We start from the raw sequence: 57,671 nt of genomic DNA, 5'->3' as shown, positions 1-57,671 counted from the left end.
GTTTACCAAAGTGTTTTAACGTAGATGCGATACACCAAAAAACACACGACGATGGCGATGCAGAGCACCAATAGTCCATGAATTATCACCCGGGCCATCGGCCGCTGCTGCGACTTCTCAAGGTCAATGTCCGTGGGTGTGCCATGCAATTGGGGGGCACCTGCACCTTCTAGTATGGACGATACAATCTTTTCTCCTGCTTTGGCGGTTTCAGTGTGTTCGACTGGCTTGCCGAGAGCTACAGTAGCTGCCGCAAAGCCGTGAAGCATTAGAGCTTGGCATTCTCGCCAATTTGGGGCATCCAAATCAGTTCGAAACGAAGCAAGTGGCGTCTGTGTAGTAAACGCCAACTCCGGTGGAGTAGGCTGTCGTTTCGAAAAGCTGATGATACGCAAGTCCGCTCCCAGTCGCTGTTTGGCGAGGTCCACTGCTGCCCGACTAAGCGCAGCTCCTTGAGCGCCCACGTCTGTTGCCGGCCCTGTTCCCGGCTTTTTGCCTTGTGGGCGTTCTGCATCGACGACCAAGACTTCGTCGGCAAGGCTCCATCCCGCATCGCGAAGGCTTAGCAACACCTCAATACCAAGATTTCCGATAACGCCCCCATCGTTGAGTGAAAGTTCATCCTTGAACTCATCATAGCGAAGTCCAAAGTCGCGATGAGTGAGCTTCATCCTAGGGAAAACAGGCGGAAAACAAGCAGAAGTTGCGACTGCAAGCGATAGAGGTACTCCTGTGCTGTCGGCTACTATGTGTGTAGTGTGTCCACTTTCTATGGCGTCCGGGGAAACTGGAAATCTCGCGACTTTACCTGCTGTGAATGCAATGCGCTCAAGCCTTACGGCATCCGTTGCCACGAAAGCGACTTGTGGGAATCCAGGCTGGTTCAAATCGCCCAATCGAGTTTTCGAAAAATGCACGTTAAATGCAGAACGCAACCTGCCGCTAAGTGACGCTGATTCTCGAAACCATGCCAGGGGATTTAGGCGCGACCAAATCCAAGGGACAACTATATTGTGACGTATGTCGGAACGCGCGAAGCGCACAAGATCAGCCGCCACCGTGACGAACGACTGCAGGCTTTCTATTGCGTCCCTCCATCGAGAGGCTAAGTGCGCGGCAAGTATGCTACCTCCTGAAACCGACACCAAGCCACCGACCCTTCCAAGGTCATTCATGTGAACCAAATATGCCACTACCCCAAGTTGGAATAGTGTTGCCCGAAGCCCTCCGCCCGACAGGACAAGGGTAATCGGACGCTCGTAGCGTGAGACGGCCCATTCAATTGCGGCTACTCGTAGCCCGGCTTCGAAGGCATCTGCAACTCTAGTCGATTCCTCTAACGCCCGATCCAATACTTCTGTGGCGGACTTTTCGAAAGGTAGACTCCATCCTCGACGGATCAACGCTGCGGTAAGCCACTCGGGGTGATTTGAATTGTTGCCGACTACGTCCAAGATAGTTAGTCGAAATCCAAGCGTCTCAAGCAAGCCTCGCCTCCATCCCCCATCCGAGAACAATACGTTGGAATCCGTCCAAACTGAGCGAGACCAGTTTGCTATCTGGTGACGCTCCACTTCGTTAAGAATACCGTCCACACCGACAATAATCCCGGTAAAACTGAGAGGGTCCGCGACAACTCCGGACGGTTCGCCCACAGTTGAAATGTTTGGTCTACCAGTAGACCACTCAAGTTGTGCTTTAAAGCTGGGCGCAAAGCGGCTTTTCAATGAGTCCACTCCACATGCAAATCCTAGTACTGCAACGTTGCGAGAATTACGGTCTGCACCCTTAGCTGCGGCAGCTCGCGTTGCTGCCTCCTCTAGCATATGAAGAGTGTTGGCACTCCGGAGAAGCCAACCGAGGAATGCTGCTGCCAATGGATTTTGCCCTGCTTCAGCAAGAGCAGTCTTCAGTAGGACATCGCGAGCGTCAAAGACTGCTTTTAGATCGTTCTTATTCATAGAAACCATCTCAGCCGGTTAAGTCTCCCATGTATTGAATCCACACTGAAGTGCGGCAATCCTCCGAGCCTACCAAGGAGTCGCGCTATAAGATGTGAATAGCCAATTGTTACCGGCATTCCGGACATGTCGAAGCTTTTCCACGAATGAGATGCAAACGTGTAGACCTGCTCTGCGAGATATTTCATGTCTGTGAATGTGGAGCTTCGATGGAGGTGGAGCAGTGCCGGATAGGGTAATCCGTCGGTAGGCTTCTTTACCTCCTTTGCCCCCGTGAGCGATAGGATAGCGCTGGATCTGTTGAGGGTGAGATATGCTCCCCTCGTTGGCGCGAACTCACCTTTCATCATTTCCTTTACATTCGAGAATCCCGCGCCGAAGGCTTTAACTCCTTGATTGTCGGTGTCGTACAATACGATATCGTGATCCTGGGAAACATGAAGGAAGGCAAATTCAACATTGTAACCGCTCAAACTTTCTGTGACTGCCTTTACTGCCTCAGCTTCAGTGTCCTTAAGAGGCTTGAACGCATGGAATATGAGCCGCACTTCGTCGCCCCTCTGCCAGTTCATATCAGTTTGTGCACGTTCAATGGCGCTCGTAAGCATCTGCACAACTGCCTTTCCGTACTCTTCAAACGGGACGGCATTGGACATGTTGCCGAGTAAGTAACGTCCTTCACTTGTGAACAACGTTGTGATGCCAACCATGCGTTGTCGAGAGCCAAGCCTTGAGTCGCTGATTGAGGCGCTGCCAAGCCCAACAACCAACTCGTGTGCCATGGGATTATTTACTTTTAGATGCCATGGTGTTCCGCCGAGTTTGGCATAGCTTGCAAGTGCTATGTTGCTCAGTATGAAGTCAAGCCCCGTCCCTTTTCGACGCGTGGTTTCAATCATGAACTCCTGAGTGGGTATCTGCTGTGAAAGAAAAGCCGCTTTTGTGACCAAGTAAGGGTTGTTGTCCCCCCGAAGGTTGTGACTTGCTTCATTTACCTGTACGAACGCCAAATGCCAACGTTCCGCCTCTGTTGTGACCGCGGTTAATGCATCCTGAGCAGCACTTCGATAAGCCGTGGCAGATGCGTTTTCAGCAAGAAAGAAGCGGATTACCTTCCCTTGCAGTCCGTATGTTTTGATGAATCCGTTCGGAAAGAAACATCTTCTTCCCGGCTCGTTGTTGCCTTCAAAAAACTTCCGTAGAAACTGTTCTACTTCGCCTTTGCGACTGCGTTCACATATCACGCAGAATCTCGGGGTCGAGGGTGTGAATCCTTGCCGGCTATATGGCCCGAGTTCGGAAATTCCACGCTTGGCGTCGTTTAGTGCGGGCTTGTTGAAAGTTCGGTCGAATACGTAGAGCGGTTGTGACGATCTATGAACGCCTGGGAAGCGCTTCCCGTTTGTGTCAAGGTGTGGAATCACATGTGCATCAATCCCCGGAAGCAGTCGGAGTGGTTTGGAAATGAGACGGTTTTCGATGCGTCTAAGTTCGCTTAGCTTTTTGGGGCCAACTTGAGCCTCTGATTGCAATTTGAACAATGCCTTGTCTATACTTGTTCCCCTGCCATTGAAAGTGGCGTTTAGACATCGCAAAAAGCCCTCATAGTCAGCTTCAACCTCAACGTCTCTCGCTTCTACTGTGTCGCGACCCTCGCGACAGTCTGTCAGGTGCAGTGTGCTACCGCTGATCGAAGATACACGCCCTACCAGACGAGCACGCGGTTCAATCCTAGTGTCGTGGAAGGGAACCTTTTCAGATACATAAAGCCCAGCTAGGTCAAGTCCATCAGCCAGCCATTCCGAACATCGTCTCGCCATTCGACGGTGCGTGTGATGATCAAGCACCAGTCCGAGGAATGGAGGCCTTCCGTCAAAATGAAAAACACGGGCATCTATTGTGTGTGCCAGCCTTACGACCAACCATTCGGGAACTTTAGCGCCTTTGACTGCCTGAGAAATAAAGTTGTGCTCTTCTTCTGAGGAAACCACTTTTAATGGCTCTATGTCCACAATTTGCCTCTCTTTCCTTCGTGCGAAACCAGCGAGGAAGCTCTCATTCACTAGTTGGCGTGCTATGCCCAAGTTTTCGTGTAATCGAATTGTCTTTGTTTCGTCTAGAACAGTACAGTCCTTACCGTCTAGCTGCACAGCGTAGATCAAATCTAGCTTTTTGCCATACTCGTCAACGGTCACTCTTTTGAAGATGTGTGTTCCGACGTGTGCCTTCCGCAATTCACGCATCCCATCCCCAGAGTCAAAGGGTCGGACCCCTACGCAGATTTCGACATCAGGAAGATCGACAGGTAAGATGTTCAGATGTAAATTTCTCATTTATTTGATGGCGGCGCTGGAGGTGAGGACACTTGGAGCATTTGTGCGTTGGCGCGTGAAGGCGATTTTGACACGTGGGTGGAAGTGTGCTGTCGGATCTTGCTGAGTTTAGAAATACTAGGCTCCTATCGAATGGTTGCATAGGGGAAAATTGTGTGCTTCAGAATGATGTCTGAGAGCGCGAACGACCAAGTTTGCCTATTGTGAACTGGGTGGGATTTGGGGGGCTCGTTTTCAGTTAGGGGGGGACTGGATGGCTTGGGAGTTATTCTGATTGCCTCTTCATCCCGAGTCTAGCCGGGTCATACTATCACTGATCCCGCACAAGCTACCGGTGGCAGATGTCGGTCGAGCCATCGCATTCAGCCGGATGTGCTTGCTTCAAGGCGGCTTGGAATCCTTCGCCAGTCACGACACCGCGAGGTTTTTGGATGCCGCCGCATTGTCTTTTTTCGCCTTTTCGGTCGCGGAGGTGATCGCGGCTGGAGGTAGTGAAGGCGACGATATGGGGCTGGACGGCGTTGCCTTGGGCGGGAACGCCGGACTGGCGGATGTCTCTCGCGGTCCTTCATGCAGTCACTCGCGGGGTCGTCCGTACCCAGGTTCTCCGTTCACTTCGCGGCCATTGGCCCATTGGCTGGACTCTCTGTGTCCTTCAGGCCAGAGCCATCTTTTCGACTGGCCGTGATTGGCAGCGGTCAGTGGGTCATAGTATACAGCCGCCAGGATGCGCTCCGCTCACCTGCGGGGCTGAGAACCCCTGCCTCCTTTGAGCTTCCCGGCAGGCGCGGCGTTGGGATGGTAGAAGAGCCGTCCCGGCTCTTGGGGTGCTGGGTGATTGGGGGGAACAAGAACCGAGACGGTTGTTCTACGTTGGCGGCAGGCGCTGCGTTGAGAATGTAGAAGAGTCGTCTCGGCTCTTGGGGGCGCTGGGTGATGCGGGGGACAAGAACCGAGACGGTTCTTCTACCTTGGCGGCGGGCGCTGCGTTGGGAGAGTAGAAGAGCCGTCCCGGCTCTTGGGGGCGCTGGGTGATTAGGGGAACAAGAACCGAGACGGTTCTTCTACATTGGCGGCGGGCGCTGTGTTGGGAGAGTAGAAGAGCTGTCTCGGCTGTTGGGGGTGCTGGGTGATTTGGGGAACAAGAACCGAGACGGTTCTTCTACTGTGGCGGCTGAACGGACCCCGGCGCTCTTTTCGCGCACGATCGTGTGATGGCACCTGCGGTGCGGTGCTCCTTCCGCACGCATAGAATCGGCAACGAAATTTCCCTCTCTATGCCCATGCGCTCTCGATTTGCTCTGCTGTTCCTCTCTGTTCCAGGTTGGCTGGGATGCGCGGTGTTGGCCCTGCTCTCCACCAGCATCGCCCATTCCGCAGATCCAAAAGCAGAAGCAAAAGCAGAGTCAGAAGCACAATCGCCCGTGGCCCAGTGGAGATTCGAGGGCGGGGATGCGCTGGGCGTGTGGCAGGGGAAGGGCTCTCGCCAGGTGCCGGGCCCGCAGGGGCCGGGGTATCCGACGTTTGCGGCAGGAAACCATGCGATGGAGCTGGCCGGGCAGGACGCGGCGCTGGTGGTGCCGGATATGCCGGAGCTGCGTTTTCAAAAGGGCAACTCCATCACGATCGAGATGTGGGTGAAGGTGCGCAAGATCCGCGACGGACAGATCGTGCATCTCATGGGCAAAGGGCGCAATGGAACCAAAGAGTTTGGCGACAACAACCAAAACTACGGACTGCGGCTGAGAGGCGGGCAGGGGAGTGCGGCGATTGGGTTTATTTTCACCAGTGCCGCGGCGGATGGGCAGGCGGCCAAGTGGCACCGCTGGTGGAGCAACGTGACCTTTCAGACCGACACCGGATGGCATCACCTCGCGGTGACTTACACGTTTGGCAAAAAAGACAGCCTGCGGGGCTACATCGATGGCGTGGAGATCAAGGGCGCCTGGGATCTGGGGGGTGCGACCGATGCGGGGCCGGTGCACGATGGCGATACGCTGGTCATTGGCACCGGATACACGCGCGGCACGGCGGAGACGCTGGATGGCTGGCTGGACGAGGTGGCCATCCATCGCACCGCGCTGTCTGCGGCCACCTTGAAAACGCGCTTCGTGGTGGCTCCAGCACCGGCTCCAGAGATCGATCGCAGCAAGCTGCCGGGCGGGCGAGTGCTGGTGGAGCTGTGCGAGAAAGGCGTTCCCCAGAAGCCCATGTGGCCTGCGGAATCGCCCGTCGCGACGGAGTCGTATATCGAGGAGGTATTCGGCTTCTCCGAGCTGCCGCAACACTATGTGGCGACCGGCGTGCGCGGGGATCGCGCGGCGACCTTTATGCTGCGTGCTTCAGCGATGGTGCGGCTGCCGAAGGGCAAAAACCGGCTGCTGCTCCGCGGGCTGGGTGCCGCGCGGTTGTTCATCGACGGCCAGGAGGTGTTGAAGACGCCTTTCCCGCAGCGCGATCGGGCAGGCTACGCCCCCCTGACAGATCAGGACCGCTATCTGGAGCTTGGCCCCGATTTCCGCTTTGCGCCGCCGGGGAACAGCGAGGTGACGGGCACCTTCACTGGCGATGGGGAAGAGCACCTTGTGGTGTTGGAGACCGTGGTGGGCGGTGGCTCCGCCAGCAATCCCTTCCGGCCGGAGTTGGGGGAGACGGTGGCGGCGGTTTGTCCAGAGGGAGAGACGACGTGGTCGCTGCTGTCCCCAGGTTCGCGGCAGGTACCCTACACCGATGCGGGCTGGGCGGCGTACGAGGCGGAGCGGAGTGCCCACTTCGTGAAGGTGAATGCGGAGGCGCGCGCGGCGCGACGCCACGAGCATGCACCCTACTGGAAGGCACGACGAGATGCTGCGACAAAGTGGCTGGCCGCCACGCCGGAGGTGCCGGTGCCGGATCTGCCACCGGGGTTTCCCGTGCACAATACGATTGATCGGTTCCTAGCGGCACGCATCGCTGGGATCGCGGAGGATCGCTCCGCCACACCGGCTGACGGGGTGGATTACTACCGCGATGTGCAGCCGATCTTGGAGGCCAAGTGCTACAGCTGCCATCAGGGTGGCAGTGCCAAAGGCAAGCTGGGACTGGACACACTGACGGCCGCGCTGAAGGGCGGCAAATCCGACGGCCCAGCCATCGTGCCAGGCAAGCCTGCGGAGAGTGCCTTGTTCATCCGTGCGACAGCGGATCCGGACGAAATCATGCCGCCGGAAGGCAAAGGTGAGCCGCTCAATCGTGCGGAGCTGGCAACCCTGGAGCGCTGGATTGCCGAAGGAGCGCACTGGCCGGACTTGCGCTTTTCCACACTGAAGATGACGCCGCTTGTCGACGATTTGACGTTTCTCCGTCGCGTGACGCTCGATACGGTGGGCCTGGTGCCGAGTGAGGAGGAGATTCGTGATTTCTCCGCGGATGCGTCGCCGGACCGGCGTGCGAAGGTGATCGACCGTCTGCTGGCGGACCCTCGCTGGGCGGACCGCTGGATGGGCTACTGGCAGGATGTGCTGGCGGAGAATCCTAATCTCCTGAACCCTACGCTGAACAACACGGGGCCGTTCCGCTGGTGGATCTACGAGTCGCTGCTGGATGACAAGCCGATGGACCTGTTCGTGACGGAACTGATCCGCATGGAAGGCAGCCGACTCTTTGGCGGACCAGCGGGGTTCGGCATGGCATCGCAAAATGATGTGCCGATGGCGCAGAAGGCGATGATCGTGAGCAGCGCCTTTCTGGGGGTGGAGATGAAGTGTGCCCGGTGCCACGATTCCCCGGCCAACCTGACCAAACAGCAGGATCTTTTCGAGCTGGCGGCGATGATGGGGAGGAAGCCGATCAAACTGCCAGAGACGAGCAGTGTGCCGCTGGACAGGATTCATCAGAGTGGGCGTGAACCGCTCATCAAAGTCACGCTCAAACCGGGCAGCACGGTGGAGCCCAAGTGGCCGCTGGGCCAGATGAGTTCCGAGAGCGCGGCGGCCTCGCTGGCGATGAAGCCGGATGATTCGCGCGACCGGCTCGCAGCACTGCTCACCGCGCCGCAGAACACCCGCTTCGCCCAGGTGGTGGTGAACCGCTTCTGGCAGCAGCTCATGGGGCGCGGCATCGTGGAACCGGTCGAGGACTGGGAGAAGGGGAGACCGTCGCATCCCGAGCTGCTGGAGTGGTTGTCGCGTGAGTTTGTGCGCTCTGGCTATAGCGCCAAGGCGATCCAGCGTCTCATCCTGAACTCGCATGCCTACCAGCGGCAGGTGGATCCCATGCTGGCCGGCCAGGAGCCTCTCTTTGTCTCGCCCGCGCCACGCCGACTGGCGGCAGAGCAGATCGTTGATTCCCTGTTCACCGCCACGGGCAAGCCCTTTGCGCTGGAGGAGATGAGCCTGGACGTTGATGGCGACCGTCGAGCTGATTTCGCACTGGCGCTGGGCAAGCCGCGCCGCGCCTGGATGCTGGCCTCTACTTCCAATGAGCGTGACCGCCCAAGCCTGATGCTGCCGCGCATTCAAGCGGTGGCAGATGTCTTGGAGATCTTTGGCTGGCGTGGAGCTCGCGTGGACCCGGTCAGCAAGCGGGAGACCGCCCCCAATGTGTTGCAACCTGCGATCATCTCGAACGGCACCGTGGGGGGCTGGCTGACGCGGCTCAGTGATGATCATGCACTCACGCAACTGGCGATGGAAGATCAACCGGTGGATGCGCTGGTGGAGCGGCTCTTTCTGCGATTGCTCACCCGGAAGCCTTCGGCGGAAGAGCGCACCCTCTATGTCTCTCTGCTCACGGCAGGTTATGCGGAACGCATTGTGCCCGTGGAAAAACTTCCCAGATCAACCCCGTTACCTCGCGTGCGTGAGAAATATGTTAGTTGGTCGAACCACGTGGATGCCGCAGCGAATGTGCTGCGAGAGAAGCACGCCGAGCTGGCCCGCCGTGGCGATGCGCCTACCTCACGCTTGGAGGCTGACTGGCGGGGCCGCCTGGAAGATGTGGTGTGGGCATTGATCAATGCGCCGGGCTGGATCACCGCCCCTTGATGCAGACACACACTCTCTCTCTTTTACTCCTTCCCCCCTCGATCATGAATATCACCTCAACCCGCCACCTCAGCCGTCGCCTTTTTCTACAGCAAAGCGCCGCGTTCGCGGCCGCTCCCTTGTTGCCGGGCCTGATGAAGGCGGCCGCGCCGATGCCTGTGGGCAAAGCGGAACACTGCATCTTTATCTGGCTGGGCGGCGGCATGGCGCAGGTTGATACCTTTGATCCCAAACGTCGTGGCAACCCCAAGGCGTCGCCAAAAGTAGCGGGCTCGGATTACGCAGTGATCGATACCTCCGTGCCCGGCGTGCAGTTCACCGAGCATCTCCCCCAGCTCGCGCGTATGGCGGAGCGGATGACGGTGGTGCGTACGGTCAATCATCATGTCGTGGATGAGCACGCCTTCGCCACCAACCTGGTCCATACCGGCCGGATGATCAGCGGCACGGTGATCTATCCTTCCATCGGTTCCATCGTGGCCCAGCAACGTGGCGCGGCCGATCCGGACGTGCCTGCCTACATGCTCATGGGATTTCCCAGTGTGAGCCGGGGCCCGGGCTTTCTCGGGGCGCGCCATGGCTATGTCTATCTCACGGACACGGAGTCTGGACCGGCGGGATTCACGCGCCCTGAATGGGTGAACATGGATCGCACCGCGCGGCGGCAGGCCTTGCTGAAACCGTTGCTGGAAAAAGCGCCGGAGGGCACGATGGCCGGGGAATACGAAGAGGCGCAACGTGAAGCCTTGCGGCTGGCGGGACCAGGCTTCATGCGGCACTTCAAGCTCGATGAAGAGCCCGGCACCCTGCGGCAGCAGTACGGCGGCGAGTTTGGCCAGCGCTGCCTGCTGGCGCGGCGGCTGGTACAGGCAGGGGTGCGCTTCATCGAGGTGTCGCAAAATCTGAATTTCATCAACGGCACTGGCTGGGACACGCACAACGAAGGACAGATCAATCAGCACACGCTCATCCGTGATCTGGACACTGCCGTCTCTGCCTTGCTCCTGGATCTGGAGGAGAAGAAGCTGCTCGACAAGACCCTGGTCGTGATGGCCACAGAGTTTGGCCGCCCTCCGGAGTTCGACGGACGAGGTGGGCGTGGACATCAGGGCACGACCTTCAGCATGGTGCTGGCGGGGGGCGGATTGAAACACTGCGGCGCCTATGGCGTGACGGATGAGCTTTCGAAAAACATCGCGGAGAATCCAGTGTCGATCCCGGATTTTCACGCGACGATTCACGCGGCCATGGGCATCAATCCCCATCGGGCGCTGATGGACGGTTCGCGCCCCATCCCCATCACGGATGAAGGCAAACCTATTGCCTCGCTGTTCGGTTGATGTGTAGAGTGCCTGAATGCCTCCGCGCCCCAGCATGATCGCAATCCGCCTGCCAGCCTTGAGCTGGCTGGCCGTGCTGGGAAGCAGTCTGGTGTGCGCAATGGCGTTCGGCGTGGAGACGCCTTTGAGAACCGCTCTGGAGGTGCGGTCACTGTCGCCGGAGGAAGCGGAGAAGGAACTGCCGGTTGCGCTGCAGGGGACGGTGATCTTTGTGGACCCGCGAGGATCGGTGCTCGTCCAGGACAAGACGGCGGGAACGTTCTTTCGCGGCTCAGACGTGATGTCGCTGCGGGTGGGGGATGAAGTGGGGGTTCGAGGTGTCACTTCGCCGGGCATGTATCTGCCGGGCATTCAAAAAGCCACCTTTGAAAAGCTGGGGCATGGAGAGATGCCACCTGCTGCCCCGGTGTCCTACGCCGATCTGCTCTCCGGCCGCTATCACTACCAGCGGGTGGCGGCGGAAGGCATCGTGCAGTCCGTGACGGCCAGCGGAGACGGGGATCACACGATCCTTCACCTGGCGATGGATCAGGACCTGCTGGAGGTGGATGTCTATGCGCCACCGAAGGAAAGGCATCTGCTGGTGGACAGCCGGGTGCGCATCGAAGGGCTGGCGGCAGGGACGATCAATCACCGGCGGCAACTCCTCCAGCCCATCTTGTGGTTGCAGGACTGGAGCTGGCTCAAGGTACTGAACGCTGCTCCGCCCGTGCAGGACGTGCCGACCATCTCCGCCAGCAAGCTGCTGGCCTTTAGAGTGGTGGGGCAAAACGGGCATCGCGTGCGCGTCGCTGGCACGGTCGTCGCTGCCTTTTCAGACGGCACGGTCTTTATTCGCGATGAGGCGACGGCGCTCGGTCTGCAACTGCATCCGCCCATGCCCTTGAGCGCGGGCACAAGGATCGAAGCCGTGGGCTTTCCCAAGATCCAGCGCTTTGGCGCATCCCTGGTCAACACGCGCCTCATTGAGCAGGAGCCTGGGCCGGAGCCAACAGCGATTGAGGCGAGCCTGACCGATCTCTTGAACGGTGCGCATGACAACGATCTGGTCGCTGTGACCGCGACTCTCTCCGGCAGCTTCAGAGCGGAGGAGGGGCAGGTGCTGGTGCTGCAGGAGGGCGGCATCACCTTTCGCGTCATGGCACCGCTGCTGGAACACGAGCCGCCAGTCGGCACACGCGTACGTGTCACCGGGATCTGCCAGGTGGATTCCATCAAGATGACTCCTTCAGGCATCCAGTCAGTGCCACGTACAGTAAGTCTGCGCTGCCGCAGTGCGGATGACGTGGCGGTGCTCAACTCACCCTCATGGTGGACGGTGCGGCGGCTGGCCCTGGTGGTGGGCGTGCTGCTGTTCGCGATGGGGCTGGCGGGGCTGTGGATCACGGTGCTACGGCGTCAGGTGCGGCGTCAGACGACAGCCTTGCGCTGGCGGATCGAGCGCGAAGCCGCGCATGATGAGCGGCAGCGGATCGCGCGTGAGTTTCATGATACCCTGGAGCAGGGGCTCACCGGACTATTGCTCCGGCTTGAGGCCGTGCAGGCACATGGTGTCAATGAAAGGGGCGATCATCTTCTGCGCGCCTCCCGCGGCCTGGTCTCGCAGATGCAGGTGGAGACACGCAGCCTCGTTTCGGAGTTGCGCGTGCCTTCCCAGGAAAACGCGGACCTCGTGGCGGCGTTGCAGGCCATCGTGGATGAGCACCCTCTGGGCTGTGGTCCCGTTCTGAAACTGGAAGCCCGCGCCCCCATGCCCCCGCTTCCTTCCCGCACCGTCCATCATCTGCGCATGATCGCTCGCGAGGGGGTGACCAATGCGCTGAAACACGCCCGTGCGGCTAACATCCGCCTCGCTCTTGGCCTGGAAGGGAGCCGCTTGCGGATGACCATTGCGGACGATGGACAAGGCTTTGACTCCGAGGCGCTGCACGGCGGACAAAGGGGACACTTCGGCTGCATTGGCATTGAGGAGCGTTGCGCAAAATTCGGCGGTATCGCCCTCTGGCGTTCCGCACCAGGGCAGGGCACCACCCTGGAGATCGAACTGACGCTGGAAACCTCCGCCGCGGCTGCCCATGGGCACACCGCCAAACATTTGCTGCTCCATTCATGACCACTCCGCTGACGGTTCTCATTGTCGATGATCATTTCGTCGTGCGGAGCGGTCTGGCCGCGGCGCTCGAGGTTGAGAGCGACGTCAAAGTCGTCGGCGAAGCGAAGCGTGGAGAAGACGCACTGGAGGTGTACCAGCTCCGGCGGCCTGGTGTGGTACTGATGGATCTGCAACTGCCTGGGATCACCGGCGTGCAGGCCACAGCCGTACTGCGGGCTCATGATCCACAGGCCCGCATCCTGGTTTACTCCACCTTTGCCCACGATGACGAGGTGCAGATGGCGCTGGATGCCGGGGCGGCGGGCTACCTGCAGAAAACTGCGTCTCGCGACGAGCTGCTGACGGCGCTGCGGCGGGTGGCCGCGGGTGGGAGTTATCTTCCGCCTGAACTGGCGCAACGTCTGGCGGATCTGCGCCTGTGCGTCGGGATCTCCATGCGTGAGCGGGAGATCCTGGAACTGATCGCGAAAGGACACGCGAACAAACAGATCGCCGCATTGTTTGCCATCTCCGAAGACACGGTGAAACGCCATGTAAGCCACATCCTCGAGAAACTCGGTGTGCATGACCGCGCGCAGGCCACTGCGGAAGCCATCCGGCGTGGGATTGTGAGAGTCTGATCCCGAGCTCGTCCTTGCGGACAGTTATCCGGACCTATCGAGCACTTGGGCATGCCATCCGAGGCGATGAGAAATGCCGGGAAATTACGGCAATGGATTTTGTCAAGGGACCAGGTGTCCCCAAATGGTGCATGATGAGAGGGAGACGGGGTGGGGTGGTTTTGCCATGATCTTGATCAATATCAAGCAGTGCTTCCACTCCAAAGCGTCCTATGAAACTATCTTTTGCGACCTTGAAAACGGCCAGACCGGCCACATCACGATTCTCCGGTGGAATGAAGGGCAATGGCTCCTTCTGCCTGACGTTGCTGGTTCTGGCGTGTCTTGTAATACCGGCGCAGTCTGCGGTGACCCTTGGACTGTGGGATTTCAATAATGCGGCGGAGCTAAATTTCCTGAATACGGCTCAGGGGGCTGGACCCTATGCTGGAAGCACCTATTCGAATGCCGCAGGTGCCGTGCCCCACCTGGCTGTATCAAGCCTCAGCGTGGGTTCGGGCTTGAGAACCAACGGCGGAGCAGGAACGATTAGTAGTGTCGGCACAGCTACTTTGCCAGCCTACAACGGCGTCATGGGTGTTGGTGGCAGCAATCCGTATGTCTTTCCTTCAGCCGCGGCAGCGACAGCATCGCCCGCCGCCGCGATCACTGCCAGCGACTTCTTCTCCGTCACGTTGACCCCTGAGAGCGGCTACGCCCTTAACTTGACCGAGATCAGCTTCTACGCCTGGGGGAATCAAACCAACTCGACAGGCAGCTATACCTATTTTGTGCAAAGCAGCGCGACAGGCAGCACCATCCTTGGCACCACGACCAAGGCCTACGACACCACGGGTGCCGTGGTGAACAACAACACCGCGCCATCCTCCTCCAATCTCTACTCCTTTGACCTTAGCGCCTACTCTGCCGATCTGATGAACGTCAGCACCCCGATCACGTTCACCGTAGGCGTGTACTCAACGACCAACGGCAGCCTCCGTCTCGACAGTCTTCAGATTCAGGGCGATGTCGTCCCCGAACCCTCCCGGGCTCTCCTCCTCGGCGTGGCCCTGGGTTGCTGCCTGCTGCGCCGCCGTCGTTGAGGGCTGTAGGCCCGGGGTCATTCAGGGGAGGTGAAGCACGTCTTGGGCACGATGTCGATTGACCCGCCTAAAGGCGGAACTCCAACCACGGCGCGGACGTTGAGAGGGGGATTCGAGTGAATCTCGCTGTTCGAGATCTCACGTCATCAGGAGCAAGACGTCCCCAAGATACTCGTCGGCATTCGAAGCAGGGTTGGAGTTCCGCCTTTAGGCGGTCCGGGAAAAGCTGGCGAGGTCGATGATCTCCCTTTTGGCCCTCCTGACGTGAGTGCCGCTGCCGTGCTCCCCATTATTTTCACCTTTCCACCAAAAAAGTGTCGACACTTTGCGTCACTTTGTATTTATAGTGTCGACACTTAATGACCCCCATGACCCAAAATCTGCCTCATCCCCGCCGCAATCTGGCCAATGAGATCGTGTCTGTGCTGCGGAGCGACATCATCTCCGGCGTGATCAATCCTGGTGAAGCCCTCGCGGAACCGGTGCTGGCCAAGCGATTTGGGGTCAGTCGCGCGCCGGTGCGTGAGGCCATCATCGAGCTGGAGCGTGCCGGGCTGGTACAGTTCGAGACGACGGGGAGAACGCGCGTGAGAACGTTGGAGGAAAAGGATCTGGCGGAGATTGTGGAAACCCGGATCGCCCTGGAGTCGATGGGGGCCCGGCTCGCCGCGACTCACTGGACACCGGAACACACCCTCCGAGTGCAGCAATTCATCGCCGAGCAGGAGGCGGCCACGACGGACGAAGAGTTCAGCCTGCTGGATATTGCCATGCATGAATACATCATGAAACGCAGCGGCAATGAACGGCTGGTGGTGCTTTGGCAATACATCCGCTGGCAGTTCGAAATGGCTCTGACCTACATTCACCGCCTGCAGATCAACACGGCGCACGACCTCCGCCGCTTCACGGTGGCGGGGCACTGGAAGGTGCTGGAGACACTCGCTGGTCGCAAGCCGGAGGCGGCAGCCAAAGTCATGTCGCAGCATATCATCGGCTCGCTGGAATGGTCCGTCACCGAGACGACGGAACACCCTCCCGCAGCCGGCTCCGCTCCTCGTAGAGGCAACCTGGCGAAGATGAAAAGGGCGTCGCGCGCCTCCTCATAAGTCTGACCCGGCAACCCCCATGCATGGCCGGGCACCGCATCTGGTGCCGGCCGACTGTCTGTTTTTTTCTGTGATGAGACGCCCAGGTATATCTCTTCTCCTTTTGTTGCTCGTTTCTGCCGCATCCCCGGCTGTGGCGACGGACGACTTGCAACGTGCGGCGATGACCTTCTTTGAAAAGGAAGTGCGGCCCATTTTGGTTTCACGATGCTATGACTGCCACAGTGAGAAGAAACAGAAGGGCGGTCTGCGGGTGGACCATATCGGGTACCTGAAGACGGGCGGGGATACCGGACCGGCGTTGGTAGCCGGGAAGCCGGAGAAATCCGCCCTCATGGAAGCGGTGCGTTTCTCGAACCCGGACTTCCAGATGCCGCCCAAGGAGAAGATGCCGGATGCGGAGATCGCGATTCTGGAAAAGTGGATCAAGATGGGTGCCCCGTGGCCCGAGGATGCCGCGAAGAAGGTGGTGATCACCGAGGGCGGTTTCACGCAGGAGCAGCGGGATTATTGGTTCTTCAAGCCCGTGGCAAAGGTGACGCCGCCGGACGCAGGCGGCAACTGGGCGCGCAATGAGATTGACCGCTTCATCGCGGAAAAGCACGGGGAGATGAAGCTGGCCCCGGCACCGGAAGCGGACCGCCGGGAACTGGTGCGCCGTTTGACGTTTGACCTGCACGGCCTGCCGCCCACGAAGGAGCAGACAGAAGCCTTTGTGCAGGACAATGATCCGAGGGCGTATGAAACGCTGGTGGACACGCTGCTCGCCAGCTCGCGCTATGGTGAGCGCTGGGCCCAGCACTGGCTGGATCTCGTGCGCTATGCAGAGAGCGATGGATACAACGTGGACTTCTACCGCCCGTCGGTCTGGCCCTATCGTGACTATGTCATCAACTCGCTCAACGAAGACAAGCCCTACGACCAGTTTGTGCGTGAGCAGATCGCGGGCGATGAAATAGCGCCCGAGGATCCGCAGGTCCTCATCGCCACAGCATTCCTGCGCCATCCCATGTATGAGTACAACCTGCGGGATGTGCGCGGTCAGTGGGAGGTCATTCTGACGGACATGACGGATACGACCGGGGAGCTTTTTCTCGGCCTGAGCATGGGCTGTGCGCGCTGCCACAATCACAAGTTTGATCCCATCCTACAGAAGGACTACTACGCGCTGCGGGCCTTCCTGACGCCGGTGCACTGGCGTGATGACCTTAAGCTGGTGCCTGCGGCGGTCAGGCAGGCTTATGATGAGCAGCAGGCCAAGTGGGAAGAAGCCACTGCCGGGATCCGAGCCCAACTGGAAAAGCTCACCAAGCCGGGCGTGGATGAGGCGGTGGAGCGCTGGCGCGTCAGTTTCCCTGAGGATCTGCAGGCCATGACGCACAAGCCCGTGGCTGAGAGAGACGAACTGGAAAAACAACTGGCCGGTCTGTGCGACCGCCAACTTGAGTATGCACGCAGTACCTTCAACGCGGACTCCTATCTCAAGTCGGCGGAGAAAAAGGAGGAATACAAGAAACTGCGTGAGAGCTTGAAGCAGTATGACCACCTGAAGCCGAAGCCGCTGCTGGACGCGTTTGTCGTCACGGACGCGGGCCCCAATGCGCCCGCCAATCCCTTGAAGACCCGCAAAGGCGAGCAAGACGTGCCGCCTGGCTTCCTCACCATTGTGGATGCCAGCCCGCCGCAGATCACTGCCACCGCGACCTCCACCGGACGCCGCAAAGCGCTGGCGGACTGGATCACACGCCCCGACAACCAGCTCTCCACGCGGGTCATCGTGAATCGCGTGTGGCAGTATCATTTCGGTCGCGGCATCGTGGGGACGGCCAGTGAATTGGGCAAGCTGGGCGAGGCACCGACTCATCCTGAGCTGCTCGACTATCTCACCGCGAAATTCGTGTCCGGTGGCTGGCGGCTCAAGGCCTTGCATCGTGAGATCCTGCTTTCCGCCACGTACCGGCAAACCGCGCGTCGTGAGCCTGATGAAGCGACGGCGCAGATTGATCCCTCGAACCGCTACTTGTGGCGCTTCCATCCGCGTCGTCTGGATGCGGAACAGGTGCGGGATGCGTTGCTGGCGGTCAGTGGCGAGCTTGACGGGAAGTCCGGCGGTCCTGCTGGCGACGGCAACGGCACGCGGCGCTCCGTCTATACGATGAAGAAGCGCAACAGCCCGAACGAGCTGCTGCGCGCGCTGGACATGCCGGGTGGTTTTGCCAGCACCTCGGAACGCCAAAGCACCACGACGCCGACGCAAGCGCTGCAGTTGCTCAATGGCGACTGGCTGCTATCGCGCGCCAGCAAGCTAGCCTCCCGCGCTAAAACCATCGACGGTGCCTGGTGGGCGGTATTGGGGCGTGCGCCGACGGATCAGGAGAGGGTTGCGGCGGAGGGTTTCTTGCAGAAACGGGTCGAAGCTGCCGCACAAGTGGTGGCTGATGCGCCTGAAAGTGAGCCTGCGACGGCAGGCTTCAAAGTGAACACCGCGCATGAACGCGTGCTGGTGGAAACCAGCGAGAAGGAAGGCGACGACTTCACGGTCGAGGCCATCGTGAACCTTGCCAGCATCGACCAGGGGGCTGAGTTGCGTACGCTTGTTTCGCGATGGGATGGCGGCAAAGACAGGCCGGAATCCTTCGGCTGGAGCATTGACGTGACGGGCGAAAAATCGCGCTACAAGCCGCGTCACCTGCTCATGCAGATCGTGGGTCACGATGAGAACTCGAACATCGGTTATCAAGTGGTGGCCTCAAACATCTACCTTGAGACGGGCCGCCGTCATCACCTGGTGGCGCGTGTTTCCGGGCCTCGCCGCCAGGTCACCTTCACCGTGCGGGATCTTGATACACCCGGTGCGGCAGCGCGGTCATCCGTGGTGCCTCTGGACGGCCTTGCAAAGATCAGCCAGGGGGCCTCGCCGATTGTACTTGGTGGCTTGAGCAAACGCACGCCGACACGTCAGTGGGACGGCCAGATTGAGGCCTTGCGCATCGTGGAGGGTTATCTTCATGACGGGACGCTCAATGTCGATGCCAGGGGCTGGAAAGAGGGCGTCGTCGTCTGGCGCGCCCCGGATCCGCTGGGGGCCGCCTTCACCTGGAGCGGTGCTGACACCAAGTCCGCTCATGAGAACGATCCCTTCCGCCAGGCCATGAATGATCTCTGCCTCGCTTTGCTGAACACAAACGAGTTCTTCTACCTTCACTAAGTTTAACTCTCGAACCATCCTCTCCACACCGTCATGTCCTGCCATCGCTATGATCTACCCACTTCGCGCCGTGACTTCCTGCAAACAGCCGGTGGCGGCTTCGGTGCCGTCGCGCTTGCCGCATTGATGGGCGGCCAGGCCCAGGCCTCGTCAGGCCGTCTGCCGCATCGTGCTGCGAAGGCGAAGAGCGTCATCTTCCTCTTCATGGAAGGCGGGCCCAGCCACCTGGACACCTTTGACTACAAGCCACTGCTGAACCAACTGGCTGGTCAAACACTGCCTCCGAGCTTCGGCACGCCGCTCACGGCGGCGGGAGAAGGCAAATCACCGCTGCTGGAGAGCAAACGCGCGTGGAAACAGCATGGACAAAGCGGGCTGTGGGTCTCCGACTGGTTCAGCCATGTGGGCAAACATGCGGATGACCTTGCGGTGATTCATTCCTGCGCCTCCAGCGGCATCAACCACGCTGGCGGCGTCTGCTCGATGAACACCGGCTCCATCTTTGGTGGGCGTCCGTCGCTTGGCGCCTGGGCTTCTTATGGACTGGGCACGGAAAACCAGAATCTGCCTTCCTTCGTCGTGATCAAGGACAGCGAGGCCACCGTCGTCAACGGCGTGCGCAACTGGGGCAGCGGCTTCATGCCGGCGGTCTATCAGGGGGTGGAGCTCAGCTCCGACGGTTCGCCGATCCGATACCTCGAAAATCCGAAAGGGGTCGATCGTCAACGCCAACGTGACCGGCTTGATTTCCTTGGCGGACTCAACCGCGATTTCAATGCCAGCCGCGCTAGCAACACGGAGCTGGATGCCCGCATCAAGAGTTTCGAGCTTGCCTATCAGATGCAGGCGGAAGCGCCCGACGCCGTCGATCTGAGCAAAGAGACGGCCGCCACGAAGAAGCTCTACGGCATGGACAACAAGACGACGGCCACCTTTGGTCGCAACTGCCTTCTTGCCCGTCGCCTGGTGGAAAACGGCGTGCGATTCGTGCAGCTCTACAGCGGTGCTGGCAGCAAGTGGGACAGTCACAAGGAGATCGAAAAGAATCACGCGCAACTGAGCCATTCTGTGGACCAACCCATCGCCGGCCTGCTGGCAGATCTGAAATCCCGCGGCATGCTGGAGGAGACCCTGGTCATATGGGGCGGTGAATTCGGTCGCACACCGATGAGCGAACAAGGCGATGGCCGGGATCACAATCCCACCGGCTTCACCATGTGGATGGCGGGCGGCGGCGTGAAAGCGGGGCAAACCTACGGTGCCACAGACGACCTCGGCCTGCATGCCGTGAAGGACCGTCTTCATGTCCACGACATTCACGCCACGATTCTCCACCTGATGGGCATCGATCACACTCAGCTGATCTACCATCACAAAGGACGGCCTGAGCGCATCGACCAGAACGAAGGGCATCCGTTCACCCGGTTGCTTGGGTCTGAGCTCGCCTAGCCTGCAGCCGCTTTCACTTCTCTTACCCACTTTACGATACGATCCCACTGCCTATGAACACCAGCACTCTGCGCCAACGTCACCCGCAATACGGTACCTGGCTGCAAACCGGGTCATCCGTCGTCGCCGAACTTGCGGATGCGAGCGGCTTCGACTGGTTGCTCATTGACCTCGAACACGGCTGCGGCGTTGACGCGACGGTGCTGCCGCAACTCCAAGCCATCCGGCGTGGCGCAGGCATCGTCCGTGTGGGCTCGCCGCGTTCCGATACGATCATGCGAGCCCTCGACTGGGGGGCGGCTGGCATCATGGTCCCGATGGTCTCCACGGCGGAGACCGCAGAAGCGTGCGTGCGGGCGATGCAGTACCCACCACGCGGAGACCGCGGTCTCGCCAGAATGGTGAGGGCCTTTCAATACGGACTCGACAACGAGGCGCCGTCTCCCGTCTTTTTTGCCCAGATCGAGACCATTGAGGCCGTGGAAAACGCGCGCGCCATCGCCGCTGTCGATGGGGTGGATGTGCTCTTTGTCGGTCCGATGGACTTGCAGCTCAATCTTCGCTCCTATCCGCAGCAGGCGACTCGCGACTACGCAGCCTGCTTGCGTGAGGTGGCTGAGGCTGCCAAGTCCGCGGGCAAAGTGTGTGGGTTGCTCATGCGCCAGTCTGACGATGCGGCGGCGATGCATGCGCTCGGCTTTACCCACCTCGCGTTCGAGACGGACATCACGTTCTTGCGCGAAAGCTATCGCCATCTCCTGCACTCCTTGCGGGGAGAAGCTCGCAACGGAACGGGTTTAAATGGTTTGAACGGATCGTCAAACGGGTGCCTGCAGCATCCACAGCGCGCCATGGCAGTGGGGGCGAACGGAAGTGATTCAAACAGGGGACAGGGGTGATGGCGTGGGTCGTTTTTTGATGCTTATGCTGATTTGTTAACAAGCCAATCGATTAAACTTTCTTATGACAGCCGCCCTCACATTCTTAAAAGCGCTCAAGCCGGACAGATCACTCCTCTCTGGTGCCATTCTCCTCGCCTTTGCCAGTCTGGCTTACAATGCCGAGGCCGTGACGCTCGCCGTGAGCGGAGGATACGACGAGAATGCTTTCGCGACAAATAGTGTGGACAGCCAGGCTCCCGGCAATGCCATGAGCTCTGGCAGTTTCGGCACCGCTGTCAGCTCGGCCTTCACGGCCGGCAGGGGAGGCGTCATCAACTTTGACCGGCCCAACGGGGGCAACAGCGACGACGACAACAACCCTGCCTCCGAGACGATGATCATCAGCTATGGCAGTGGCAAGAGCTTTAACATCACCAGCAACGCCGCCTACGACATCCATAACTTTTCGAGTCTCACGGCCATTTCTGGGTTCGACAACTCAATCGATGTACCTGGAGGGAACACCCCGGATCTAACCCATAAAGGCATCGCCCTCACCAGTACTTCCGTTTACTCATGGACGCTCGATTTCGGCGCGATCTCGGGCGGCATCCCTGGCGAGGCAATCACCACGGCAGGTTTCACCCTGCTGTCACGCAACCTTATCCAGCAAGACGTCACCATTGACTGGCTCCTCAATGGTTCTCCCACCTCAGCGGCGACACAAACCGACAACATCGCCATCGGCAAAGCCGTGGATGACACGTTCTTTTCTTACACCGCCCCCGCCAACAGCTACATCAGTGGCGTCAGAGTCACATTCGGTGGGACCACTGGAGACCTTCGTTTGGGCATTGATGATCTCGGCTTCGTCACCTCCGCCGTTCCGGAACCTTCCCGGGTTCTCCTGCTCAGCCTCGCACTAACTGGCTGCGTCCTGCGCCGCCGTCGTTAGGAAAAGGGGCTTGCCCCCTCCATCACGGGGGCTGCGGCATGCTGTGTCGCAGTTTCCTAAACCCATCTGCATCATGAATTCGTTTCCGGTCTCAAGCCGCCTTTGCACCACAAGTTCCCGGTCAGGTTTCACGCTGGTGGAGATCCTGGTGGTGATGGCGGTCATGCTGGTGATCCTGGCCATGGCCTTCACGGGACTGGGCGGGACGCTGCGCGGACTGGCGCTGACGGACTCGGGCAACAAACTGACGCAGCTGTGCGATGCGGCACGTCAGCGAGCCATGAGTGCGAATGTCCTGACGGCGGTCGTGGCGCTGACCCATCTGGACGTGCCAGAAGACGGCCGGGCCTTTTGCGTGCTGGAGTGTCTTCCGGGCGGGCCGTGGAAGCAGACCAGGGAGTGGGAACTCTTCCCGGACGGGACCACTCTGGATGTCTCGGCCTCCGCAGACAATCTGGACACCTTTGCCAAGCATTCCCCGGCAGTATTTCCGTTCAATGGCGGGCAGACGGGCGCTCCGGTGGCTTTTCAGCAGCATGCCATGCTGCCTGCCGGGACGTATGCGGCCAGGATTTTCCTGCCAGGCGGCAATCTGAAAAACGCGAATGAACCTGCCCGATTCCAGATTGTGGAAGGGACCACCTCTGGCGGCCAGACCACTTACAAACATACCGGAGGCGGTCAGTCACCGCTGAACTACTACCGGATCACGCTGATCGGCGCGACCGGAGGCACCAAGGTGGAAAGACCATGACGCTTCCAACAAAACAGAGTCTGCGGCGGGGCTTCACGCTGGTGGAGGTGGCCCTGGCCCTGGCAGTGGCCAGCATGGCGATCATGTCCGTCATGGGCCTGTTGCCGATGTTGCTGGATTTCGAAAGAAAGAACACGGCGACGAGTCTGCTCCCGGCCATGAGCTCGCAGGTCATGGGTCGATTGCGGGAAGAGCCGTATGCCACCACCTTGCCGACCGGGGCCCGGTTCTTGTACTTCACCGATCAAGGGACCTTTACCGCAGATCCCCGGGATGCCGTGTATGAGTGCGAGATCACTCATAAGGCTCTTCCTGTGGAAGCAACCAGGCCGGGCGGTGCGCATCCTCCGACACCGGGAGATCACTGTCATATGGTGCAGATGAAGTTTCACTGGCCAGTCGGTACGCTGGGAGGGGAGATCCGTATTTTCCAAGCCACACTGGCCAATGATTGAACAGAAGAACACATCTAACTTGCGGAGAGTAAGTCCTCGTACCCGCGCGGGCAAAGAAGGCTTTACCCTGGTGGAGATCATGGTGGCTACCGCGGTGCTGGCGTTGTTGCTCGTTTCCCTGGTGCAGGTGGCCAGCGCGGTGGCTGATACGTGGAGCACCGGTCACAGCCGTGCGGAACGGCGGCAACATGGCCGGGCCATTGTGGACTTCATCGGCCGGGAACTTCGCTCGGCGGCGCTTCCTGTGCATCGCGCCGTGCTCAGTGATAAGGCGGACTTGCAGTTTGTCCTGAATCCCACTTCGCTAAGCGGGGGCCTGAAAAATCCTCATGCGTTGTTCTGGCAGGCACCCGTGGCCACAGACACCAGCCAGGGTGCTCTGGCCCAGGTGGGCTACTTCGTGCATTGGGATGGTAACAAGCCGATGTTGTGCCGCATGTTCATCAATCCAGGCAGCAGTGACTATTTGATCTATGATGCGAACAAGATAGGCTCCTGGATGAATGCGGGCATCACCAATGCCGCGACGCCTGCCGTGCAAAACGGATGGGTGGGCCTCTTCGCAGAGGATGTGGTGGGGTTCTGGGTCCGGTGTCTGGACCGGAACGGCCAGCCCATCGTGCAGAACGGCGGTGCCGGACTCTATGATTCCAGGGCGCCCTACAGCAGCACGGTGGACGGTGTCACCACGGCCTATGAAGCGCCCGTGTTGCCCTTCTGTGTGGAGGTTTCCATCGTCACCGTTGACTCCCGCGCGACAGCGGGGTTCGATGCAAGCACAAAAGCGGCCGTCATGGAGGTGGTGAAAAGTCCGGGCACGCTGAATGCCGCCGCTTTCATCGAGGCATTGAAGACGAAGGCCGAGACCAGGAAAGATCTGCTCCCAGTGCTGCGCAGTGCGGTTCCGTATCAGATCCAAGTTTATTTGGAGAATTCCCCATGAAGCCTGCAACGCACTTTCCTCTGGTGGCACGTCGTGATGGAGCGGCCCTCATCATGACCATCATCATCCTGGCCTTGATCACGGTCATGGTGCTGGGGTTTGCCAATCTTGTGCGGAATGAAACCGCGTCGTCCAGTTCCCACCAGGATCGCGGCCGGGCCTTGCTCTACACGCAGATGGGCACGGACATGGTCACTTCCACCTTGCGCAATCTGACTGCGAATCCCGCGCTCACCTGGGCCAGTCGCCCGGGCGCGCTGATCACCGCGGATCCCGGCGAGCCCACGAAACTCGTCAACCAGACCGACCTGCATTCTGGCATGCCTTCCGCACGCCTGCTGGATGCTACCTCCGACGTCAAAGCTGTCCTGCGTCCCGCCAACCTGAATGTGGCCACGCTCAATGACGACGGCAGTCATCTTATCACGGACGAGGTAACTGCGGGCTCCACACCGATGGCCTTGCCAGTCCGTTGGGTCTATGTCCGCGAAGATGGTTCCTTTGACTATGCGGAGGAACCGAATCTGACGGACGCCGCCAACCCCATCACCGGGCGATTCGCCTACTGGGCCGACGATGAGTCCAGCAAGATCAACATCAATACCGCGTGGAAACGCAACGCGCCAGGGGACAGCGCTTCTGCGGCGAACTACAACACCTTCCTGCCCACCCATCCCAGCGGAGTGAATTTGGGCAGCCTCTTCACCGCTGCCGATCCGGCACTCACGCCGGAAGACGCGCGGTTGAAGGCTGATTTCCTGCATGCCGCCATCACTCCCAATCATCGCTATACCGACCTGACCAGCGGTGCCGGGCGTTTCTTCAATGATCTCTCGGAGATGCGTCGCCTGGATCATCTGACAGATTCCCCCGGCGGTTTTGCGAAGGCGCTCTCCAGCGCGAAGTTTCAGCTCACGCACTACAATCACGATCCCGACACGACGTTCTTTAATGAGCCGCGTTTCGTCCTCACCACGCAGGAGAAATATGCGCCCCGCAACCCTGACGGCACCCTCATGAAAGATAAGAATGGCGTGCCTTACTTTCTGGATATCCTCAAAGTGGCCAACAGCGACCCAGGCCAGGCCTCGAAGGAGAATATTGATCGGGTCAAGCTGGACAAAACCATCCGCAAGCTCATCACTTATCTTCAGCGCACGGACTGGCCGATGACGACAGATCCACCTTCCGGCGCGCGAAGCAGCCTTCAGTCCAAATACTATCCTGCCGCGAATGAACTGCGACTGGCGCAGCTCGCGCTCAACATCGTGGAATACGTGCGCAGCGCGGAATCCTCCCTGCAACTGGTGGAGCCCATACGCGCTATCATCGACCTGGCGGGCAGCTATGGCGCACGGGGTGCCTTTGTCACCAACGCACATGTGCCGGATGTCATCAATGTGGGCAACAATGTAGCCAATATCTACAAGGGCAGCACCCGCAGCCTTTTCATCACGGAAGTGTCCGCCTGGGTGGGAGATACCCCGGTGATCAACAGCGGCACCACTTACTGGCCGTGTGAATTGTACTGCGAGATTCACCTGCCCAAGCACGGCGGGTTGGACGAGATCGATCTGGCCAATGTGGATGGGAAAATGGTTTCCGTCGGCTACTCCTACTATCTGAAGGATCCGGGGGAGTTCTTCTCACCGGCGACCTTTGCTCCCTTCACCGGCAAGTATATTCCCTGCCATCCCACCACGATCGTCGGAGGCAGTACGGTGATCAAGGCAGGGGAATACCGGGTGGCGTATCTCAAGGCGCTGATCAAGATCAAAAATCGTCCCGCCACGATGCCGATGCGTCTGGGGCTGGCACTGGGCCCTAAGTTAACTGCGAGTCAGGTGGCGACAGAAGGCGTCCCTGATCCAGGTTCTGTGTTTGACAATGCCCGTCGTCTGGAACTGGCACCCGCCGGTCAACCATTCACCATGACGGTGGATGCGCCCACCGTCAGCAAGGAGAACATCAGATCCTATGAGGTCACGGAATACAATGTCAACAGCGTCGCCAGCAGTTGGACGCGGGATGAAAACGGCGCAGCCATCACTCCGGGGCCGCATACTTTCGGAAGCGTCAACCGGCGCACCCTCAATGTCTTGGGCAAAGCCGCTGCCTCGCTGGATTTTCCTCCCAGCAGTGCTCCGCAGTTTGACACAAACAAGGACGGTAACGTGACCGATGCAGGCCTGCGCATGCCTTATCCCAAGGGGCACGCGAAGAACCCTGCTGGCATTGTCTATTCCGCAGGAGAGCTGGGCTTCATTCACACGGGTATCGAGTCCGACCGTAACAGCACCCGCGGAGGCGTGCCTTTCCGCACCCTCCGGCTGCAACCCAGCAGGCATGACACCAGCGTGGTGCCGGACTGGGCTTTCATGGACTTGTTCTCCGCTCCCGTCGTGGTTCCCGCCTCCGCACGCCCCATCTTTGCGCCCAACGATTCCGCCGTTGCAGGGCGAGTCAATGTTAACTGCCTAGTGGAACCCTATGCGGACCAGACACGCCACCCGCAACTGGCAGCGGTACTGGAACGGAATCTCCCGCTCATCGCTGTGTTGGCCGGAGTGCCCAACCCCTCAGAGACGGATCCAGCCCGGCTACTCAACACCACGGTTGCACGGGAGATTGCTGCCAGCATCTACCACCGCCGACTTGCCACGGCTGGCAAAAACTACGGTTATGCGGGAGCTTATGATTCGCCGGGCGAGATTGCAGAAATCGCCGGAGTCGCCGACCAAGGGGAGTTATCCGAGGCCGTCCTACGCGGGATCGCCAGTCTCATCACCACACGTGGCAGCGTTTTCAGCATTTATACCATTGGTCAATCGCTGCAACAAACGCGGAGCCATGAACTCCGCGTCACGGGGGAGCAGCGTCAACGAACCATGCTGGAAGCCTTGCGGCAACTGGATCCCGCCACCGGTCTCGCGACGCAGGTAAAGTTTCGCAAGGTGAGCCACGGCGATTTGTATCCCTAGTCGTCAACAAGCCAGACGTTGCCAGAGGTCATAGCATACGATGGCCAGGTCACCTACAACCTCTCCGATCGCCGGGGCTTGGACTTCCGCTGCCTTTGTTTCCGCGATGCTTGCACCCTGCAATAGGCACTTGAGGTTGAGGTGAGAAAGCATGGCGCGCTCGGCATGTTGATTGGAACGTCTGTGCTGCGCTGGAGACCGCTTGTCTGTAGTGTGAGACCACCAAAACGATGGCCGTGGTTTCTTTCGCCGGGTTGCCACGGCAGTGACAACAATTCAAACTTGTCCAGAATCATCCGACGATTTCCTCACAACGCGCTCCAACGCCCATCCGACAAAGCTACCAGACAATCTTGAGTAAAATTGGAATTTGCCAGGACGATGAGCCATTTCGATCGTCTTTAACCCTATACTTTTTCTCGTCGCTCGGAAGCGGTAGCCAGTAGGTGCAATGTTTCTGCACTGGCGGGCGGCGGCGGACAGATCACGGGTAGACACCCCGGCGTCGCGCCTCCCACCTCATTTTACCGCCCGGAAACATCAGTCCTGAACCATGTTTCCTCATCGAGCTCACCCATCTGACAGTCAGGAAATCCGACGACGTCTTAAGGCTAAGATTAGAAAACCACCACAGAGTAACAATGCTGATGACGGTTCGGGAACTGCATCAATGGAGAGAAACATGACCGGTTGCTGCGTAGTCGTGGTAGGAGAGCCATAATACACTTGCCCCGTAACATCAGTGTCAATGAAAACCGTGTCCAGCAGGGCATGCGCGCCCGGGTCCGAGTGCCACCACGATTTTACGCTTTCGAGGCCGTCTGTGGTGAGCGCGCCCGTCCAGAGATCCATATCCCTGCTATGGATCAAGGCCCAGGCGGCACGCTGAAAATCCCGTGCGACACCTTCTCCAGTCAGATCCGCCTGGATGGCGTCAATATTGTTGCCATAAATATTGATGAGGGAGGTTGCGATTGAATTCCTCGAATCCTCACCGAAGCTGTCCCACATGGATCCGCCCAAGTCGTGAATCTCAGTCGAGATCAAGTATGATTGAGTGCCGCTTGGAGCCGTGGCACCATTGTCCATGCAGAGCCAAAAATAATCGTCTCCAAAGAGCAAGGTGGGTGCCGTGTCTCTATTGGCACCGTAAAGAGGACCAAAGGTCACATCCAGCGTTTGGGCGTTGGAAGATAGACGGGAAAATCCCACTAATACAGCGACCGTTGCAAGCAGCAAATTAGACATTCTCATAAAAATATCTGCATTTGTGCATTGAACTGATTGTATTGAAGCAATCAATGAAAACAAGAGTAATTTTGCCTTTTCAAGGCGAGTGATCCATTGGCCACAGTGATCGAAGACGATCAAGCCTTCTGGTCAAGTAACGGGCTACCTTTAATCCTTTCAACAAGCTGCACTGTTTGCCCGCTTCATGGATGAGTAGCTTTCATAGTCCCGCCTCCTGCATCTGGCGGAGGTGGTCCATTACGCTACGGCGTCGGATAGCTTCGATGTCCGGCGGGCGCCGCGTTGAGAGAATAGAAGAGCCGTCCCGGCTCTTTGGGGTGCTGTGTGATGTGGGGAACAAGAACCGGGGCGGTTCTTTTACCTTGCCCGAGCCGCACGGCCATGAGGCCGAATTTACGGAAGGTTTCGGCGATGTGTTCGTGGGTCATGCCCAAGGTCTTCCCATTCTCCTCGGCGATCAGCAGGCCGTGGCTGAGAGCAAGCAGGCGGGCAAACCATTTGATGCCCCGCAGTGCTCAGGTGGCGATGGCTTCTTCTTCGACGGTGAAATCCGATTCCGCACCCACACTCTGAGACTCATCGTGCACTGTCGATGATCATCCCGCCATCCGGGACCAGGCTATAGCCCGTCACAAACTGCGCATCCTTGCTCGCCAGAAACAGAACAACAGGAGCAATGTCCTCTTCAGGCGAGCCGAAGCGTGAGAGCGCATTGGGAGGCGGCGGCGCATTTGATTCTGCTGCACCCCATGTGTCCGCCACGGGCAGCATGTTGTTTACCGTAATATTGTCGGGACCCCATTCGCGGGCCGCTGCCCTGGTGAGCGCCCGAACAGCTTCCTTGGCCATCGCGTAGGGAGTGTAAGGCAACAGGGCTACGACTCCGGCAGCCGATGCAAAATTGATGACACGCCCCTGCCCACTAGCCTTCAAATGCGGGTAGCAGGCTTGCATTAAACGCAAGTAGGCTATCGGTCCCATTTCGAAATTACGTTGCAATTTCTCGACTGACATATCGATGACCGAGGAGAAGACGGCAGACGGATCGAAGGCGTTATTCACCAGGATGTCAACTCCGCCGAAGGCAGCAACGACCTTGCCCACAGCTTTCTTGATCTGATCGGCATCGCTGATATCGCATGCCACGCCAAGCGCGGTGCCTCCCGCAGCCTCGATTTCAGAGACCACCGCATTCACATTGGCAGGAGTAAGTGATACTACTGCCACCTTTGCGCCTTCAGCCGCAAACAGTTTGGCTGTCGCACGGCCGATGCCGCGACCTGCACCTGTAACAATTGCAATTTTACCTTCTAGTCGGTTCATAGTAGTTTCCTTTTTGTTGTGGATTGTTTTTTGGCCATTCGTGTCTTTTGTTGGCCATGATTGAAGCAACGATCGGATTTTAATCCTTTACTTTCTTTTGTAAAGTAGGCACAATAAAGGAAGCGAGTTTGCAAAAGGAAAGTAATGGCCAAGTCTGAACCTCAAACATCACAAGATCACCTCCCCAAACTTCTCGATCTCCTCTCGGGGGTTTGGACGATGAATATCCTCTATGTGCTGCACAGTAATGGACCGACTAGATTTGGAGAGCTGAAGCGACATCTGGGATCAGTATCCACAAAAACACTCACGGAACGTCTCAGGACGTTGGAGGGTGAGGGGCTTGTTTCCAGACACTATGAGCCCACTGTTCCTCCTCAAGTTACCTATTCTCTTACCCCAAAGACCGGGGAGCTTGAGGTAGCTATTGGAGAATTGCAACGAGTCGCAGATCGATGGTACGGGGGCAGCGGTTCGAAAAGCTGATGCCTGGAGTGCAGACGTCCCTCATTGTGGCTTCTGGACAAGTTCATCTACAACTTGCTGTTGTCTCTGGTCCACACCCTTCAATATCTCACCGCCGTCCGGTCGAAGTCCGCTTTCCACTTGATTCCACTTTAGGAAGAGCGGCGTTATGGGAGCGGTATTTGCCTGGCGAAACTCCCATGACACGGCGGAAAGCTTTGCCGAACGAGCTTTCCGACTCGTACCCCGTCGCTAGTGCTATGTCGGCCAGCTTCATCGGTGGGGTTGCTCTCATCATGCTGCCTGCTCTCACCATCCGCCATTGTGTCAGATGGTCCAGCGGTGTTTCCCCGACCAGCCTGCGGAACCGTTCGGCAAAGGCAGAGCGGGACATGGAGACACTGCGGGCCAGGTCTTCCACGGTCCACTGCCGCTCGGGTTCTGCGTGCAACAGTTGGATGGCTTCGCCGATCTGCGGGTCATTCAAAGCATGCAGCCAGCTGGGATGATCCGCAGCGGATGAGGAGCCAATGCGGGACCTCATCGCCTGAACAAAGAGCACTTCCGCAAGGCGATCCACGATGGCGGTTCCTCCTGGCAGGTTTTGAGAGACTTCTGAAGCAATGAATTGCAGGGTGGATTGGAACCAGGGTGTCGCATGACTTCCCGAGCCTTGAAGGTGGACCATCGGGGGGAGGTGTTTGATCAGTAAATTCCTTTCGGGCGAGGCCAACGAAAAACAACCTGCAACAATAGAAGTCGATGGACCCCGGCCCCCATCGAAAGTGATCAATCGTGTACGGTGGAACTCTTCCTGTGAGGCGACCTCAAGCATCGAGCGAACCGATACCTCCGGGCTGCTGCGAATGGTGTAATACTTGGGTGTGGGGAGGAAGACAAAATCCCCTCCAACAAGAGACACCTGCGGTGAGTCATCGACACTAAGAAAGCAAGAACCGCGCGTGACGATGATGCAAATCCCATCGTCGGCGGGAAGCCGGAATCCAAAGGGGGCGGAGAGCTCAAGGCGACCGTACAACGAACCCTTCGTCCGCATGAGGGACATCATATGAGCGAGAACATCCATAGGGGGAAAGTATGGTTCAGATCATTTAAAAGTCCATTGAACATGGACGATTGGACTAGAAATGTGGACTTACAACCATTGAGAGTCCATGGAAAACGTCTATTGTCTCCCCAGAAAGGACGGTCACTTTATGAGCCAATCAACAGACACATCCCCAACCGGCATTGCCGCTTCCCCTGCAGGCATCAACTTCGATCTTCATCTCAAAGGGCGTCGAGCCTTGGTCACTGGGGGAACCAAAGGGGTCGGTGCCGCTGTGGTGCAAGCACTGCATGAGGCTGGTGTTAGCATCGTTACCACGGCACGCGAACTGCCAAAGAATCCGACCGCTGGTGTGCGCTACATCGCCGCTGACTTGGCAACTTCTCTGGGGTGCGCCACCGTCGCTGAGGAGGCTCTTCGCCACCTCGGCGGGATTGACATTCTCGTCAACGTCGTTGGCGGCTCAAGCGCCCCGGGCGGCGGTTTTGCCAGCCTTGATGATGATGTCTGGCAACATGAGCTTGATCTGAACCTGATGAGCGCAGTTCGCCTCGACAGGGCGCTGCTGCCGCCGATGATCCAACAGGGGTCCGGAGTCATCATCCACGTGACCTCGATCCAGCGCGAGCTTCCGCTGCCGGAATCGACGACGGCTTATGCGGCGGCCAAGGCTGCGCTCTCGACTTACAGTAAAAGCCTTTCAAAGGAAGTCACTCCCAAGGGTATTCGCGTTGTTCGAGTGTCGCCAGGGTGGGTGGAGACGGAAGCCGCCGTCGCGTTGGCAGAACGCCTCGCGGTCAGTGCGGGCACCGATTACGAGGGAGGAAAGCAGATGGTGATGGACGCACTCGGCGGTATTCCTCTAGGACGGCCGACCAAGCCAAAAGAGGTCGCCGACCTTATTGCGTTTCTCGTGTCGCCGCGGGCTTCAGCCATCACTGGGACTGAGTTCGTCATCGATGGAGGCACGGTGCCGACAGCCTAGGGCAAAAGTGCGCCGCCAATATGCAGAAAAAAGCCAGAATCAAAGCCGAACCATTCACCAGGGAATCTCATGATCGACCACATCATCATCACTGTCAGCGATCTCAATAAGAGCAAGGAATTCTACCAAAAGGCTCTTGCTCCTTTGGGTTACTCCGCTACGCCAGAATACACCTCAGGAAGCACGAAAGCGAAAGGAGTAGGATTTGGGGTGGAAGGCCAGGGGCATGATTTCTTCATCCAGGAAAACCAGGAATTGATTGCGCCCTGCCATATCGCATTTCGCGTTCCCACCAGGGAGCAAGTGGAGAGCTTCTACAAGGCGGCTATTGCGGCGGGTGGGAAGGATAACGGCGAGCCGGAGCTAACTCCAGACCATGGCCCCGACTATTACTCCGCCTACGTTTTTGATCCGGACGGCTACAACATCGAAGTCGTCTGCTGGGAGCCAGTTTAACTGAATCCACCCCCCGGAAACTCTTCAATCCTCTACCCACAAACAAATGAAACATGCATTTCTTGTTATCGCCAGTGTTCTCGCCGCCATGACTTTGACTGCCGGCGATTCTGCCGAGAAGGAAGCGCGCACCGGAGCCGTTAAAGCTACTGCTCCGATCCCGGAGCAAAAGGTCCAAGCCACGAAACCGGCCTACGTTGTCTTCACTCGTGAAAAGACTCTCGACCAGGCCGAGCTGGAGATTTATTGGAAGAAGGTGGCCGCCTCGCTTGAGGGGCACCCCATGAAGGTGCTCTCAGGTTATGGGCCGTATGAAGTGCTGGAAGGCGACAAGACAGAAGGCGTCGTGATTGCGGAGTTTCCCAGCATGGAGGCCGCCAAGGCTTGGTATTACAGCCCCGCCTATCAGGCAGCCCGGGAACACCGGCTCAAGGGAGCAGTTTATCGCGGGATACTCGTCGAGGCAACGACCCCTCGGGATTGAGTGCAGCCGAATGGGCGTCACTCATTCTCTGAGTTTGAAACCACAAAAAAAACAGGCGGCGCCCTTGAGGTTCCGCCTGTTTCTGCGAGGTGAGGTCACTTCACCGCTTGGAGGTGGGGCGCCGCTTTCTTAATCACTACAGCCACTTCCTTCGGCTTGGTGACGAAAGGAACATGGCTGGTTTCGGCTTCCATGATCTTTGCACTCATGCGCTTGACCTGCCTGAAAGGTCCTTTTGAAAATGCCTTGACGCCTTCCAGATGGAAGTGTATATACACACCATGTCCCAACAATTGGATATGTCGTCTGTGGCGAACTGTGTCTGTTTCAACTTGAGTCGGGTGACACGGGTGGCGAGCCAGTTTTTTGACGCTGAGATGCGGCGGCACGGCATCCGCACGACGCAGGGGGCGATTTTGCAGGCATTGAATGCCAAGGAAAATTGGAGCATGGCGGAATTGAGCAGTTGGCTTGGAATGGACCGGACTACCTTGGTGAGAAATCTTCGGCCATTGCAACGGGACGGTTGGGTGGAGATTGTGGGTGGTGGGCGGGGCAGCCGGGTGGAACTCCTCATTACAGCGAAAGGCCGGGAAAAAATCAAAGAGGTCATGCCAGCCTGGCGCTCAGCCCAAAAGGCTGCGGTCAAAATCCTGGGTGAACAGCGGTGGTCCGCCATCCTGTCCGATCTTGAAACGGCGGCGCAGGCCCTCAGCAAGTAGTTTTCAAGCCTCGAATATTTAAAGCGATGAGTCGCTTCAACATGTGCATATACACACTGCTATGAAAAACACCGACCGACCGACACCCGAAAAATCATGGGTTCTAATTACCGGTGCATCGAGTGGCTTCGGCGAGGAGTTTGCCCGCCAATATGCCGCGAAAGGCCATTCGTTGGTCTTGGTAGCCCGACGGCTGGATAGGCTTCAAAGTCTCGCAGAAGCGCTAGGTCGGCAATATCGCGTTGAGGTCATTGTGGAGCCGGTGGACCTCTCAGATATTGCGGCGGTCACCCAGCTACACCAGCGGCTTCGCGATCGGGACATCGCGATCGATATTCTTATCAACAATGCCGGACACGGACTACAAGGTCCGTTTTTGGGGGCTCAGTTGGACGCGGCGTTGGCAATGGTGCAGTTGGATGTTGCAAGTCTGACAGCCGTCACGCACGTCTTTGCTCAAGACATGCGGGCTCGGGGAAGCGGGAAAATTCTACTGGTGGCCAGCCTGTTGGCTTATCAGGGCGTGCAGAATTTCGCCGTCTATTCAGCCGCCAAAGCTTATGTATTACGTTTGGGTGAAGCGCTGCATCGCGAACTCAAACGCGATGGAGTCACCGTCTCGGTGCTCTGTCCCGGTATGTCGGACACGGGATTCGCACAGGCGGCTGAAATGAAGATCACGCCCACGTTGCGTCTTTTGATGATGCAGCCGTCAGCCGTGGTGCGCTCCGGGATCCGCGCGCTTGCCGCGGGACGCATGAGTGTGGTGCCGGGTTTGTCCAACAAGGCCATGGTGCTCTTTACCTGGGCCACGCCACGCTGGTTGCACCAGCGTTTTTTGTCCTACGCTATGAATGCGTGAACCGCGAAAATTTATGAAGAACACACTAATCGGGCTGACGCCTCTTACAAAGTTTACGCCCGCAGTCTCATGGGTGACCATTGGTCTTCCTGCGGGAGTGCTGACGATGGCCTTGATGGTCGCTGGCTGCTCCAAGCCAGCCGCAAAAGATCCCCGCCTGCAGTCTCCGACCGTGGAGGTCTTTAAGGTTGAAGCCGCTGGATCGAAAAGCAATACCTTCACCGGGGTCGTGGAAGCCCGGGTGCAAAGCGATTTGGGTTTTCGGGTCGGAGGGAAAATCCTGGCGCGATTCGTGGATGTAGGACAGCGCGTTCGCAAAGGCCAGATTCTGATGCGGCTGGATGCCGTGGACCTGGAACTCGCATTGGCCGCGCAACAAGCAAACGTCGAGGCGGCCCGGGCCAGATACACGCAAGCCAAGGCAGATGAAACGCGGTATGCCGCCCTGGTCAAATCCAATGCGGTATCGCATCAGGAGTATGATAACGCCCGGGCGATGCTGGAGAGCACCAAAGCACAGTTGGAAGCGGCGGAAGCTCAGGCTAGGGTCAGCAATAACTCCAGCGAGTATGCCGTGTTATCTGCCGATGCCGATGGGGTGATAGTTCGCACACTAAGCGAACCAGGTCAGGTCGTGTCTGCCGGGCAAACGGTGATCCAGTTGGCGCATGATGGCCCGCGGGAAGCCTTGATCAACCTGCCGGAGGGAGTGAGGCCGGATATAGGTACGACCGCCCCGGCGCGGCTGTACGGGCAGGATAAAGCCTATCAAGCCAAGTTGCGCCAGCTTTCCGAAGCGGCTGATCCGGCAAGCCGAACTTTTGAGGCCCGCTACGTGCTCGAAGGTGATGCCGCTTCGACGCCGCTCGGCTCGACCGTCACCGTCACCGTCACATTACTCACCGAAAACACCGCTGGCAATGAGTCTGTCCGCGTTCCCATCGGAGCGGTGCATGATCGGGGAACAGGGCCGGGCGTCTGGATCGTGGACGACAAATCGGAAGTGAAGTTCCGCGCCGTGGACATTGCCTCCATCGGACAGGAAGAGGCCGTCGTGTCGCGCGGAGTTGAAGTCGGGGAAAAGTTGGTGGCGCTGGGGGCGCATCTTCTGCACGACGGACAAGTCGTTAACCCAGCAAAAGAGGAGAAGGCATATGGGAAGTTTTAATCTCTCCGCACTGGCAGTGCGGGAACGCGCCATCACCCTGTTCTTCATCTTTGCTTCAGCATTCGCTGGCATCTATGCCTATCTTCAGTTGGGGAGGGCGGAAGATCCCTCCTTCACGGTAAAAGTTCTCACGGTTAGCGCCGTGTGGCCCGGAGCCACCGCGCAGGAAATGCAGGATCTCGTGGCGGAGCCGTTGGAGAAAAGGCTCCAGGAACTTCGTTGGTATGATAGGGTGGAAACCACCACGCGACCGGGACTGGCGTTGATGACGCTGCAACTGCTTGACAAAACGCCGCCCAAGGAAGTGGCCGATCAGTTTTATCAGGCGAGAAAAAAACTGGGGGACGAGGTGCGCAAATTGCCGCAAGGCGCGATCGGGCCTTTCGTCAACGATGAGTATTCGGACGTTTCCTTCGCACTCTACTCGGTGGAGGCTCCCGGTTTTCCCCTTCGAAAACTCACCCGCGTAGCTGAAGATCTCCGGCAGCAATTTCTGCATGTGCCAGGAGTCAAGAAGGTGGACATCGTGGGCGAACAACAAGAGAGGATATTCGTCGAGTTTTCTTATCGGCGACTGACAACCCTTGGCATCTCGCCAGCGGACATCTTTTCTGCTCTCACGCGGCAAAATGCGGTGACCCCTGCAGGATCGGTTGATACGGATGGCGCACAGGTGTTCGTCCGCCTCGACGGGGCTTACACCGACATTGATACAATCCGCAATACCCCGATTGTGGCCGGACAGCAAAGCTTCAAGCTATCGGATATCGCGAATGTCACGAGAGGTTACGAAGATCCGGCGACCTTTGTCATCCGTCACAATGGAGAATCCTCCCTGTTGTTGAGTGTCGTGATGAAAGAAGGCTGGAACGGGCTGGACCTGGGCAAGGCTTTGCAGGAGGAAAGCGCCCGAATTTCCTCCAGCCTGCCGTTGGGGGTTAGCCTGAAAAAAATCACCGATCAGGCCATCAACATCAGTTCGGCGGTGAACGAATTCATGGTCAAGTTCGCCATGGCCGTCGCCGTGGTGATGCTGGTCAGCTTGCTGAGTTTGGGTTGGAGAGTTGGCATGGTCGTGGTGGCGGCAATCCCGCTGACCTTGGGCACGGTGTTTGTGATCATGATGATCACGGATCGGGCTTTTGATCGAATCACACTGGGCGCGCTCATTATCTCGCTCGGACTCTTGGTGGACGATGCCATCATCGCCATCGAATCCATGGTGGTAAAGATGGAAGAGGGAATGGATCGCATCCAGGCTGCGGCTTATGCCTGGAGCCACACCGCGGGTCCAATGCTTGCCGGGACTCTGGTAACCGTCGTCGGCTTTCTGCCTGTTGGCTTTGCCCGTTCAACTGCCGGAGAATATGCCGGAAACGTCTTCTGGATTGTTGGATTCTCCCTCATTGTTTCATGGGTCGTAGCGGTGGTCTTCACTCCTTATATGGGGGTGAAACTTCTCCCTGACATCAAGCCCATCGAAGGTGGCCACGCCGGGATCTATTCCACTCCCGGATACCGGCGTCTCCGCCGTTTCGTCACCTGGTGCGTGAGGCGGAAATATCTCGTCGCAGGAGTTACGGTGGCTGCGTTCCTGATGGCGGGTGGGGGGATGGCCGTGGTGAAGAAGCAGTTTTTCCCAAACTCTGACCGCCCGGAATTGTTGGTCGAGGTTCAGCTTCCATTGGGTACCAGTATCGAGACGACCAGCGCAGCGGCCAGGAAGATCGAACTTTGGCTGTCGGAGCAACCCGAATCAGAAATCGTGACCTCCTATATCGGAGCGGGCGCACCACGTTTTTTCTTCTCCTACAATCCGGAACTGCCCGATCCCTCCTTTGCAAAGATCGTGGTGTTGACGCAAAATGCGGAGGCAAGAGATAAGCTCAAATTGCGTCTCCGCCAAGCTGCCGCCGATGGCTTGGCATCGGAAGCCAGGATTCGGGCGACGCAGTTGGTTTTTGGTCCCTATTCTCCGTTTCCCGTTGCTTTTCGGGTCATGGGACCTGATGCGGCAAGGCTGAGGGAAATTGGCAGCAGCGTAGAAGAGATCATGCGCCATGATCCAGACATGCGTACGGTGAATGTGGACTGGGGGCAACGCTCTCCCACCTTGCACTTCGTTTTGGATCAAGAGCGATTGCAGCTTATTGGATTGTCACCTGCTGAAGCAGCCCAGCAGTTGCAGTTTCTTCTCAACGGTCAGACGATCACCCAGGTTCGAGAGAATATTCGTGCGGTCAGTCTGGTGGTAAGAAGTGCTGGGCCGGAGCGACTGGATTCTGCCAAACTGGAAGATTTCGCCCTCACGAACCGGAACGGAAAACCGATCCCTTTGAGCCAGATCGGGCGGGTCGAAATTCAACCGGAAGATCCACTCATCAAACGGCGCGACCGGATTCCCACCATCACTGCGAGAGGTGACAATGTGGAAGGCTCCCAACCACCGGATGTCTCCTCCCGAATTTGGGGAAAGCTTTCGGCGCTCCGAGCATCGCTACCGGAAAACTATCGTATCGAGATGGCAGGCTCGATCGAGGAAGCATCGAAAGCCAACTCAGCGCTGGCTCCACTTTTCCCCGTTATGATCCTGTTTATGCTGGCCATCATCATCATCCAGGTGCGCTCATTCTCAGCCATGTGGATGGTCATGCTCACCGGGCCGCTTGGACTCATCGGGGCGGTTCCCGCGCTGCTGATTTTTCAGCAACCATTCGGATTTAACGCCATCCTTGGTCTGATCGGTCTTTCTGGAATATTGATGCGGAACACTCTCATTTTGATCGGTCAGATTCATGCCTGCCAAGAGGAGGGTCTGGATCTTCATCATGCAATTATCGAGGCCACCGTGCAGCGGTCGCGACCAGTCATTCTGACGGCACTGGCTGCCGTGCTGGCCTTTATTCCGCTCACCCATTCCGTGTTCTGGGGCTCCATGGCTTATGTGTTGATCGGAGGGACCGCTGTAGGCACAGTGTTGACACTCGCTTTCCTTCCCGCTCTTTATGCCATCTGGTTTCGGGTCCGCAGGGAGAAGGCTCCCACAACTGCAACCTGAAACGGAAGAACTCAAAGCGGCTGTTCTATGGCACATGCTGTTCTTTGTATGAGGCAAGCATGGGGGGATGCATACTGCGGCTCATTCATCTTTAGGGACTCTTCCAACGTCGACGATCAACGCATCAATCTTGATCCCATAGGGGAAGCAATGGCTGAAGGGGAAGGATTCGAACCCGCGGTAGCTTTTGGCTACGCACGATTTCGAGTCGTGTGCCTTAAACTGGGCTCAGCCGCCCTTCCGTGTATAAGCTCGCAGGTTCCTTTTCACCCCCTGGCCGCACCGCCCAATCCCTCTCTTCGCGGCACGTCCCGTCCTTGTTCACCCGCCGGGTTCGGCACCGCCTTCAGCGGGATCGCTCCCGCTGGGTGGGCCTGCACTAAACTTGCCTGGAAGCCTTCGTCGCTCAGCACATCGCGGGCTTTTTCGAACTCGCTGCACCAGGTTTCCTCGACTTCGCGGTCGCGGAGGGGATCGCGGCCGGAGGCATTAAAGGCGACGACGCGGGATTGGACCGCGTTGCCTTGCGCGGGGGCGCTGAGTTCCACGCCGTAGGCGGCGTCGCCGGGCTTGCGGAGGACGATGCGGCCCTGTTCCACCCAGGCGGCGCTCATGCCTTCGCGCACTTCATAACCGGCAGCGCTGAGGGCGCGGAGGACGGCGGCGCGTTGCTCCTGGCGGGTTTCCTCGGCAAAGGTCTGGTCTACCCAGGCCCGGGCTTCTTGAACGAGGGCGCGGGTGGCCCCCAGAGGGGAGGCTGACAGGGCGAGTGCGGCGGTGAGGCGCTGCTTCCAGTCGGCGACGGCAGGCGAGTGGAGTTCCTCCAGCTCGGCGAGCAGCAGGGCCAGATCCTGGCGGAGGGCGAGGGCGGCCCGGCGGTTTTGCAGGTAGGAGGACAGCTCCAGCGCCAGGGAATCGAGGAGTAACGCCTGCTGGTCCGCAGGAGCGGCGGCGGTACGCCGGGCCTTTTCGGTCAGGTCTTGAAGTTCGGGGGAGTCCGCGGAGTCCGCCACGGCGGAGAGCTCGGCAAGGAGGGCCCAGCATTTTTCCAAACGCAGCTCCTGGGGATCGGCGGGAAGCTGGGGAAGGGGCGAGTTCGATGAATCGGCATCGGGATCCATGAGGCCGGCGGCGAGCTCGCGCAGTCGGCTGGAGCTTTCATGCTGCTGGTGCTGTCCGATGAAGTCCAACGCCTCGCCCAAGGCGCTCTGCTGCGCCGCAGGATCCGCATTGCGGAGTTGCCCAAGAATGCGGTCCCGCTCTGGGGTGACGGGCAGGGGTTGCAGCTGAGCGATCATCTGGGCCAGGCCCTGCTGGAGGCGATGCTCACGACGCAGGCTGGCCGTCCGATCAGTGACCTGAAGCTGGCGCAGCCGACGGGCCTCTTCCTCATAGAAGCTGCACTGTTTGCCCGCTTCCTGGATAAGAGGCTCCCATTGTCCCGCCTCCTGCATCTGGCGGAGGCGGTCCATCACGCTGGAGGTCTGGGACTCCGTCGGCTGCCAGCGATCGCAATCGGCGAGAGCGAGCTCGAGCCGCTGGAGCAGGGCCAGACTTTCACGCTTCTGACGGCGTCGGATGGCTTCGATATTGATGACTTTGGGGCCGCTCATGGAAGGGAGAGAGAAAAGGGAAGAGGGAGATGAGAGGGAAAAGGGGAGTCAGTGGGCAGTAGGTGGGGCGGGAGTGGTGGAGAGGTGGAGCTGACGTTTGAAGTTTGAAGTTTGAAGTTTGAAGTTTGAAGTTTGAAGTTTGCGCCGCGGTCTAAGGAGCCAACGCTTGCTGGATGGCGGTGCTGAGGCGTTGCTGTTCTGAAAAGCGATCATGATACCAGCGGCGGGAACTGACCCTATGGAGGTGGGGGATGGAGCTGCGGAGGACGGAGGGACGCCAGAGCTCCCGGGCGCGGGCGGAGGCGAGCACGGGATGATGATGGGAGTCACACTCAATGCCGAGCCCAAACTGCCCTGTGGTGGGGTGGGTGATGGCGAAGTCCAGGCCGAAGGCATCGCCCTGGGCGGGGACGGGTTCGTGCCCCAACTGGCGGATGAACTCGCCGACCTCCTCCACAAAACGGGAGGCGGCGGCCCTTCTCTGGTGCTGGGGGAAGTGCGAGGCGTGCTGCCCGTTGACGGCATGCAGGAGCTGGCGGCTCTGCTCGAACTCGCCTGCATGCAGGCGCTCCGCATAGGCGAGCCAGCCCTGGAGGAAATCCCGCGGGGTGGAGGGCGGGCGGCGTCCGCCCTGGCCTGACCAGGTGCTGACCTCCCCCACGGGCATGGAAGTAATGAGCAGCACCTTCTCCCGCGCACGGGTGACGGCGACATTCAAGCGGCGCTCGCCGCCGTGCTGGCCCAGCACGCCGAAGTTCCGCCGGAAGGTGCCGCGATGATCCCGGCCGAAGGTGGTGGAGAAGATGATCCAGTCCCGCTCATCGCCCTGGACGTTCTCCAGGTTCTTCACGAAGAAGCCCATGTCCTCGCCGTTCTGGGTGCGGTTTAGCTCCTCGATCCATGCCGTGCGGAAGGCCTCATCCTGCTCGGCGAGCTCCTCCATCTCCTGCTCGATCAGCTCCGCCTGCTTGAGGTTAAAGGTGACAACACCGATGCTGGGCCGCTGCTCAGCGGGCTGACGCCAGATCTCCTGAAGGCGGAACACGACGCGGGCGGCCTCGTCTTCATTCGTCTGATCAAAGTACTCGCCCTCCACGCGATCCACCTCCACCGGCCGGACGCGGAGGATCTCGCTATCGGGGTGGCGGGCGGGGACGCTGAGGCGGTTCGCGTAGAACGCGGCGTTCGAGAAATCAATGAGCTGGCGGTAGCGCGAGCGGTAGTGGATCTCCAGCGTGGCGGTGGGCAGGAGGTTCTGCGCCAGGGTGAGGAGGTCCGGACAGTCCTTCACCTCGCGACGTCCCGCGGCCTGGGCGAGCCGCTCCCGCTCGAGGTCGTCCAGGCCCGCGTCATCAGCGGCCAGCCACGAGTCGGCGTCCTCCTCCTCATCCGACTCCAGGTGAGAGCCAAAGAAGCGCGAGGGCGGCATCTGTTTCTCATCCCCGCTGACCACCATGCGCCTGGCACGGAACAGGGCGGGGAGCGCGCTCTCCACCGGGAGCTGGGAGGCCTCGTCGAAGATGACCACATCAAACAAGCCGGGCCGCAGCGGGAAAAGGCGGCTGACCATTTCCGGGTTCATCATCCACACGGGCCGGAGGTGGAGCAGACCGAGGGGCTCGCCTCGCTCCACGACCTCCCTGAGGCGGCGGGCCCGCGGGCCGGTGAACATGACCACGTCATCCCAATGACTGCGGGGGGAGAGCGGGGCATCTGCCGCACACCGGCTGAGCAGGTGGCGGTTAGCCTCACGGAGCTCCTGGTCCTTCTGCCCCAGCAGGCGTACTTTTTCCTCGAACTCGTCGCTCTCGATCAATAGGGAGGGATGGGACTCTTCCAGTTGGCGCTTCCATTCCAGCAGGGCCTCGCGCTGGAGGGTGGCGGTGACCTGATCTGGGAGACGGGAGGGAGGCAGCGCAGACCAGGTGGCCTCCTTCTCGCGCAGCTTCGCGTACACCGCGAATGCCACCGGGCTGAACGACTGGGCCCGGGCGCGGAAGGTCTGAAACTCCGGCAGGGTGGGGAAGGCGGCGGCCAGTGGCTCCAGAGGCACGCTGCCTGGTGCATGAGTTTCGATTTCCTCTAACCGGGTGTCAATCCACTCCGGCATGAACCACGGGCGCAGCTGGTCCAGCCTGAGCTTGCTCTCGCGGTCCGCCGGCCACAGGGAGAGGCTGGCGTGGCAGGCGTCCAGGACCGAGGCGCAGAGGGCGGGGTCGCCCCCCTGCAGGAGGGTGCTGGCAGCGAGCTGGACAGGGCAGGACTGCACACGACGGGCGGCGGCGAGCACGAGCTGCATCTGCTCAATGAGGGGCCGGATCTGGCGCTGCATCACATGCAGAGGTGTCGCGCTGCCAGGCTCGACGAGGGCCAAGACCTCCAGCCATTGCGTCAGCATGGGCCGGTCCTGGCGCAGCTCGTTTTCCAGCTCGGCGGCCTGGTGGAGCGTGGTGAGATCCACGTTGTCCGGGTCCACCCCGGCCTGGGTGAGCCAGCGGTGCAGCTTGTTCCGCGCAAAGAAGCGGGTGGGGTTGAGCTTCTCCCAAAAGGAGGCGGGCGCAGCCAGGCGTGCGGCATCGCGGGAGAGCTGCCGCAGAGGCGCATCGCCGCGCTCAGCGAGCCTGGCGTAGAGCCTGGCATCCAGCGTCCAGCGGGTGAGCACGGCCAGCTTCTGGCTCAATCCCTCCAGCCAGGGGACGAGTTGATCTGCGGAAGAGGATGCGCCTGTGCCCCACTTGGCGAGATGGGCCGCCCACTGCGACAGGTGGCGGACGACGGGGGCGGGCAGGGCCCGCAGGGCAGCCTCATGCTCGGCAAGCCAGCTTTTCAACTGCTCCGGTGAATCGAGGCTGAAGAAGTGGTCGTGCTGACGCAGGAGGGCATGGCGGTGCCGTTCCGCCTGCTGAAAGGCCTCGAACGCCTGGCGAAACTCGATGAGCGTGGACTCGTTCGTACTGAAATAGCTCAGGTCATGCAGCGGGCTCTGCTCATACTGCGCCCTCAGCCACAGCGGTGTGAGCGGGGCCATCTCTGCGACCATCTGCCAGGCCCCGGCGTGATCGAGTTCGCGGAACAACGCACCAACGCCCGGATGGGAGGTGATGGGGGAGCGTTCGCTTTCGAGCTGGAGGAGCTCGTCCAGCACCTCGCGGTAGGAGAGGTGGCCGGGTCGGTCGGCGGGCCCCTCATGCAGGGCCAGATGGGCGCTGGTGAGCTCCCTCTCCAGCGAGTCAATGTGGCGGGACAGTCCTTCGCGTTCGCGCTGCAGGCGGGCGTTGTCGTTGGGGGAGTGGGCGGGCTGCTCCAGCTGGCCCCGCAGATCCTGTAAGGTGGGTCGCCGGTCGGAGGTGGTGTCCTTCAGGTAGAACAGACGCCCGCCCAGGCCCTCGGTATCCAGGCGCTTGCGGACGACTTCCAGCGCGGCCTGCTTCTGGCAGACGATGAGGACGCGCTCCCCGCGGCCGATGGCATCGCTCACGATATTGACGATGGTCTGGCTCTTCCCCGTGCCGGGAGGTCCCTGTACCAGCAGGCCGGGGCCGTGACGGGTGCGGAAGACGGCGCTCTGCTGCGAGGGATCTGACGCCGCGGTGAAGTAGCGGTCCAGCTCCGCAGGCAGAGTGGGCGGGGTCTCCGGAGCATCGGTAGTTTCACCCGCGCGGATTGCCGTCTCCAGGGCGGTGCCTTGCAAGGGGATGCCCTTCGAGATCTGGTCGATGTCCTGTGCGATGGTCTGGCCGGAGAAGTCACAATGAAATAACACCGCCGCTGCATGGAGCTGGATGGCGCCAGGGGTGCCAGTGACGGTGGCGGGCGGCAGCGGACACAAATCGGGGCCCGACTCCGTGGCGGGCGGCAGCGTGGCCAGTGGGCTGAACGCATCCAGCACGGCCTGGAGATCGAGGTGATCTCGCGCGCGGAGGTCATTCAGCATGTCCCGCCAGCTGGGGAAGGCGGGGCCGAGCAGCCCCTCCAGGGCCGGATTCGGGCGGATCTCGCGTTCTTCATCGAACCCGAGCTTCACCGTGCTACGCTGGCCGGCGGGCATGTCCAGCCGCACCGGCCAGAGCAGCACGGGGGCGATGCGGGGCTTGGCCGACTCTGAGGCGCGTGCGTCCCGCAACACAATGAAGGGGAAGCCGAGGTAGAGCGGATTGATGCCCGTGTCCCGGCGGTAGGAGAGGGCGTTCTGCGCGAGACGGCGCAGGCGCTTCTCGCGGAGCGGCTCCGCCAGCAGCGGGGTGGGATCCAGGCTGAGCGGCAGCTGGAGCCGGGTCAGCACGGCATCCAGCAGGGCGAGGGCCGGCCGCCCGGGGCCGCCGAGTTCCGTGAGATCCAGCCGGGCGGAGGTACGGCCGATGGTCATGCGGATCAGGCCGGTGACGAGCCGGCGGTGGAAGAAGTGCAGGATGTTCCGCACGTACTCCTGCCGGGCGGGCTCACGCCACTCCTCCTGGGGAATGGCCAGCAGCACGAGGGCCCGGGCGAGGGTGATGCGACGGTCCTGACGGAAGTCATCCGCCCATTGATCCGGGATCTGGCGGCCGCAGCGGGCGAAGTTTTGCAGCCGCTGATCCACGGCCTTGAGGATCTCCGCCCGGCTGTGTGCGAACCACGCGGCCATGGGTTCAGGAGTAAACGGAACCTGCGCACGATGGGCCTCCCGGCCTGCCTCCTTCCGCACATCCGACGCGGGGCGGAAATGGGCCTGGGATGCGGAGATGAGCAGGATGAGGTCCTCCTCCGTGGGGCTGCGGCGCTGGGCGAGGGAGATGAGGGCGGGGTGCTCTGCCTCCGGGTAGAGACGGCGCTGCTGGGCCCAGCGATTCTCCAGCATGGTCTGGGAGGTGGCCAGCATGGCGGCGGAGAGCTGGGTTTCATCGAACTCCACATCCAGCTCCCGCACCCGGGTCCGGAGGCGGTCGGCGCGCTCCTTTAACCGCACGAACCAAGTCTCGCGCCCCAGTTGTCGCAGGCGTTGGGGAAGGGGGCTGTCGAGCCACTGCCAGGCGGTGTCTGGGTGGGAGAGCAGCCAGTTCGGCGTGATGATCTCTCCGCGCAGGCAGAGGGGCAGGTGATCATTGAGCAGGAGCAGGGCCGCGCTCAAACGGGCGTCCTCCGGCAGCGTGGTCTCCGCCGCCACATCGCGTACCTGGGCGGCGCGGGTGAGATCGCGTTCACTCTTTCTTTCCTGCAACCACGTGGAAATCCGGCCGCTCAGGAGGAGGTCGCGGGCCTCCTCCCAATGGGCGGCCTCGACGGCGGCGAGGGCGAAACTCTCCGGCGCGGGCCAGGTGCGGCCCCCCAGGCTCAGGGTGACGCCGGAGGACGAGGCCTCATCGCCATGGTCGGAGTAGCCATGCGGGATGCCGCGCTCTCCCTGGAGCCAGCGCTCCACCTGGGGCCAGCCCCAGCGCTGGGAGGGATCCCGGGCGAGCAGCCCTTTCAGCAGTTCCTGCCAGTCCGGAGGCAGGTCGGCCGGCACCTGGAGGCCGCGCGTGACCAGGTGGAGCAGGAAGGCCCGCTCGTGTACGCCCTCGAACCCGCGGCCCTCGGTGAGCATCTCCAGCACCATGACGCCGAGGCTCCACCAGTCTGACGCGGGTGAGCAGGTGCCGGCGATGGTCTCCGGCGCGGCATAGCGGGTGGTCTGCCGGGACAGCGTGAGTTGCAGGTCGAACTCGCTGACGGTGGCGGTGCTGAAGTCTGCCAGCACCAGATCCAGCGGCTCCCGGCTCCGCACCAGCACATTGGCAGGTTTCAGATCCCGGTGAATGAGGTGGATCTGGGCCAGGGCGTGCAGGGCGGGGCCGAGCTGGGCAACGACATGCCGGACGAGCTCTGGACGGGCCTTCTCCTGCTGGGGGATGTCGCCCAGCGTGCCGTGCGGGTGGTATTCCCAGACTTCATACGCCCGATCCTCATGACGCCCGGAATCGAGCAGCCGCACTCCGTGGGCCGCGTCCAACGTGCGCAGCGCAGGGTACAAGGAAATTTCCGGCTCGATGCCGCGCCGGTAGTGCTTGAAGACGCCCGTGGTATCCGCCTGGGTGGCCAGACGCAGGTCAGACTCCCCGGAATGAACCGGAAGCTCCTCGCCGAGGGTCCAGCCATGAACGGTGATCGCCACGGTGTCGGGTGGGGCCGATGGCGAAGCGGCGGGGGTGATCGCGGGTTCCCCGCAATCCAGGCAAAGGAAGTCCCCCGGCTCCAGCGCGTGCCCGTTGCGGCACAGCAGTCCCGTGGAGGTGGTGCACGTGGCGGCAGTGCCAGAGGGGGAGGTGACTTCCGGGAACCCGGTGGTGATTTCCTCTGCCGCCGGGGGCTCCTCCCGCGCGGTGGCCGGTGGGGTGGGCAGGATGTCATACAGAGGCCAGCCGCAGTGGGCCTCGCTGAAACGTCCCTGACAGAGGAGTTCCTCAAGCGAGCGGTCAGTCTGGCAGCGGGGGCAGTGGCGAATCATGCGAATACAGGAACGGAAATGGAGGAGGGGCCTTCGAGGCTCCCGTCGGTAGCGGTGGAGGCGTAGCCTGCCTCTGCCAGCGTGCGCTGGATCAGCGCGAGGCTGCCGGGGTCGGGGATGCCGGCCATCCAGAGGGTGTCCCCTTCAAAACACACATCCAGGGCCTTCGGCAGGGCGTCGCGGAGGGCATGCTGCCACGCGGTGTAGCGCTCGTGGCCCAAGGGGGAGAGCAGGTGCAGGCGTTGATTGTCTGAACCCCGCCATGCCAGCGTCTGCGGGGCTGAGCGGATGAAGGGATCACTGATGACGGCGTCTGCCAGGCCGGGCCAGTTGCTGAGGTGAGGGGCGATCTTTTCCCAGGGCTGGCCGGAGTAGATAAGGATGTCCTTGCCCGGGCCGATCTCGCGGCGCAGGGCCTCCAGCAGGGCCTGCAGGGCGTCCACCTGCTCAAAGTGTTCGCCTCCAGAGAGAGTGATGCCATCGGCCTCGGTCAGCCAGGGCGCGACCGTGCGCATGACCTCCGCCACCGTGGTCTCGCCCTGCCCGTGCGCCCAGGTATCCACACTGATGCAGCCCGGGCAGTGCAGGCTGCAGCCCTGGAACCAGATGCCCACGCGGCACCCGGGACCGAGCGTGGTCACGGGGAAGTGCAGACGGCTGAGGAAGAGGCGCATGAGGGCGGGCGGGGGAGATTAGAACGTGGCTTGCAGGGTCGTCGCTGCACCGCGTTGCAATCCCGTGATGCGCAGGGCGGCACCCGCGGGCACGTTTTCATCAAACAAGAGGCGGGCAAGGGGATTCACGAAGTGCACCTCCAGTTGATTGCGAATGCCGCGACCGCCGTTGGAGAGATCCCCCAGGCACAGGGCCTGCAAGGCTGCTCTGGCCTCGCTGGTGATCGTGACGCTTACGCCCTGGGATTGCTGAGCCTTTAGAGTCAGCCCATCGAGCATGGAATCAAAGATCTCCACCGCCACCTCGTCGCGGACGAAGTCGAAGACCATGATGTTCTCCCCCAGGCGGTTCAGGATCTCGGGGCGTCCCAGGGTGAGCTTGAAGTGCCGGGCGATCTCCTCCTTCACCTTGGCCTGGACGGTCTCATAGGGTTCGTCCGGCAGGACATTGGGCACCCGCTCGCCGTGGGCGTCCAGACGGTAGATGCCCAGGTTCGAGGTGAATACTAGAAATGCCTCTGAGAAGTACACCCGCTCTCCGCGCCCGGAGGTCAGGACGCCGTCGTCCAGCACCTGGAGGAACTTGTCCAGGATGCGGGGGTGGGCTTTTTCTATTTCATCGAACAGGACCACGCTGAAGGGCTTCTGCCGTACGGCATTGGTCAGCTCGCCACCCACATCATAGCCCACGTAGCCGGGCGGTGCGCCGATCAGCCGCTGGTCACTGTGCTCGGCGGAGAACTCGCTCATATCAAAGCGGATGCAGGCAGACTCATCGCCGAAGAGCAGCTCGGTGATCGTCTTGGCCAGCTCCGTCTTGCCCACGCCGGTGGGCCCGGCCAGGAAGGCGACCCCGCGGGGGCGTCCGCCGCCGCCTTCCTTGGCCCCCAGGCCGGACACGGCCCGCTTCACCAGATCCAACATGTGAGTCACGGCGTGGGCCTGCCCTTTGACCCGGCGGTGGATCAACTCGCCGGCCTGGCTGAGTTTTTCACGGTTCACCCGCTTCCACGGGTCCTCGGTGACGCCCAGCTTGTAGCGTCGCACGCCTTCCCCGATGTCTGCGAGCGTGAGCCCCTCGCCCCGGCAGAGCTGGGCAATACCCACCAGGTCACTGACCCAGAGGCCCTCGGTCGATTCCACAAAGAGATTCACCATCCGCGGTACCTGGTCGGCGGCCAGATCGCCCCGCAGCGTGTTCGCCAGATTCTCCACCACCAGACGGCGCACCGAGTGATCGGGTGTCGGCACTGGGATGTGCCGCATCTTCGGATTCCCCAGGAGGAACCAGTCTGGGAGGTCGCCCTCCTTGTCCACGATCCAGACCACGGGGTTGAAGAACGGCCTGCCCTCCGGGCCCAGCGGTCGAGGCAGGATCTGATGAGAGAGCACCAGCGCCCGGGTGAAGCCGCGCTGCTCCGCCTCGGAGGGCAAGTCAGCCCGAATGAGCAGGCGCGAGGCGAAATCGGCAAAGAGTACGATGGGCTCCCCGGGATGCCGCACGATGACCTCCAGCAGGTCAAAGAAGCGCTCCGGCGTGGCGGCTGCGCGGCCATTCTCCGCCCAGGTGAGGCCCAGGAGCTTCGCAAAGAACTCCCGCTCTGCCAGCGGATCCAGGCCGGGGATCATCGGCACCGAGAAGCCTTGGGCGGGATCGTAGGTCAGGAAATGCGCCATGCCCTCCCGCTGCAACTCCATGCCCAGGCAGGAAACCAGCGGTAACGGTGCCACCAGCCCCGGCTGCAGTTCCACCGGGTACAGGTCCCGCACATTCCCAGAGAGCACAAACTGGCTCCGCAGTGGGAGAAAGCGGATCAAATCACGAAGCCAGCGGGGTTGGATTTTTGGCATCCGACATCATAAAAAGAGGGGAGGCGGGGTGCAACGGAAGACGTGGGGGCGACACAAGACTTGAAGACGCAAGACCTGAGGCGCTGGGTGGGCTTCTACCTTGAAGACATGGCGGAGAGCAAGGGAGACGGGGGGCCCAGGCCTGCACTTGGGAGCTGCCCAGCTTCAATGTGATGGCAGACCGGGGCTGAAAATCTCCTTCGGAAAGAGCAGGACAAGTGTCTGGCGTAAACTTTCGAGCACATAGGCGTCAAGCCGCCCTTCACGGTTAAGCAGCCATTGCATGGTGGCTCCGGCTAACATCGCCTGCAGGAGGCGCGATGCCGCCTTGGATTCGTCCGGAAGACCCTTCGGGAATCGGGCCTGAATTTCCGCTTCCACATACGCATTGCGCCTCTGGGCCAACTCTCTCAAGAGAGGATCTTGAGCCTCATGCCAGGCTATCTGAAGATGAACCTCGTAGCTGTCGCCAGGGCCGAATATCTTGCATAGTTCTTGGATGAAGATCCACAGCCCTTGTGGCCCTGTTATGACGGGTAGTTTTTCGAAAAACTCCTTCGTCACTTTCACGGAGCGTTCCAGGGCGCACCGGAGCAAAGTGTCGCGGTTTTCAAAGCGTTGGATCAGCGCAGCACGAGAGATGCCCACCTCCTTGGCGACGTCGTTCAGCGTTAAGGAAGATGGCCCCCGCCGTTTTAAGACGACTCTCGTCGCATCCAGAATGGCTTCGTCAGTATGCAGTTTGGGCCGGGGCATTGGGAATATTTTGAAGGGGTGTTTCGCGCATTCTGGGAATCCGATTCCTGGCAGGTTTAAGGGATATACAGGAGGATGCAGACCGGGGAAGGGCACGATTTCGAAATCCAGTTGAATGTAACCGACGTGACGGTTATATTCAATGAGCCTCCAATTTTGTATGAACCTATCTCCAACTTCTGCCTCTGAACGCGATCTCGTTTCTGCTTTGGCGCTGCGACACGGGCTTGAGCTCTCGGCCAATCTGGACATCAACGAGCTAGGTCTTGATTTTCGTGTCGTGACGACCGCCGATCGTTCCGGCACGCCTTGGGTGCTGAGAATACCTCGGAGAGCAGATGTTATCAAAAAAATCCACCGCGAATCAAGGACTCTGGAGCTGTTGAGAAGGCAAGTGCCGTTTGCCGTTCCCGATTGGCGCATCGTGTCCGACGAACTCGTGGCCTATCCCCGGCTAAACGATCCCACAGCGATCCATATTGAAGCATCCTCTGGTGAGGTGATCTGGAATATCGACCGGAACACGGATGGATTTGTCGCTTCGCTTGGCAGTGCGTTGGCGGCGTTGCATCAGATTCCTGCGGAGCAAGCCGTCCAAGCCGGATTAAAGAACTCGTCCCCCGACGACCTACGCAGGCAAGTGGCCCGCGATATTGAGGTGGTGAACGGTTCGTTTGGCATTGATCCAGGCTTGAAACAACGCTGGGCAGACTGGCTGAACGACGACACCTCATGGCCGGACTTCACGGTGGTTGTTCATGGGGATCTTTATGCAGGCCACCTGCTCGTCAATTCCCAGGATGCGGTCACCGGGATGATCGACTGGACCGAGGCCGAAATAAGTGATCCCTCGATCGACTTCACCTCCCACCTGCTCCTGTTTGGTGAAGGAGGCTTGGAGGGTCTCATTCACCACTACGAAACAGCAGGCGGTAGAATCTGGCCCCGCATGGCGCATCATACAAAAGAACGCCTTTCGTTGACCCCAATTAGATATGCCTTGTTCGCGCTAGAAAGCGGTGAGCAGGTTCACATGGATGCCGCCAGGGCTCAGCTTCTTCCGCCGTGAGGGCTTGCTGGCTTGCTGTTAAGCGATTGAAGAACCATGGCGGAAGGGGAGGGATTCGAACCCTCGGTAGCTTTTGGCTACGCACGATTTCGAGTCGTGTGCCTTAAACCGGGCTCAGCCACCCTTCCGTTTTTGGTCTTAATTTCCCGTGCCTTTTTGGGGTCGGGAGGAGAGGTTTATCATGAGGGGAGGGGGAGTGCAACTGAGAGTTTGAAGTTTGAAGTTTTCAGTTTTCAGAAGGGGAGTTGCTGCGCGGGGGCGGGAAGACGGAAGAGTTGAGATTTGAAGAGGGAGGTGGGTGGGGTTGGGCGTGCTTTGGAGGTTTGGGGGCGCCGGTGCCGATTGCCAATCTGCGCTACGAGGTGGTTTGGGAGTTGTGCCTTTACGTCAAGATTGTGGAAGAACCGTCTCGGTTCTTGTTCTCCAGATCTCCCAGCGGGGGCAAGAGCCGAGACGGCTCTTCTACCTTGCACTTAAGTGACGCCTGCCGGGAAGCTTAAAGGAGGCGGGGGGGCCCTAGCCCCGCTGGGGAGCGGGGAGGGTAGGGGCGGGGCTGGACGACTAATCTCCGCTACTGGAGGCGTGTTAAGCATCCGCTACCGGTTGATGATCAACGGCGAAGTTTGGTTTGAGGTGGTTGGTTTCACCTTGGGACCCCGAATTTGTGTCGATGGACCCGACTAGCAGAGGTGCTCCGGGGCGCGTCCGAGGATTTTCGGGCTACCACCTACCGCTTTTGGGGCACCAAAAAATCCGCGCTCAGGTGCAGGAACAATGCCGCTGGGGAGAGCAAATTTCCGAACGCAAAAGCTTAGTTTTCCATAATTTCGCTCAATCTGAGATGCTTGGAAAAGTTGGTACTTTGGAAGCGGGACTGAAAAATTTCGATGGAAACGAATGGGGGTTTTTACTTGAAAACTTTTTTAAGTACGCAGATCCGGCCAAATACTAGGGAAGACGGCTTTTGCCCCGCCTGTAGTGGCCAAAACTCTGGACCGGCACAACATATTGTGTTCTACTTGTGCCCCACGACACGACTCTCGACGCTCGGTTCTGGCTCAACTCCCTCTCCCTCAAGCAGATCTCTCCTTCCGTCTCCCAACATGGAAAAAACATTTCAAATTGGCAACCGCACCTTCGTCTTGGATCAGGACAAAGCTGAGGCCGCCTTTCATGCGAAGCGCGTCATCAATGGGCGTCAGACCATGACGTTCAATCTCCTCCCCCTTAAGTACCAGTGGGCCTATGACCTGTACCGGGTCATGAAGGCGAACCACTGGGAGCCGGAGGACATCCAGATGCAGAAGGACGTGGAGCAGTGGCGCTCTGTGGACCAGGTGGCAGAGGTGGAGCGCTGGATCATCATGATGGGCATCGGCTACTTTTCCGCCGCAGAAGGCATCGTGGGGGACAACATCCAGCACGTGGTGCGGGAACTGGTGACCGCCCCGGAGCTGAAGCTGGTGCTGGGTCGCCACGCCCATGAGGAGAACATCCACGCGGATTCCCTGCTATATATGATCTCCTCCCTGGGGATCAACCCGCATGAGTGCGAGGCGATGTTTGAGGACATCCCGACGATCGTGAAGAAGAACGCGTTCGTGACGCGCTCCTCCAATGCGCTGCGTCGCGACCTGGATCTGACGCAGATCGAGAACAAGCGTCTCCTGGCGAAGAACATCTTTGTCTTTGGCCAGTGCATGGAGGGGACCCAGTTCTACGGGCTCTTTGGCATGATCCTGAGCCTTTACCGTCAGGGCAAGTTCCCGGGGATCGGCACCATGTTCCGCTACACCCTGCGGGACGAGAGCAACCACATCAAGGTCTTCCGGAACCTGTTCATGGACCTCATTGACGAGAATCCAGAGATCTGGACGCCAGAGTTCCGTGAGGAGCTGGTCGAGCTGATGAAGGAGGCCGTGGCGCTGGAGAAGGAATTCATCCGCGACTGCCTCCCTGTGGCCGCCGTGGGCCTGACGGCTGGGGAGTTTGAGCTGTACATCGACTTCATCGCGGATCGCCGTCTGGCGAGCGTGGGGCTGCCGGCGCTCACCCCGGGCATCGTGAATCCGCTGCCCTGGCTGGCGGAGATGCAGGACATCCGCAAGGAGCAGAACTTCTTTGAGGGCACCGTGACGGACTACCAGAAGGCTTCCTCCCTGCACACGGGATCCGACGACGACCTCTAAGACGACAACGACTCCAATTTCATCTCTTTAGCCCCGGCTCCGGGGCTTCCTCCCACCACCACCTGCTGCGCTGCGCCCGTCCCCCTTCGGCGCGGCCCCCCGTACTACTACTAGAGGCGCGAACGAAAGATCGAGTCCGGCTTGCGCCGCTCCCGACCCCCGCTAGACTTCGCGCCCCTTTTCCGGCCCCCACAACGCATCAGACTCCCAAAAAGCCCCCCTTCAGCGATCCATCCTCAACCTAAGGCTCAACATGATCTCGACCCACCATTTCCAGGAAGACCTAGAGTTGAAACGACTTGCCACCAAGTCGAAGAGCGAAAAGCCCAGTTTCGACTGGCGAAATGTGGCCCTTGGCGAAAACGCGAACGGCGCGGCGACTCTGAAGGTGCGGGTGCGGGGCGAGCATCGTGACTTTGACCTGGCGGAAATCGCAGAGACGATCGGTGGGGCCCTGACGGATCTGCTCCTCTCCCGCAATCAGGAGGAGACCGACATCTTCACCCCGGCCAACCAGAAGCGGGTGAAGGCTTTCAGTCTGCAGGTGGCGCAGGAACTGCACGAGCGTGCCAAGCGTAATGCAGAGAAGGTGGGGGATGAGCTCCTGTCGCTCACGGCGCAGGAGATCTACCATGCCATCGAGCACGTGCTGGTGAAGCAGAACGCGCACGATGTGGCACGCAGCGTCATTGCCCGCCGTCAGCGTCTCGAAAGCATGTCCGACACGGAAGCCAACGCCCCGGTGGGCCTGCTGGTCCCCACGAAGATCATCCGCCGCAACGGGCAGGTGGTTTCGTGGAACCCCAACAAGATCGAGCTGGCCGTGAGCAAGGCGTTTGTGTCCGTGGAGATGGGCACCACGCATGCCAAGGCGGTGGCGGAGGCGCTCACGCAGCAGATGATCGAGGAAGCCAAGCAGTTCATCCACATCGAGCAGGTGCAGGACCTGGTGGAAGAGCAGCTCATGCGGCAGGGCCACTTCAAGGCAGCCAAGGCCTACATGCTCTACCGTGCGCTGCGCGCGGACTCCCGGGAACGGGATGCCAAGTCGGCGGCTGACATTTCCGCACCGGAACTGCCGGTGGATGACGGCCAGCAGGAGATGATCATGGTGCGCATCTCGGACAAGGAAACCATCCTCTGGGATGGCCTGGATCTGCAGCGGCGCATCGACTTTGCCATGATGGGACTGGACCTCTGCATCAATCGTGCAGAGATCGAATCCTCCCTGCGCCGCTCTCTGGCCACGGACATCTCGCTGGATCACCTGAAGCAGACCATCATCCTGAACGCCAAGGCCCTCATGGCCAGGGATGCGGACTTTGCCCGCTTCGCCGCGCGCATCCTGCTGAGCTACATTTATGAAGAAGTGCTGGGCTGGGACATCGTGCGCGATGGCATCGGCTCCCTGCAGGCCTTCCACCGCCGGGCCTTCCGCCGCAATCTGCAGCGCGGGGTGGAGATCGACCGCATCAACGCCAAACTGCTGGACTTCGATCTGGACAAGCTGGCCGATGCGCTGGACCCCGCTGCGGACATGGACTTCGACTACCTGGGCATCCACACCCTGTATGACCGATACCTGATCATCGACAAGAAGACGAAGCCCGCGAAGCGTCTGGAGACGCCGCAGCTCTTCTGGATGCGTGTGGCCATGGGCCTCTTCGTGCGGGATGAAGATCCCACGGAGAAGGTGATCGCCCTGTACCGCATGTACAAGAGCCGCCGCTTCTGCTCCAGCACGCCGACGCTCTTCAACAGCGGCACGCTGCACTCCCAGCTCTCCTCCTGCTACCTGTACAAGGTGGATGACAACATTGAGTCCATCATGATCCGCGGCATCGCGGAGAACGCCTTCCTCAGCAAGTGGGCGGGCGGTCTGGGTGGCTCCTGGACGGCCGTGCGTGGCACGGGTAGCTACATCAAGGGCACCAACGGCGAGAGCCAGGGTGTGATTCCCTTCCTGAAGCTGCACAATGACCAGCTCGTGGCGGTGAACCAGGGCGGGAAGCGCCGCGGCTCCGGCTGTGCGTACCTCGAGACCTGGCACAACGACATCGTCGATTTCCTCGACCTCCGCAAGAACGTGGGCGACGAGCGCCGCCGCACGCATGACATGAACACGGCCAACTGGGTGCCTGATCTTTTCATGAAACGCATGGAGGCGCGCGCTCACTGGACGCTCTTCCGCGCCAACGAGACGCCGGATCTTCACGAGCTCTATGGCCAGGCGTTTGAGAAACGCTACCTGGAGTACGAGGCACTGGCCGCTGAAGGCAAGGTGCTGGGCAAGCAGATCCCGGCGATCGATCTCTGGAAGTCCATGCTCAAGGCGATCTTTGAGACCGGGCACCCCTGGATCACCTTCAAGGATCCGTGCAACGTGCGCAGCCCGCAGGACCATGCCGGCGTCATCCACAGCAGCAACCTCTGCACGGAGATCACGCTGAACACGAGCAAGGATGAGACGGCTGTCTGCAACCTGGGCTCTGTGATCCTGGAAAACCACCTCGATGAGGCGGGCAACATTGATCACACCAAGCTGCGCGAGACTGTGCGCATGGCGGTGCGGGCGCTGGACAACGTCATCGACATCAACTTCTACCCGACGGATGCGGCGAAGACGGCGAACACCCGCCATCGCCCGATCGGTCTGGGCGTGATGGGCCTGCAGTACGCGCTCTATCGCAAGGGGCTGCCCTTTGCGTCCAAGGAGGCTGTGGACTTCAACGACGAGGTCATGGAAGCCGTCTCCTACTACGCCTATGAGGCCAGCAGCGATCTCGCTGCGGAGCTGGGCAAGTACTCCACCTACCAGGGCAGCAAGTGGTCCCGCGGCCTGCTTCCGCAGGACACGGTGGACCTGCTCGAGAAAGAGCGCGGCGAGCCGGTGGAAGTGGTTCGAGGAGGCAAGATGGACTGGACCCCGGTGCGGGAGAAGATCGCGAAGCAGGGCATGCGCAACAGCAACGTCCTGGCGATCGCCCCCACGGCGACCATCTCCAACATCATGGGCAGCAGCCCGTGCATCGAGCCGCTCTTCACGAACAACTTCACGAAGAGCAACCTGGGTGGCAACTATGTGGTGCTGAACCCGTACCTGGTGAAGGATCTGAAGAAGCGCGACCTCTGGACCAATGAGGTGGCGGAACGCCTGAAGTATTTCGACGGTGAACTGGCCGCCATGGACGAGATTCCCGCGGATCTGAAGCGCAAGTATGCCACGGCGTTCAGCGTGGACTGGGCCTATGTGCTGGATGCAGCCGCCCGTCGCCAGAAGTGGATCGACCAAAGCCAGTCAGTGAACCTCTGGTGCCCGGACACGGACATGCGGACCCTGAGCCACATGTACCGCGCCGCCTGGCGCAAGGGGCTGAAGACCACCTATTATCTCCGCACGAAGGGCGCGAGCTCCATCGAGGGCTCCACCACCCAGGTGCAGACGGACATCCGCGGCGTGGTCGCCCAGACGGCCGCTGCGGCAGCCGACAAGGCCAAGGTGGATGCGGATGAGTACAAGCAGTTCCTCGCCGAGGCCCGTCGGAAGGCGCAGGCGGGTGAGGATTGCGAGATGTGCCAGTAGGCCGCGAAGCGGCCAGTGGCCAGACGCAAGACTGGAAGACACAAGACGCAAGACGCAAGACTTGAAACTGAGACGGGAGACGGAGATCGTCTCCCGTTTTTTTGTGGGTGGGTTGGGGAGACGTCCGGGGCCGGAGACTCCGCCTCCTTTACCGGCTGGCGGATGTTTTTAGGAGGGAGGAGGTTGTTGCGGCGGGCGAAAGCGGCGTCGAGCCGCACGCACTCCAAGACACTGGCGTGTGGTTGGATGAGCCAACGCGGTGAGATGGACAGGAGTCGATGGGCGTTCCTTGTTCCCAGCGCCTGCAACGTCGCGAAGCGCCTTGGAGTGCGTGCGGCTCGACGCCGCTTTGGTGGATCTTGTGATGGGCTCGAACCTGAGACGGTTGAGCAGGGGAGATGTTGAAGGTAGTGCAGAGCTTT

General features: G+C 60.0%; 37 protein-coding genes and 1 tRNA gene. 25 read left to right on the top strand and 13 right to left on the bottom strand.

Annotation, left to right across the window (positions count from 1 at the left end; all coding sequences use genetic code 11):
* Positions 1-2: 2 nt before the first annotated feature.
* Both BV106_RS37635 and BV106_RS26380 read right to left on the bottom strand, forming a co-directional pair.
* The gene (locus BV106_RS37635; RefSeq protein ID WP_265596093.1) at positions 3-1,826 is read right to left on the bottom strand and encodes a patatin-like phospholipase family protein; all 1,824 of its coding nucleotides are present in this window, start codon (positions 1,824-1,826) and stop codon (positions 3-5) included.
* Positions 1,827-1,957: 131 nt separating this feature from the next.
* On the bottom strand, positions 1,958-4,156 hold the full coding sequence (locus BV106_RS26380) for a Piwi domain-containing protein (RefSeq protein ID WP_265596088.1): 2,199 nt from the start codon (positions 4,154-4,156) through the stop codon (positions 1,958-1,960).
* Between the two features lie 1,421 nt (positions 4,157-5,577).
* On the opposite strand from BV106_RS26380, the gene BV106_RS26375 reads away from it, so the two are divergent.
* The 14 genes from BV106_RS26375 (at position 5,578) to BV106_RS26305 (ending at position 27,208) form a co-directional block, all read left to right on the top strand.
* On the top strand, positions 5,578-9,318 hold the full coding sequence (locus BV106_RS26375; protein ID WP_265596087.1) for a DUF1553 domain-containing protein: 3,741 nt from the start codon (positions 5,578-5,580) through the stop codon (positions 9,316-9,318).
* Positions 9,319-9,362: 44 nt separating this feature from the next.
* Complete coding sequence (locus BV106_RS26370; RefSeq protein ID WP_038169725.1) at positions 9,363-10,658, top strand: DUF1501 domain-containing protein; 1,296 nt, start codon at positions 9,363-9,365, stop codon at positions 10,656-10,658.
* Between the two features lie 34 nt (positions 10,659-10,692).
* A complete protein-coding gene (locus BV106_RS26365; protein WP_081892309.1) occupies positions 10,693-12,771 on the top strand; it encodes a sensor histidine kinase in 2,079 nt (692 codons plus the stop codon).
* Positions 12,768-13,391 (top strand): response regulator transcription factor, encoded by a 624-nt coding sequence (locus tag BV106_RS26360; RefSeq protein WP_038169723.1) that lies wholly within the window; start codon positions 12,768-12,770, stop codon positions 13,389-13,391. The genes BV106_RS26365 and BV106_RS26360 overlap by 4 nt, the downstream gene beginning before the upstream one ends.
* 212 nt (positions 13,392-13,603) lie before the next feature.
* A complete protein-coding gene (locus tag BV106_RS37630; RefSeq protein ID WP_081892297.1) occupies positions 13,604-14,473 on the top strand; it encodes a PEP-CTERM sorting domain-containing protein in 870 nt (289 codons plus the stop codon).
* Positions 14,474-14,841: 368 nt separating this feature from the next.
* Complete coding sequence (locus BV106_RS26345) at positions 14,842-15,582, top strand: GntR family transcriptional regulator (protein WP_051946363.1); 741 nt, start codon at positions 14,842-14,844, stop codon at positions 15,580-15,582.
* Positions 15,583-15,685: 103 nt separating this feature from the next.
* Positions 15,686-18,790 carry a PSD1 and planctomycete cytochrome C domain-containing protein gene (locus BV106_RS26340; RefSeq protein ID WP_265596086.1) on the top strand — a complete coding sequence of 1,035 codons (3,105 nt, stop codon included), beginning with the start codon at positions 15,686-15,688 and terminating at the stop codon, positions 18,788-18,790.
* A gap of 33 nt (positions 18,791-18,823) precedes the next feature.
* Positions 18,824-20,239: a DUF1501 domain-containing protein gene (locus BV106_RS26335; protein WP_038169718.1), complete on the top strand. Its 1,416-nt coding sequence runs from the start codon at positions 18,824-18,826 to the stop codon at positions 20,237-20,239.
* A 53-nt stretch (positions 20,240-20,292) separates the two neighbouring features.
* Complete coding sequence (locus BV106_RS26330) at positions 20,293-21,138, top strand: aldolase/citrate lyase family protein (RefSeq protein WP_051946359.1); 846 nt, start codon at positions 20,293-20,295, stop codon at positions 21,136-21,138.
* Positions 21,139-21,202: 64 nt separating this feature from the next.
* Positions 21,203-22,075 (top strand): PEP-CTERM sorting domain-containing protein, encoded by an 873-nt coding sequence (locus BV106_RS26325; RefSeq protein WP_038169716.1) that lies wholly within the window; start codon positions 21,203-21,205, stop codon positions 22,073-22,075.
* Positions 22,076-22,148: 73 nt separating this feature from the next.
* On the top strand, positions 22,149-22,829 hold the full coding sequence (locus BV106_RS26320; RefSeq protein ID WP_038169714.1) for a type II secretion system protein: 681 nt from the start codon (positions 22,149-22,151) through the stop codon (positions 22,827-22,829).
* The gene (locus BV106_RS26315) at positions 22,826-23,284 is read left to right on the top strand and encodes a prepilin-type N-terminal cleavage/methylation domain-containing protein (protein WP_038169711.1); all 459 of its coding nucleotides are present in this window, start codon (positions 22,826-22,828) and stop codon (positions 23,282-23,284) included. Before BV106_RS26320 ends, BV106_RS26315 begins: the two co-directional genes overlap by 4 nt.
* Entirely contained in the window at positions 23,277-24,227 is a 951-nt protein-coding gene (locus BV106_RS26310; protein WP_038169710.1) for a prepilin-type N-terminal cleavage/methylation domain-containing protein, read from the top strand. Before BV106_RS26315 ends, BV106_RS26310 begins: the two co-directional genes overlap by 8 nt.
* Entirely contained in the window at positions 24,224-27,208 is a 2,985-nt protein-coding gene (locus tag BV106_RS26305; RefSeq protein WP_038169707.1) for a hypothetical protein, read from the top strand. Before BV106_RS26310 ends, BV106_RS26305 begins: the two co-directional genes overlap by 4 nt.
* 585 nt (positions 27,209-27,793) lie before the next feature.
* Here BV106_RS26305 and BV106_RS26300 read toward each other — a convergent pair.
* The 3 genes from BV106_RS26300 to BV106_RS26290 all read right to left on the bottom strand — a co-directional run bounded on the left by BV106_RS26300 (position 27,794) and on the right by BV106_RS26290 (position 29,782).
* Positions 27,794-28,579, bottom strand: coding sequence for a PEP-CTERM sorting domain-containing protein (locus BV106_RS26300; RefSeq protein ID WP_265596085.1), 786 nt, complete (start codon positions 28,577-28,579; stop codon positions 27,794-27,796).
* 122 nt (positions 28,580-28,701) lie between these two features.
* Positions 28,702-28,887 carry a hypothetical protein gene (locus BV106_RS38880; RefSeq protein ID WP_265596084.1) on the bottom strand — a complete coding sequence of 62 codons (186 nt, stop codon included), beginning with the start codon at positions 28,885-28,887 and terminating at the stop codon, positions 28,702-28,704.
* A 148-nt stretch (positions 28,888-29,035) separates the two neighbouring features.
* On the bottom strand, positions 29,036-29,782 hold the full coding sequence (locus BV106_RS26290) for an SDR family oxidoreductase (protein WP_038169701.1): 747 nt from the start codon (positions 29,780-29,782) through the stop codon (positions 29,036-29,038).
* 144 nt (positions 29,783-29,926) lie between these two features.
* On the opposite strand from BV106_RS26290, the gene BV106_RS39295 reads away from it, so the two are divergent.
* Positions 29,927-30,268, top strand: a complete 342-nt coding sequence (locus BV106_RS39295) for a helix-turn-helix domain-containing protein (protein ID WP_081887808.1) — start codon at positions 29,927-29,929, stop codon at positions 30,266-30,268.
* An 88-nt stretch (positions 30,269-30,356) separates the two neighbouring features.
* Here BV106_RS39295 and BV106_RS26285 read toward each other — a convergent pair whose 3' ends face one another.
* A complete protein-coding gene (locus BV106_RS26285; RefSeq protein WP_051946358.1) occupies positions 30,357-31,334 on the bottom strand; it encodes a cupin domain-containing protein in 978 nt (325 codons plus the stop codon).
* A gap of 184 nt (positions 31,335-31,518) precedes the next feature.
* On the opposite strand from BV106_RS26285, the gene BV106_RS26280 reads away from it, so the two are divergent.
* From BV106_RS26280 to BV106_RS26270, 3 genes are all read left to right on the top strand, one after another.
* A complete protein-coding gene (locus BV106_RS26280; RefSeq protein ID WP_038169763.1) occupies positions 31,519-32,301 on the top strand; it encodes an SDR family oxidoreductase in 783 nt (260 codons plus the stop codon).
* A gap of 69 nt (positions 32,302-32,370) precedes the next feature.
* The gene (locus tag BV106_RS26275) at positions 32,371-32,757 is read left to right on the top strand and encodes a VOC family protein (protein ID WP_038169699.1); all 387 of its coding nucleotides are present in this window, start codon (positions 32,371-32,373) and stop codon (positions 32,755-32,757) included.
* A gap of 157 nt (positions 32,758-32,914) precedes the next feature.
* The gene (locus BV106_RS26270) at positions 32,915-33,241 is read left to right on the top strand and encodes a DUF1330 domain-containing protein (protein WP_038169760.1); all 327 of its coding nucleotides are present in this window, start codon (positions 32,915-32,917) and stop codon (positions 33,239-33,241) included.
* A gap of 95 nt (positions 33,242-33,336) precedes the next feature.
* Here BV106_RS26270 and BV106_RS38875 read toward each other — a convergent pair whose 3' ends face one another.
* A complete protein-coding gene (locus tag BV106_RS38875) occupies positions 33,337-33,759 on the bottom strand; it encodes a hypothetical protein (RefSeq protein WP_265596082.1) in 423 nt (140 codons plus the stop codon).
* 265 nt (positions 33,760-34,024) lie between these two features.
* On the opposite strand from BV106_RS38875, the gene BV106_RS26260 reads away from it, so the two are divergent.
* Genes BV106_RS26260 through BV106_RS26250 form a run of 3 tightly spaced genes read left to right on the top strand, consistent with a single transcriptional unit; the run spans position 34,025 to position 39,051 of the window.
* Complete coding sequence (locus BV106_RS26260; protein ID WP_038169698.1) at positions 34,025-34,825, top strand: SDR family oxidoreductase; 801 nt, start codon at positions 34,025-34,027, stop codon at positions 34,823-34,825.
* 13 nt (positions 34,826-34,838) lie between these two features.
* On the top strand, positions 34,839-35,993 hold the full coding sequence (locus BV106_RS26255; protein WP_081892295.1) for an efflux RND transporter periplasmic adaptor subunit: 1,155 nt from the start codon (positions 34,839-34,841) through the stop codon (positions 35,991-35,993).
* Positions 35,980-39,051, top strand: coding sequence for an efflux RND transporter permease subunit (locus BV106_RS26250; protein ID WP_038169695.1), 3,072 nt, complete (start codon positions 35,980-35,982; stop codon positions 39,049-39,051). Before BV106_RS26255 ends, BV106_RS26250 begins: the two co-directional genes overlap by 14 nt.
* Positions 39,052-39,317: 266 nt before the next feature.
* On the opposite strand, the gene BV106_RS26240 is transcribed toward BV106_RS26250, so the two are convergent.
* From BV106_RS26240 to BV106_RS26220, 5 genes are all read right to left on the bottom strand, one after another.
* Positions 39,318-40,664, bottom strand: a complete 1,347-nt coding sequence (locus BV106_RS26240) for a hypothetical protein (protein WP_038169693.1) — start codon at positions 40,662-40,664, stop codon at positions 39,318-39,320.
* 151 nt (positions 40,665-40,815) lie between these two features.
* Positions 40,816-47,127 carry an AAA domain-containing protein gene (locus BV106_RS26235; RefSeq protein WP_038169691.1) on the bottom strand — a complete coding sequence of 2,104 codons (6,312 nt, stop codon included), beginning with the start codon at positions 47,125-47,127 and terminating at the stop codon, positions 40,816-40,818.
* Complete coding sequence (locus BV106_RS26230) at positions 47,124-47,801, bottom strand: 4Fe-4S single cluster domain-containing protein (RefSeq protein ID WP_051946355.1); 678 nt, start codon at positions 47,799-47,801, stop codon at positions 47,124-47,126. Before BV106_RS26230 ends, BV106_RS26235 begins: the two co-directional genes overlap by 4 nt.
* Before the next feature lie 18 nt (positions 47,802-47,819).
* Complete coding sequence (locus BV106_RS26225; protein ID WP_038169689.1) at positions 47,820-49,652, bottom strand: AAA family ATPase; 1,833 nt, start codon at positions 49,650-49,652, stop codon at positions 47,820-47,822.
* Positions 49,653-49,817: 165 nt separating this feature from the next.
* Positions 49,818-50,408 (bottom strand): TetR/AcrR family transcriptional regulator, encoded by a 591-nt coding sequence (locus BV106_RS26220; RefSeq protein WP_038169687.1) that lies wholly within the window; start codon positions 50,406-50,408, stop codon positions 49,818-49,820.
* A 160-nt stretch (positions 50,409-50,568) separates the two neighbouring features.
* Between BV106_RS26220 and BV106_RS26215 the strand changes: the two genes are divergently transcribed.
* Entirely contained in the window at positions 50,569-51,477 is a 909-nt protein-coding gene (locus BV106_RS26215) for a macrolide 2'-phosphotransferase (protein ID WP_038169754.1), read from the top strand.
* Between the two features lie 37 nt (positions 51,478-51,514).
* Here BV106_RS26215 and BV106_RS26210 read toward each other — a convergent pair.
* Positions 51,515-51,605, bottom strand: a tRNA-Ser gene (locus BV106_RS26210).
* Positions 51,606-52,147: 542 nt separating this feature from the next.
* Here BV106_RS26210 and BV106_RS38870 point away from each other — a divergent pair.
* The 3 genes from BV106_RS38870 to BV106_RS26200 all read left to right on the top strand — a co-directional run bounded on the left by BV106_RS38870 (position 52,148) and on the right by BV106_RS26200 (position 57,249).
* Positions 52,148-52,429 carry a hypothetical protein gene (locus BV106_RS38870; protein WP_265596081.1) on the top strand — a complete coding sequence of 94 codons (282 nt, stop codon included), beginning with the start codon at positions 52,148-52,150 and terminating at the stop codon, positions 52,427-52,429.
* 151 nt (positions 52,430-52,580) lie between these two features.
* Positions 52,581-53,666, top strand: a complete 1,086-nt coding sequence (locus BV106_RS26205; protein ID WP_009962734.1) for a ribonucleotide-diphosphate reductase subunit beta — start codon at positions 52,581-52,583, stop codon at positions 53,664-53,666.
* 253 nt (positions 53,667-53,919) lie between these two features.
* Positions 53,920-57,249, top strand: coding sequence for a ribonucleoside-diphosphate reductase subunit alpha (locus tag BV106_RS26200; protein ID WP_038169684.1), 3,330 nt, complete (start codon positions 53,920-53,922; stop codon positions 57,247-57,249).
* Positions 57,250-57,671 lie beyond the last annotated feature (422 nt).

This window comes from Verrucomicrobium sp. BvORR106, assembly GCF_000739655.1.
In the GTDB taxonomy this organism is placed as follows: Bacteria; Verrucomicrobiota; Verrucomicrobiia; order Verrucomicrobiales; family Verrucomicrobiaceae; genus Verrucomicrobium.
The sequence above is the reverse complement of the archived record's forward strand: the minus strand, read 5'-3'. Positions and strand labels throughout refer to the sequence as shown.

Coding starts and splice junctions, on each gene's coding strand:
- BV106_RS37635 (WP_265596093.1), bottom strand. CDS start 1,826: ATGCTAGAGGAGGCAGCAACGCGAGCTGCCGCAGCTAAGGGTGCAGAC.
- BV106_RS26375 (WP_265596087.1), top strand. CDS start 5,578: ATGCGCTCTCGATTTGCTCTGCTGTTCCTCTCTGTTCCAGGTTGGCTG.
- BV106_RS26370 (WP_038169725.1), top strand. CDS start 9,363: ATGAATATCACCTCAACCCGCCACCTCAGCCGTCGCCTTTTTCTACAG.
- BV106_RS26365 (WP_081892309.1), top strand. CDS start 10,693: ATGATCGCAATCCGCCTGCCAGCCTTGAGCTGGCTGGCCGTGCTGGGA.
- BV106_RS26360 (WP_038169723.1), top strand. CDS start 12,768: ATGACCACTCCGCTGACGGTTCTCATTGTCGATGATCATTTCGTCGTG.
- BV106_RS37630 (WP_081892297.1), top strand. CDS start 13,604: ATGAAACTATCTTTTGCGACCTTGAAAACGGCCAGACCGGCCACATCA.
- BV106_RS26345 (WP_051946363.1), top strand. CDS start 14,842: ATGACCCAAAATCTGCCTCATCCCCGCCGCAATCTGGCCAATGAGATC.
- BV106_RS26335 (WP_038169718.1), top strand. CDS start 18,824: ATGTCCTGCCATCGCTATGATCTACCCACTTCGCGCCGTGACTTCCTG.
- BV106_RS26330 (WP_051946359.1), top strand. CDS start 20,293: ATGAACACCAGCACTCTGCGCCAACGTCACCCGCAATACGGTACCTGG.
- BV106_RS26325 (WP_038169716.1), top strand. CDS start 21,203: ATGACAGCCGCCCTCACATTCTTAAAAGCGCTCAAGCCGGACAGATCA.
- BV106_RS26320 (WP_038169714.1), top strand. CDS start 22,149: ATGAATTCGTTTCCGGTCTCAAGCCGCCTTTGCACCACAAGTTCCCGG.
- BV106_RS26315 (WP_038169711.1), top strand. CDS start 22,826: ATGACGCTTCCAACAAAACAGAGTCTGCGGCGGGGCTTCACGCTGGTG.
- BV106_RS26310 (WP_038169710.1), top strand. CDS start 23,277: ATGATTGAACAGAAGAACACATCTAACTTGCGGAGAGTAAGTCCTCGT.
- BV106_RS26305 (WP_038169707.1), top strand. CDS start 24,224: ATGAAGCCTGCAACGCACTTTCCTCTGGTGGCACGTCGTGATGGAGCG.
- BV106_RS38880 (WP_265596084.1), bottom strand. CDS start 28,887: ATGACCCACGAACACATCGCCGAAACCTTCCGTAAATTCGGCCTCATG.
- BV106_RS26290 (WP_038169701.1), bottom strand. CDS start 29,782: ATGAACCGACTAGAAGGTAAAATTGCAATTGTTACAGGTGCAGGTCGC.
- BV106_RS39295 (WP_081887808.1), top strand. CDS start 29,927: ATGGCCAAGTCTGAACCTCAAACATCACAAGATCACCTCCCCAAACTT.
- BV106_RS26285 (WP_051946358.1), bottom strand. CDS start 31,334: ATGGATGTTCTCGCTCATATGATGTCCCTCATGCGGACGAAGGGTTCG.
- BV106_RS26275 (WP_038169699.1), top strand. CDS start 32,371: ATGATCGACCACATCATCATCACTGTCAGCGATCTCAATAAGAGCAAG.
- BV106_RS26260 (WP_038169698.1), top strand. CDS start 34,025: ATGAAAAACACCGACCGACCGACACCCGAAAAATCATGGGTTCTAATT.
- BV106_RS26255 (WP_081892295.1), top strand. CDS start 34,839: ATGAAGAACACACTAATCGGGCTGACGCCTCTTACAAAGTTTACGCCC.
- BV106_RS26250 (WP_038169695.1), top strand. CDS start 35,980: ATGGGAAGTTTTAATCTCTCCGCACTGGCAGTGCGGGAACGCGCCATC.
- BV106_RS26240 (WP_038169693.1), bottom strand. CDS start 40,664: ATGAGCGGCCCCAAAGTCATCAATATCGAAGCCATCCGACGCCGTCAG.
- BV106_RS26235 (WP_038169691.1), bottom strand. CDS start 47,127: ATGATTCGCCACTGCCCCCGCTGCCAGACTGACCGCTCGCTTGAGGAA.
- BV106_RS26230 (WP_051946355.1), bottom strand. CDS start 47,801: ATGCGCCTCTTCCTCAGCCGTCTGCACTTCCCCGTGACCACGCTCGGT.
- BV106_RS26225 (WP_038169689.1), bottom strand. CDS start 49,652: ATGCCAAAAATCCAACCCCGCTGGCTTCGTGATTTGATCCGCTTTCTC.
- BV106_RS26220 (WP_038169687.1), bottom strand. CDS start 50,408: ATGCCCCGGCCCAAACTGCATACTGACGAAGCCATTCTGGATGCGACG.
- BV106_RS26215 (WP_038169754.1), top strand. CDS start 50,569: ATGAACCTATCTCCAACTTCTGCCTCTGAACGCGATCTCGTTTCTGCT.
- BV106_RS38870 (WP_265596081.1), top strand. CDS start 52,148: ATGGACCCGACTAGCAGAGGTGCTCCGGGGCGCGTCCGAGGATTTTCG.
- BV106_RS26205 (WP_009962734.1), top strand. CDS start 52,581: ATGGAAAAAACATTTCAAATTGGCAACCGCACCTTCGTCTTGGATCAG.
- BV106_RS26200 (WP_038169684.1), top strand. CDS start 53,920: ATGATCTCGACCCACCATTTCCAGGAAGACCTAGAGTTGAAACGACTT.